Origin of the sequence: Paenibacillus sp. FSL H3-0286, from assembly GCF_045040705.1 — a bacterium.
GTDB classification, from domain to species: domain Bacteria; phylum Bacillota; class Bacilli; order Paenibacillales; family Paenibacillaceae; genus Paenibacillus_AQ; species Paenibacillus_AQ odorifer.
This window is the reverse complement of sequence record NZ_CP150285.1, coordinates 3969947-4027617: the sequence shown is the minus strand read 5'-3', so window position 1 is coordinate 4027617 and position 57671 is coordinate 3969947. Positions and strand designations below refer to the sequence as shown.

General features: G+C 43.7%; 55 protein-coding genes (2 of these 55 running past the window's edge). 44 read left to right on the top strand and 11 right to left on the bottom strand.

From position 1 onward, the window contains the following. Nucleotides 1-392, top strand: the 3' portion of a protein-coding gene (locus MHB37_RS18170; RefSeq protein ID WP_340391878.1) for an MBL fold metallo-hydrolase. It extends 391 nt beyond the left edge of the window; 392 of the gene's 783 nt are visible here — the last part of the coding sequence; its start codon lies beyond the left edge, outside the window; the stop codon is at nt 390-392. A 105-nt stretch (nt 393-497) separates the two neighbouring features. Here the strand turns inward: MHB37_RS18170 and MHB37_RS18165 are convergent, their stop codons facing one another. The 4 genes from MHB37_RS18165 to lexA form a co-directional block, all read right to left on the bottom strand. Further along, nucleotides 498-1076 (bottom strand): hypothetical protein, encoded by a 579-nt coding sequence (locus tag MHB37_RS18165; RefSeq protein ID WP_076128403.1) that lies wholly within the window; start codon nt 1074-1076, stop codon nt 498-500. 222 nt (nt 1077-1298) lie between these two features. After that, a complete protein-coding gene (locus MHB37_RS18160; protein WP_139329870.1) occupies nt 1299-1679 on the bottom strand; it encodes a hypothetical protein in 381 nt (126 codons plus the stop codon). Nucleotides 1680-1829: 150 nt separating this feature from the next. Next, a complete protein-coding gene (locus tag MHB37_RS18155; protein ID WP_076128407.1) occupies nt 1830-2168 on the bottom strand; it encodes a L,D-transpeptidase in 339 nt (112 codons plus the stop codon). Nucleotides 2169-2346: 178 nt separating this feature from the next. Further along, nucleotides 2347-2973, bottom strand: coding sequence for a transcriptional repressor LexA (lexA, locus tag MHB37_RS18150; protein WP_036687720.1), 627 nt, complete (start codon nt 2971-2973; stop codon nt 2347-2349). A 251-nt stretch (nt 2974-3224) separates the two neighbouring features. Between lexA and MHB37_RS18145 the strand changes: the two genes are divergently transcribed. The 18 genes from MHB37_RS18145 to MHB37_RS18060 all read left to right on the top strand — a co-directional run bounded on the left by MHB37_RS18145 (nt 3225) and on the right by MHB37_RS18060 (nt 21205). Continuing rightward, entirely contained in the window at nt 3225-3638 is a 414-nt protein-coding gene (locus MHB37_RS18145; RefSeq protein WP_076128409.1) for a LysM peptidoglycan-binding domain-containing protein, read from the top strand. Nucleotides 3639-3747: 109 nt separating this feature from the next. Next, a complete protein-coding gene (locus MHB37_RS18140; protein WP_036687717.1) occupies nt 3748-3957 on the top strand; it encodes a DUF896 domain-containing protein in 210 nt (69 codons plus the stop codon). A 49-nt stretch (nt 3958-4006) separates the two neighbouring features. Next, the gene (locus tag MHB37_RS18135) at nt 4007-4528 is read left to right on the top strand and encodes a hypothetical protein (RefSeq protein WP_405168333.1); all 522 of its coding nucleotides are present in this window, start codon (nt 4007-4009) and stop codon (nt 4526-4528) included. A gap of 34 nt (nt 4529-4562) precedes the next feature. Further along, complete coding sequence (locus MHB37_RS18130; RefSeq protein WP_076184436.1) at nt 4563-5348, top strand: HAD family hydrolase; 786 nt, start codon at nt 4563-4565, stop codon at nt 5346-5348. 262 nt (nt 5349-5610) lie between these two features. Beyond that, nucleotides 5611-6036: a FixH family protein gene (locus MHB37_RS18125; protein WP_038571571.1), complete on the top strand. Its 426-nt coding sequence runs from the start codon at nt 5611-5613 to the stop codon at nt 6034-6036. Nucleotides 6037-6215: 179 nt separating this feature from the next. Further along, nucleotides 6216-9593, top strand: a complete 3378-nt coding sequence (metH, locus tag MHB37_RS18120; protein ID WP_370511261.1) for a methionine synthase — start codon at nt 6216-6218, stop codon at nt 9591-9593. A 143-nt stretch (nt 9594-9736) separates the two neighbouring features. Further along, nucleotides 9737-10675, top strand: a complete 939-nt coding sequence (gene rnz / locus MHB37_RS18115) for a ribonuclease Z (RefSeq protein ID WP_076281714.1) — start codon at nt 9737-9739, stop codon at nt 10673-10675. A 293-nt stretch (nt 10676-10968) separates the two neighbouring features. Beyond that, nucleotides 10969-11757: a TIGR01457 family HAD-type hydrolase gene (locus MHB37_RS18110; protein ID WP_076128417.1), complete on the top strand. Its 789-nt coding sequence runs from the start codon at nt 10969-10971 to the stop codon at nt 11755-11757. Between the two features lie 45 nt (nt 11758-11802). Next, entirely contained in the window at nt 11803-12618 is an 816-nt protein-coding gene (locus MHB37_RS18105; RefSeq protein WP_076133771.1) for an Fpg/Nei family DNA glycosylase, read from the top strand. Further along, nucleotides 12608-13471 carry a deoxyribonuclease IV gene (locus tag MHB37_RS18100; RefSeq protein WP_076128421.1) on the top strand — a complete coding sequence of 288 codons (864 nt, stop codon included), beginning with the start codon at nt 12608-12610 and terminating at the stop codon, nt 13469-13471. Before MHB37_RS18105 ends, MHB37_RS18100 begins: the two co-directional genes overlap by 11 nt. Then, the gene (locus MHB37_RS18095) at nt 13468-13812 is read left to right on the top strand and encodes a cyclic-phosphate processing receiver domain-containing protein (RefSeq protein WP_076128423.1); all 345 of its coding nucleotides are present in this window, start codon (nt 13468-13470) and stop codon (nt 13810-13812) included. Before MHB37_RS18100 ends, MHB37_RS18095 begins: the two co-directional genes overlap by 4 nt. Next, on the top strand, nt 13809-14132 hold the full coding sequence (locus MHB37_RS18090; protein WP_076279309.1) for a co-chaperone YbbN: 324 nt from the start codon (nt 13809-13811) through the stop codon (nt 14130-14132). The genes MHB37_RS18095 and MHB37_RS18090 overlap by 4 nt, the downstream gene beginning before the upstream one ends. Continuing rightward, nucleotides 14132-14914 carry an ATP-binding cassette domain-containing protein gene (locus MHB37_RS18085; RefSeq protein WP_312148884.1) on the top strand — a complete coding sequence of 261 codons (783 nt, stop codon included), beginning with the start codon at nt 14132-14134 and terminating at the stop codon, nt 14912-14914. The genes MHB37_RS18090 and MHB37_RS18085 overlap by 1 nt, the downstream gene beginning before the upstream one ends. Next, a complete protein-coding gene (locus MHB37_RS18080; RefSeq protein ID WP_405168332.1) occupies nt 14911-15978 on the top strand; it encodes an SAM-dependent methyltransferase in 1068 nt (355 codons plus the stop codon). The genes MHB37_RS18085 and MHB37_RS18080 overlap by 4 nt, the downstream gene beginning before the upstream one ends. 115 nt (nt 15979-16093) lie before the next feature. After that, a complete protein-coding gene (locus tag MHB37_RS18075) occupies nt 16094-17587 on the top strand; it encodes a serine/threonine protein kinase (RefSeq protein WP_405168331.1) in 1494 nt (497 codons plus the stop codon). A 114-nt stretch (nt 17588-17701) separates the two neighbouring features. Continuing rightward, nucleotides 17702-19255 (top strand): ABC-F family ATP-binding cassette domain-containing protein, encoded by a 1554-nt coding sequence (locus tag MHB37_RS18070; protein ID WP_405168330.1) that lies wholly within the window; start codon nt 17702-17704, stop codon nt 19253-19255. Nucleotides 19256-19328: 73 nt separating this feature from the next. Then, nucleotides 19329-20369, top strand: a complete 1041-nt coding sequence (locus MHB37_RS18065) for a ThiF family adenylyltransferase (RefSeq protein WP_076302608.1) — start codon at nt 19329-19331, stop codon at nt 20367-20369. Nucleotides 20370-20485: 116 nt separating this feature from the next. After that, the gene (locus MHB37_RS18060) at nt 20486-21205 is read left to right on the top strand and encodes a response regulator transcription factor (protein WP_076128431.1); all 720 of its coding nucleotides are present in this window, start codon (nt 20486-20488) and stop codon (nt 21203-21205) included. A gap of 45 nt (nt 21206-21250) precedes the next feature. Here MHB37_RS18060 and MHB37_RS18055 read toward each other — a convergent pair whose 3' ends face one another. Together MHB37_RS18055 and MHB37_RS18050 are read right to left on the bottom strand one after the other, a co-directional pair. Next, a complete protein-coding gene (locus tag MHB37_RS18055) occupies nt 21251-21751 on the bottom strand; it encodes a C40 family peptidase (RefSeq protein ID WP_076128433.1) in 501 nt (166 codons plus the stop codon). A gap of 294 nt (nt 21752-22045) precedes the next feature. Continuing rightward, the gene (locus MHB37_RS18050; RefSeq protein WP_036687693.1) at nt 22046-22687 is read right to left on the bottom strand and encodes a thiamine diphosphokinase; all 642 of its coding nucleotides are present in this window, start codon (nt 22685-22687) and stop codon (nt 22046-22048) included. A 165-nt stretch (nt 22688-22852) separates the two neighbouring features. Here MHB37_RS18050 and MHB37_RS18045 point away from each other — a divergent pair, with 165 nt between their 5' ends. Then, entirely contained in the window at nt 22853-23317 is a 465-nt protein-coding gene (locus MHB37_RS18045) for a low molecular weight protein-tyrosine-phosphatase (protein WP_076184504.1), read from the top strand. A gap of 137 nt (nt 23318-23454) precedes the next feature. Here the strand turns inward: MHB37_RS18045 and MHB37_RS18040 are convergent, their stop codons facing one another. Beyond that, nucleotides 23455-24186 carry an esterase family protein gene (locus MHB37_RS18040; protein ID WP_076184429.1) on the bottom strand — a complete coding sequence of 244 codons (732 nt, stop codon included), beginning with the start codon at nt 24184-24186 and terminating at the stop codon, nt 23455-23457. A gap of 265 nt (nt 24187-24451) precedes the next feature. On the opposite strand from MHB37_RS18040, the gene pdhA reads away from it, so the two are divergent. The 9 genes from pdhA to MHB37_RS17995 all read left to right on the top strand — a co-directional run bounded on the left by pdhA (nt 24452) and on the right by MHB37_RS17995 (nt 36337). Next, nucleotides 24452-25519, top strand: coding sequence for a pyruvate dehydrogenase (acetyl-transferring) E1 component subunit alpha (gene pdhA, locus MHB37_RS18035; RefSeq protein WP_405168329.1), 1068 nt, complete (start codon nt 24452-24454; stop codon nt 25517-25519). A gap of 15 nt (nt 25520-25534) precedes the next feature. After that, on the top strand, nt 25535-26512 hold the full coding sequence (locus tag MHB37_RS18030) for an alpha-ketoacid dehydrogenase subunit beta (RefSeq protein ID WP_038571553.1): 978 nt from the start codon (nt 25535-25537) through the stop codon (nt 26510-26512). A gap of 106 nt (nt 26513-26618) precedes the next feature. After that, the gene (locus MHB37_RS18025) at nt 26619-28265 is read left to right on the top strand and encodes a 2-oxo acid dehydrogenase subunit E2 (protein ID WP_076184428.1); all 1647 of its coding nucleotides are present in this window, start codon (nt 26619-26621) and stop codon (nt 28263-28265) included. Nucleotides 28266-28267: 2 nt separating this feature from the next. Then, the gene (gene lpdA / locus MHB37_RS18020) at nt 28268-29680 is read left to right on the top strand and encodes a dihydrolipoyl dehydrogenase (protein ID WP_036687684.1); all 1413 of its coding nucleotides are present in this window, start codon (nt 28268-28270) and stop codon (nt 29678-29680) included. A 152-nt stretch (nt 29681-29832) separates the two neighbouring features. Continuing rightward, nucleotides 29833-30807: a S66 peptidase family protein gene (locus tag MHB37_RS18015; protein ID WP_076279317.1), complete on the top strand. Its 975-nt coding sequence runs from the start codon at nt 29833-29835 to the stop codon at nt 30805-30807. Between the two features lie 141 nt (nt 30808-30948). Then, nucleotides 30949-31929: a thymidylate synthase gene (locus MHB37_RS18010; RefSeq protein WP_405168328.1), complete on the top strand. Its 981-nt coding sequence runs from the start codon at nt 30949-30951 to the stop codon at nt 31927-31929. 81 nt (nt 31930-32010) lie between these two features. Continuing rightward, complete coding sequence (locus MHB37_RS18005; RefSeq protein WP_076130027.1) at nt 32011-32502, top strand: dihydrofolate reductase; 492 nt, start codon at nt 32011-32013, stop codon at nt 32500-32502. A 235-nt stretch (nt 32503-32737) separates the two neighbouring features. Further along, the gene (locus MHB37_RS18000) at nt 32738-34225 is read left to right on the top strand and encodes a glutamate synthase subunit beta (protein ID WP_076130028.1); all 1488 of its coding nucleotides are present in this window, start codon (nt 32738-32740) and stop codon (nt 34223-34225) included. Between the two features lie 399 nt (nt 34226-34624). After that, the gene (locus MHB37_RS17995; protein WP_076279319.1) at nt 34625-36337 is read left to right on the top strand and encodes a proline--tRNA ligase; all 1713 of its coding nucleotides are present in this window, start codon (nt 34625-34627) and stop codon (nt 36335-36337) included. Between the two features lie 15 nt (nt 36338-36352). Here MHB37_RS17995 and MHB37_RS17990 read toward each other — a convergent pair whose 3' ends face one another. Further along, the gene (locus MHB37_RS17990; protein ID WP_341164766.1) at nt 36353-37216 is read right to left on the bottom strand and encodes a pentapeptide repeat-containing protein; all 864 of its coding nucleotides are present in this window, start codon (nt 37214-37216) and stop codon (nt 36353-36355) included. A 164-nt stretch (nt 37217-37380) separates the two neighbouring features. Between MHB37_RS17990 and MHB37_RS17985 the strand changes: the two genes are divergently transcribed. From MHB37_RS17985 to MHB37_RS17925, 13 genes are all read left to right on the top strand, one after another. After that, complete coding sequence (locus MHB37_RS17985) at nt 37381-39636, top strand: DNA topoisomerase 3 (RefSeq protein WP_341164767.1); 2256 nt, start codon at nt 37381-37383, stop codon at nt 39634-39636. A 510-nt stretch (nt 39637-40146) separates the two neighbouring features. Continuing rightward, nucleotides 40147-40635 (top strand): YfbM family protein, encoded by a 489-nt coding sequence (locus MHB37_RS17980; protein ID WP_076130031.1) that lies wholly within the window; start codon nt 40147-40149, stop codon nt 40633-40635. Nucleotides 40636-40792: 157 nt separating this feature from the next. Next, a complete protein-coding gene (locus MHB37_RS17975) occupies nt 40793-41248 on the top strand; it encodes a DinB family protein (protein ID WP_076304099.1) in 456 nt (151 codons plus the stop codon). Nucleotides 41249-41772: 524 nt separating this feature from the next. Beyond that, complete coding sequence (locus tag MHB37_RS17970) at nt 41773-42765, top strand: helix-turn-helix transcriptional regulator (protein WP_341164768.1); 993 nt, start codon at nt 41773-41775, stop codon at nt 42763-42765. 499 nt (nt 42766-43264) lie between these two features. Then, nucleotides 43265-44131: a GNAT family N-acetyltransferase gene (locus tag MHB37_RS17965; protein ID WP_076190195.1), complete on the top strand. Its 867-nt coding sequence runs from the start codon at nt 43265-43267 to the stop codon at nt 44129-44131. 200 nt (nt 44132-44331) lie between these two features. Beyond that, nucleotides 44332-44892, top strand: coding sequence for a MarR family winged helix-turn-helix transcriptional regulator (locus tag MHB37_RS17960; protein WP_076279322.1), 561 nt, complete (start codon nt 44332-44334; stop codon nt 44890-44892). 125 nt (nt 44893-45017) lie between these two features. Beyond that, the gene (locus MHB37_RS17955; protein WP_076279369.1) at nt 45018-45512 is read left to right on the top strand and encodes a hypothetical protein; all 495 of its coding nucleotides are present in this window, start codon (nt 45018-45020) and stop codon (nt 45510-45512) included. Between the two features lie 2 nt (nt 45513-45514). Further along, on the top strand, nt 45515-46381 hold the full coding sequence (locus MHB37_RS17950; protein ID WP_280753130.1) for an SDR family oxidoreductase: 867 nt from the start codon (nt 45515-45517) through the stop codon (nt 46379-46381). 549 nt (nt 46382-46930) lie between these two features. Next, the gene (locus tag MHB37_RS17945) at nt 46931-49072 is read left to right on the top strand and encodes a peptide ABC transporter substrate-binding protein (protein WP_076130036.1); all 2142 of its coding nucleotides are present in this window, start codon (nt 46931-46933) and stop codon (nt 49070-49072) included. Between the two features lie 75 nt (nt 49073-49147). Then, entirely contained in the window at nt 49148-50110 is a 963-nt protein-coding gene (locus tag MHB37_RS17940) for an ABC transporter permease (RefSeq protein WP_036687660.1), read from the top strand. Between the two features lie 36 nt (nt 50111-50146). Then, a complete protein-coding gene (locus MHB37_RS17935) occupies nt 50147-51049 on the top strand; it encodes an ABC transporter permease (RefSeq protein ID WP_081383373.1) in 903 nt (300 codons plus the stop codon). A 1-nt stretch (nt 51050) separates the two neighbouring features. Continuing rightward, nucleotides 51051-52037 carry an ABC transporter ATP-binding protein gene (locus tag MHB37_RS17930; RefSeq protein WP_036687658.1) on the top strand — a complete coding sequence of 329 codons (987 nt, stop codon included), beginning with the start codon at nt 51051-51053 and terminating at the stop codon, nt 52035-52037. Further along, complete coding sequence (locus MHB37_RS17925; protein WP_076184417.1) at nt 52027-52983, top strand: ABC transporter ATP-binding protein; 957 nt, start codon at nt 52027-52029, stop codon at nt 52981-52983. The genes MHB37_RS17930 and MHB37_RS17925 overlap by 11 nt, the downstream gene beginning before the upstream one ends. Before the next feature lie 142 nt (nt 52984-53125). Here the strand turns inward: MHB37_RS17925 and MHB37_RS17920 are convergent, their stop codons facing one another. From MHB37_RS17920 to MHB37_RS17910, 3 genes are all read right to left on the bottom strand, one after another. Then, nucleotides 53126-53833 (bottom strand): thioredoxin domain-containing protein, encoded by a 708-nt coding sequence (locus MHB37_RS17920; RefSeq protein ID WP_339243690.1) that lies wholly within the window; start codon nt 53831-53833, stop codon nt 53126-53128. Between the two features lie 108 nt (nt 53834-53941). Beyond that, complete coding sequence (locus MHB37_RS17915) at nt 53942-54688, bottom strand: HAD family hydrolase (RefSeq protein WP_076098782.1); 747 nt, start codon at nt 54686-54688, stop codon at nt 53942-53944. A gap of 36 nt (nt 54689-54724) precedes the next feature. Beyond that, the gene (locus MHB37_RS17910) at nt 54725-55642 is read right to left on the bottom strand and encodes a helix-turn-helix transcriptional regulator (protein WP_036687649.1); all 918 of its coding nucleotides are present in this window, start codon (nt 55640-55642) and stop codon (nt 54725-54727) included. A gap of 177 nt (nt 55643-55819) precedes the next feature. Here MHB37_RS17910 and MHB37_RS17905 point away from each other — a divergent pair, with 177 nt between their 5' ends. Continuing rightward, nucleotides 55820-56956: an MFS transporter gene (locus MHB37_RS17905; protein WP_341004285.1), complete on the top strand. Its 1137-nt coding sequence runs from the start codon at nt 55820-55822 to the stop codon at nt 56954-56956. Between the two features lie 90 nt (nt 56957-57046). Beyond that, a protein-coding gene (locus MHB37_RS17900; RefSeq protein WP_036687647.1) for a phosphonate ABC transporter ATP-binding protein crosses the window boundary here: on the top strand, nt 57047-57671 show its 5' portion. 101 nt of this gene lie beyond the right edge of the window; only the first 625 of its 726 coding nucleotides appear in the window; it begins with the start codon at nt 57047-57049; its stop codon lies off the right edge, out of view.

The following is a 57671-nucleotide window of genomic DNA, read 5'->3' as shown; positions in this document are numbered from 1 at the left end:
AAGGGAAACCAACAGCTCTTTTACAAGAAGGGGATGTGCTCGACATAGGCGGGCGCAAAATAGAAATTTACCACACACCAGGTCATTCGCCAGGTCATATCAGCCTTTTTGATCATGCCAACGGATATCTGTTTACAGGTGATTTATTGTATGACGTTACGCCAATCTATGCCTTTTACCCTTCGACTAGTCCGGTTGATTTAGTGGCATCCTTAGAAAAGATTACGGAAATTCCAGGAGTTACCCAAGTATTCGGTTCTCATAATACACTGGGTTTAGATCCATCTATTTTACAAGAGGTCGAAAAGGCAGTTCGTGAGTTACGTGAGCAAAAGGTAGTGGAACATGGTACGGGCATTCACCAGTTTGATGGGTTTAGTGTGCAATTTTAGATTTTTCTATGTCGAAAACAAATGGGGGTATGGCGATATGGTGTCTACATCAAAGGCTTTTGCGAAAAATAATTCACACATCTTATTGCGCAAAAAACAACTTAATTATTCAGATACGATTGACCTGAACAGTGCATGCAATTGTTGTACTTGGGAGTAAGCTTCCTTGTACTGGTTGTCGGATTGTTGAATAGGCAATAAACCCGGCAAGAAGGAGATACAATACACAGGCGTTTCTTTGCTGTTCATATATATTTTAAGCGTAAGCTCTTCTATCACATTAGCTTCTTCATCGGTGTCCTTAAGGACATTAATATCTGCACTTGTTGCAGTAGTTTTGCTGTTTTGATGTCTTTTGGATACTTTTGAAAGGGTAAGTGCGTTAACCACAATCTCGGATCCCATTACATTATCAAATGAGTATAGCTTTGCTACTGCTTTTTTGTTACTCTTCGGATTTTTGGTGCCAATTGCTAATTTTTTATTAGGCTCGTTAAGTGCGATCAAGTGAGATTGATTGGGGGGAATGAATGTTTTGGTGAAGCTGATGTTAAAAGATGAGGTCGCATTAACTAGCTTAGAAATTTCAGATGAAGCAGATAGCGTTTTCAATTTTATAATGGCGGCACTTAGAATTAAAACAACTCCTAAAATAGCAAATAAGTACATCAGGATAATCAGCATATAATCACACCTCCTAGTTATCTCATTAGACTCAAATTGTTGCTTATTGAAAGATATGCCTGAATGATCTCCACTAGTATCTTTTAAAAGGGAAATTCGTGGAATTATAGGATCGGCTTCACGATTAACCCAAAAAAAGCACCCAGAGAAACCTTCCGATTCTGCAAATGATGCAAAATTGGGGGTTGCTGCAAGAGTGCTTTTTAAGGTGATTATGTAAACCTATAGAAAATTGAAGGCAGTGATATGATCGGTATAAACAATCAGCTGTTTGTATTCGATCGGAGTCCCATAACTAGCATAAGGTCTTACAGTAACGTCATTGAGGACAACAAAGTTATAGCTGAAATTTTTATCAGGGTGTTCTGCTCCCAAATAAGATATGTATTCGTCTACAATTACATCATCCATCAAAGATTTTAAATCAAATACATCCTCTTTGTTGGAGACGGTTGGAGAGACGATTCCCTGAATGCTGCCAAAAGAGGTGAGCAAATTCACTTTTTTTCCACTAGCTTGTTCATCATTTAAAAGTAAACCGGACAGCTTACCCAGTGCATCGACTTTAAAATCGACGAGGGTTCTAATTTTTGAATTATTCAAACTAAACACATCCTTTTCAATTTGCAATCCTGTTAACAATATTCGACATATAATCACCAAACTCCTAGTATGCTAATGAAAAAATACTTACTTATGTAATGCCCCCCATTTTTTAATGTGATTTGGGGGTTGCCGAGCCTCCATTCGAATTTAATTTCTTATCGTTACTCGTGTGCCTATAGGGACAATAGCAGCGAGTGCTAACACATCCTCGTTGTACATCCGGATGCAGCCGTGGGACACCTCTTTCCCAATGGAGGAAGGGTCATTGTTTCCATGAATTCCGTAGTGTGGTTTAGACAGTCCCATCCAAAAAACACCGAAGGGACCCCCTGGGTCGGGTTGTTTGTTAATAATAGTGAATTCACCCACTGGGGATTGGGTTAACATCTTACCGATGCCGACAGGGAAACCTCTAATCACAATATCATTGTCCAGAAGATATAACATTCGTTGGGTCAGATCTACAATAATTCGGTAGTTGGGCATTATACGCAACACTCCTTTCTAATTAGGATATGAGCAGAACGCCTAAAGGGTTATTCATAGAAAATGGCCATTTTAGCCATTGGGAACAAATGTTCGTAAGTGGTTGGAAAAGCAAAAAAACGTAGAAAAAAGGCTGTTCCGCATATGCGGAACAGCCTTTTATGTTAGAAGTGCATACTTAGTGGATATCTCGAAACAATCCGATGACTCTTCCGAGAATAGTTACGCGATTAAGGCGAAGCGGCTCATAAGCTGGATTCTCCGGCTGAAGCCGTATATGATCACGTTCCTTGTAAAAGGTCTTAACGGTTGCTTCATCTTCTTCGGTCATGGCTACAACGATATCTCCGTTGTCCGCTGTTTGTTGTTGGCGAACAATCACATAGTCACCATTCATAATGCCTGCGTCCACCATACTATCACCCATGACAGACAGCATAAATACTTTGTTGTCACCTACATAGTGAGTAGGAAGTGGGAAGTAGTCTTCGATATTCTCTGTAGCAGTGATAGGTACCCCGGCGGTAACTTTACCTACAACAGGAATCCGTGAGATGGTCTGCGCGAATTGGTGAACATTCTCTGAATCCTCTTGGCCTAGTAATTCTATTGCACGTGGCTTCGTTGGATCTCGACGAATAAGTCCCTTCTTCTCAAGCCGGTCCAAATGACCGTGAACTGTGGAGCTGGAAGCAAGGCCAACAGCTTCTCCAATTTCCCGGACGGAAGGTGGATAACCCTTGCTGCGGACTTCGCTTCGTATAAATTCCAGGATCGCCAGCTGGCGACTTGAAATCTTTGACATTGGAATCAACCCCATATAGTAATGTTTGGGAAAATTATAACATAGAACTACCGTTCGCACAAACATAAGTTCTAACTATTATAAATATTAATCTGCTAGAGTTAAAAAATGGTAGACAAATGATAATAAAATGAACCGCTTGAGTCTCTCGAAAAAAAGAGAACAATTGTTCTGAAATAGTATTGAACAAAACACATGTTCGTGTTATTATAAATTCGAAAGTAAGAACAAGTGTTTGGAGGATGATGATTATGCTAAAATACAGTACATACCGCAGCATCTACGACAAGGCCCCTGTGGTTGAATCTATAGGACATAATGACGTTGCCCGTAATTCCGCTAAGGTGAAAGAGATAACGGAACGTTTGCTTGGAGGGATGATTTCGTTGTTCCGTCAAGATTTCTTTATTAAGTTAATATTGATTTTCGTGCTAGTATTATCTGGCCTAACAGTAGTGGGAAATGTGTTTGCAGGATCGACGACTATAATGAAGGAAGAGAAGCGGATTGTGGTTGAACGTGGAGATACACTATGGAGTATTGCTCTTAAGAATAAACCAGCTGATATGAAGACAGTTGTTTATATAGAAGGAATTAAACGTTCAAGTGGGATTAAGAGTAGTCAAATTAACGCTGGAGACATACTTACTTTACCTATTTATTAATTTTCTGAGAACATAATAGAATGACCAGTAGAGCTTGCAGGGAGTAGACCTTGACAAGCTCTTTTTCTCATGGCAGAGTTAGAATTAATTTATAGGGGGAGGGAAAGTATTGAATATTGATGAGTTGGTCGCGCGAATTAACGAATTGGCACGCAAACAGAAGAGCGTAGGCCTTAATCAAGAGGAAGTGGCGGAACGCGCCAAGCTTCGTGAAATTTACCTGGGGAATATCCGCAATAACTTCCGAGCACAATTAAATACTATTGAAGTAGTAGATAACGATGAGCATGAACAAGGTAACAAGGGGCTTAAACATTAGCTCGCTGTTCCTTTTCATAGATATTTCAGGATGACTAGGGGGAACGCACATGGCCCGTTCTTGGGAAAGAATGGTTCAACGCAACACACAGCAAATCAACAAGCAAAGAAAGAAACAAGGCAAGGATACGATTTATGCCTCTAAATCTCCTACCCAGAATGCCGAAGTCTTTAAAGGTCGCAACATTGCATTTCCGTTAGTGTTAGTGATACTTGGCACTATGTTTTGGGTAGTTGGTTCTATTGATCAGGCCAAAGGTAATGGCATGCTGGCTAATTGGCTGGGAGTAGTACTGTACTATTTGCTGGCAGCGCTATTGTTCTTCCGTCGTCCGTACTTGAAGGTGGAAAAAGCAAGACTGTCCACTATTAAATTCAATCGCGAACGCGGACTTCCAGCTGCAGATATTGAGAAAATCACCCTTTCGCGTGGAGCTGTAGTCATTAAGCACAAAGGGAAACGTACGAAATGGATTTTCACAAAACTTATGAATCGCTATGATACTAATGCGATGAGTACACGATTAGAAGCATTTGCTAAAGCTCACAACATTGAAGTAGTTCACGAATAGAACTAGACCAGTTAAAGGGAGAGGGAGACCTGTAATGCCAATTTCTGCTGTACTATTTGACCTTGATGATACATTGCTGTGGGATGATCGGAGCGTCGAAGAAGCATTTCGTTTTGCTTGTGAAGCCGCCGGGGATACGATCGATCCACAAGAACTAGAAGTTGCAGTTCGTAAGGAAGCAAGTAGCTTGTATGAATCTTATGAGACGTTCCCATTTACAAAGATGATCGGAATTAATCCATATGAAGCACTCTGGGCTAACTTTACGGCAGGTGAACAGCCAGAATTCCGTCAATTGGAGCAGCTTGCACCGGTATATCGTAAAGAGTCTTGGCGTCGCGGACTTGCAGCGTTAGGGGTGGAAGACGAAGCACTAGCTGAGACCTTGGCAACTAAATTCGCAGCAGAGCGCAGAAAACGTCCATACATCTATGAAGAAACAATGCATGTACTGGAGCAGTTACGGGGTCAAGTGAAGCTTCTGCTACTTACGAACGGCTGTCCTGCACTGCAACAAGAGAAACTAGATGGTGTGCCCGAGTTAATTCCTTTCTTTGATCATATTGTGATTTCCGGAAGCTTTGGTAAAGGCAAACCGGATAAGGAAATTTTCCTGCATGCTTTAGAGCTTCTTGATGTAACGCCTGAGCAAGCGGTTATGGTCGGCGATAAGCTGACAACGGATATCCGTGGGGGGCTGGCAGCAGGGTTGACCACGGTCTGGATTAATAGAAAAGGTAGAGCACCTAGTCTTGATATTCATCCGGATCATGAAATCAATCACCTTGAGGAACTTCTTCCACTAGTTCAATCCTTGTAAGATATACAGAGCTATTAGCTCCAACATAAAGACTTTATAAAAGCAGCGAGTTTCTGAGATCCTAAGAAACTCGCTGCTTTTCTGTACATACATACTAACATAAGGAATTCATTAGATTTTTAAGTAAATGATTTAAGTCACAAGACTAATGCGGAATTGACGCAAAATACTGAAAAACCAATAATAATGTGTATAATAGATGGAGATGTATAACATGAATTGGTAGATTTTTATTATTCGATAATGATTGGGAGGGCTCCAAATGATGAGATCGAAGAAATTAGTCGCTGTATTATTAGGTGCAACACTTCTAGTACTAGGTGGATGTTCTTCAAATGGAACCAAGCATTCAGAAATACATAACATGAATATGAACATGTCTATGGAACCTATCAAAGTCGAACTACAATGGAGTCCTGAAGAAGTTGTTGTAAATCAAAAGGTAACCTTTGAAGCTGTGGTGACCCAAGATAACGAGGCAGTAGATGATGCAAAAGAGGTTCTGTTCGAAATTGTGAATAAAAATGATGAGGGACAGAAAATAGAGCTTAAGGGAAAGCTAATTGGTAAAGGAGTCTATCAAGCAGAAGGGACCCTTGAAAAGGAAGGACAATATAATGTCACTTCACATGTGACAGCCCGGACACAGCACTCTATGCCTAGCAAAGAGCTGTCTGTGAAACCATGATTCAAAGGTTCGCAACGCTTACTGAGCAATAACAGATAAAGCAGAGTGGAAAGGAAGGCTTTTCGAAATTCCTTTATTCTGCTAAACTTACTCTAATGTTTTACTGGGGGGACTATTAGTTGGCTAAATATACACTTGAGGAAAGCTTACAACAAAGGATTTTGATCCTTGATGGCGCAATGGGCACGATGATCCAACAGGTGCCTCTTACTGGAGAAGATTTTGGAGGCGATGAGCTGGACGGCTGTAATGAAATGCTGGTATTAACACGTCCAGAAGTCATTCAGACGATTCATGAGCAGTACCTCGAAGCAGGGGCTGATCTCATTGAGACTAACACATTTGGTGCAACCTCTGTTGTGCTAGCTGAATATGATATTCCTCAGCGGGCACGTGAGATCAATCTAGCGGCAGCAGAGTTGGCTCGCAGAGCAGTAGACAAATATGACACACCTGACCGTCCGCGATACGTCGTGGGGGCTATGGGTCCAACAACAAAAACGCTCTCAGTAACTGGAGGCGTTACTTTCCAAGAGTTAGTTGATAGCTATGAGGAACAAGCAGTGGCATTGATCGACGGTAAAGTAGATGTTTTGCTGCTGGAGACCTCTCAAGATACACTTAACGTTAAAGCTGGAAGTATTGGTATTCGTAATGCTTTTGAAAAGACTGGCATCACATTGCCGGTTATGATTTCAGGAACAATTGAACCAATGGGTACTACATTGGCGGGTCAGAATATTGAAGCATTTTATATCTCATTAGAACATCTGAAGCCTATCTCTATGGGCCTCAACTGTGCGACTGGTCCTGAGTTCATGCGGGATCACATTCGTTCGCTTTCGGAGATCTCCTCCGCAGCCGTGAGCTGTTATCCAAACGCAGGATTGCCGGATGAGAACGGACATTATCATGAATCTCCAGATTCTTTAGCTCGCAAGATTGCAGCCTTTGCCGAAAAAGGCTGGCTGAACATTGCGGGGGGGTGCTGTGGAACGACACCAGAGCATATCCGTGCGATGAAGGAAGCACTTTCTGAATATCCTCCACGCCCGCTGACAGGTAATCATCCGCCTGCACTTTCAGGCATCGAGCCTATCTATATTGAGAACGACAACCGTCCATACATGGTTGGTGAACGTACGAATGTACTTGGCTCTCGTAAATTTAAACGTCTTATCGTCGAAGGTAAATATGAGGAAGCCTCAGAAATTGCCCGTGCTCAGGTGAAGAGTGGGGCACAGGTTATTGACGTGTGTGTACAAGACCCTGACCGTGATGAGATTGAAGATATTAAGCTTTTCTTAGAACTGGTTGTGAAAAAGGTTAAAGTACCCCTGATGATCGATACTACCGATCCTAAGGTTATCGATTTGGCTTTGCAGTACTGTCAAGGTAAGGCGATAATTAACTCCATTAACCTTGAAGATGGTGAAGAAAAATTCGAGCTGGTGACGCCGATCATTCATAAATATGGTGCAGCTATTGTTGTGGGTACCATCGATGAGACGGGACAAGCCATTAAGGCGACAGATAAACTGGAAGTGGCTAAACGCTCCTATGACTTGCTAGTGAATAAGTACGGTTTAGCAGGAGAAGATCTTATTTTTGACACGTTGGTGTTCCCTGTAGGAACCGGAGATGAACAATATATCGGTTCAGCAAAAGAAACGATTGACGGCATTCGTTTGATCAAGGAAGCACTTCCAGGCGTTCATACGATCTTGGGCATTAGCAACGTCTCCTTTGGATTGCCGGAAGCGGGTCGTGAAGTGTTGAACTCCGTATTCCTTTATGAATGTACAAAAGCTGGATTAGATTATGCGATCGTAAATACAGAAAAAGTGGAGCGGTATGCTTCCATTCCTGCTGAAGAACGTCATCTTGCTGAGGAACTGATTTATAATACGAATGATGAGACGCTTTCTGCTTTTGTAGCTGCTTTCCGTGGTAAAAAAGTAGAGAAAAAAGAGAAGATTTCCAACCTGTCACTTGAAGAACGTTTAGCTTCCTATGTGGTTGAAGGTACGAAGGAAGGACTCATTCCTGACCTTAATGAAGCATTGACTAAATCTGGTCCGCTGGAGATCATCAATGGACCGCTGATGGCAGGGATGTCGGAAGTCGGCCGGTTATTTAATAATAATGAATTGATTGTTGCTGAGGTGCTGCAAAGCGCTGAAGTGATGAAGGCTTCTGTCAATCATCTAGAGCAGTTTATGCAGAAGGATGAGACAGCGGTTAAAGGAAAAATTATGCTGGCAACCGTAAAAGGGGACGTGCATGATATTGGTAAGAATCTAGTGGAGATCATCCTCTCCAATAATGGTTATCAGATCATTAATTTGGGTATAAAAGTACCACCAGAGACCATTATCGAAGCCTTCCGTCGAGAAAAAGCTGATGCGATAGGATTGTCCGGGTTGCTTGTGAAATCTGCTCAGCAGATGGTCCTCACCGCTCAGGATTTACGTACAGCAGGTATCGATGTTCCGATTATGGTTGGCGGCGCAGCTTTGACCCGTAAATTTACGAAGACCCGTATTCGTCCAGAATATGACGGTCTAGTATTGTATGCTAAGGACGCTATGGACGGGCTGGATATTGCCAATCGGCTTATGAACCCTGAAGAACGGGAGAAGATTGCCGAGGAAATTCGTGTGGAGGCAGAAGCAGCGGTTGCGGTGGCGCCTAAGCAAGAACTGCCGAAACTAACCAGAGCAGTGCGTTCCAAAATATCTCCAGATGCACCTGTATTTGTTCCACCGGATTTAGAACGCCACGTACTGCGTAACTATCCATTGGGGCATATTATCCCCTATGTGAATATGCAAATGCTGCTGGGTCATCATTTGGGGTTACGGGGTTCTGTAGAAGCCCAATTAGCTGCTGGAGATCAGCGGACTGTTGAACTGAAAGGTACCGTAGACGATATTCTCCATCAAGCAATGCTAGAGGGTACCATTACTCCACATGCTATGTATCAATTCTTCCCTGCACAATCGCAAGGGAATGATATTATAGTGTATAATCCACAGAATACGTCCGAGATCCTGCATACCTTTACTTTCCCGAGACAAGGGGTAGAGCCTCATCTGTGCTTGGCGGACTTCTTGAAACCTGTTGACAGTGGTATTATGGACTATGTTGGATTCCTAGTTGTAACAGCAGGTCACGGTGTACGTGAATTGTCTACTCAGCTGAAAGAAAGCGGAGATTATCTGCGTTCACACGCCTTGCAGTCGGTTGCACTTGAAGTGGCAGAAGGACTGGCGGAACGCGTCCATCATATGATGCGCGATACTTGGGGTTTCCCGGATCCGGCGGATATGACGATGAAGCAAAGACATGGGGCAAGATACCAAGGAATCCGTGTTTCATTTGGTTATCCTGCATGCCCGGATTTAGAAGATCAAGGTCCACTGTTTAAGTTGTTATCTCCGGAGGATATCGGTGTTCACCTTACAGAAGGCTTTATGATGGAGCCCGAAGCTTCCGTTTCGGCTATGGTATTTGCCCATCCAGAAGCGCAGTATTTTAATGTAGAGAAGCTGTAATTCTTTCATTTATATACCTGGTCTGTAGGGGATTGTATCCCTTTCAGCGGAACCTCCCGTAACTGGGGGGTTTTTTGCTGGAAGAAGGTCGTTTAGAATTGAAAAGAGATGGTTGAGCCAATAAGCAGAAGGGAGGAAAAAGAATGGATTTATATTTTTTAGGTACTAATGCAGGTGTGCCAACGCTACAACGCAATGTAACGTCCGTTACATTAAGACTGCTGGAAGAACGTCGCAGTATTTGGATGTTCGATTGTGGGGAAGGTACACAACATCAGGTTCTTCGTTCACCGATTCGGCTAGGAAAGCTGGAAAAGCTATTCATTACCCACTTGCATGGTGATCACCTATTTGGTCTTCCAGGTCTATTATCAAGTCGTGGTTATCAGGGAGGGACAGCGCCGTTAACGGTGTACGGACCCCCTGGATTAAAAGCTTACTTAGAGATCTCCTTAGCTGTGAGCCAATCCCGAATTCCTTATAAGATTGAGATTGTAGAGCATTCAGGAGGAATTATATTCGAGGATGATAGCTTTAAAGTTGAGGCTGCATTACTTGAGCACCGGATTGACAGCTATGGCTACCGGGTAACGGAAAAGGATAGTCCCGGAAGCCTCAATACGGAATTGCTTAAGAGTTATGGTTTAAAACCGGGACCGATTTATGGGAAATTAAAAAAAGGTGAAGATGTTGTTACGGATGAAGGTGTGCGAATCTGTGCTGCTGATGTTGTCAGGGAACCCAAACGAGGACGTATTGTTACTATCCTTGGAGATACAAGACCTTGTTCGGGAGCCTTAGAACTCTCTCTTAATGCAGACCTTATCGTTCATGAAGCAACCTTCGCCCATGATCTGGCTGACATGGCGTATCAATATCATCATAGTACAGCCCGTCAGGCTGCAGAGTTAGCAAAAGAAGCCAAAGCAGGACAGCTGTTGCTGACTCATTTCAGTTCTCGTTACAGCTCGCATGAAGAGTTAATTCCTTTGCTTGAGGAAGCTGAACTCCTATTCCCAGAGACATTATTAGCTGAGGAATTTAATGCATATCCGGTACCTCGCAGACTAAATGGGCAATAGGGGGAATGATTATTTTCCGGGAAAGCGCAGGAAATGACAGTGCTATGCTAAAAAATGCTGGATGGGACGGTTGTTCGATTTCATTCGACGAAGTGTGTTAGATTTAAAGTAATCACGGAGTAAAAGACGAACGAATGGCTGGACATATTGCCGAAAATCAGTAGGTGATATCTTCCACCTAAAGGGATTGAGTTTTTCTGTAAATCCAAGCAGGGCAAAGGCTACAAGTTTGTTAATACTATTATTTATTTATTATATTAATTAAATTTATTGTGGAAACTGAGGGGTTAGTGATGGAACAAATTGAAGGATTATTGATTGATCTAGATGGTACATTGTACCATGGGCATAAAATGATTCCCGGTGCTGATCTGCTGATAAAAGCTCTTCGTGAAGCGGATATCCCTTTTTTATTTGTTACTAATAACTCATCGCGTACGGCAGCTAACGTTGCTGCCCACTTAAGTGGAATGGGAATTGAGGCGAAAGCTGAGGAGGTATGTACCTCTTCTATGGCAGCCGCACGTTACATAGCTGAGGAATCACCTGGGGCTACAGTGGCGATACTTGGAGAAGAGGGACTGCGTATGGCTTGCATTGAGGCAGGGCTCCAAATCGTCACAGAATCCCCTGATTATGTGGTGCAAGGTATCGATCGTTCTTTTAATTATGCTTCGTTAGCTCAAGCTTCGCGTTGGATTTTGAGCGGGGCAAAGTTTGTGCTCACCAATCCAGATTTAATGTTACCATCAGATGATGGGGTTATGCCGGGTGCGGGTACGATTGGTGCAGCAATTGAGGCTGCCAGTGGAGTGAAGCCAGTAGTGATCGGTAAACCTGAATCCCACCTGATCAAATATGCGACAGATCTTCTGAACATTCAACCTGAACATGCTGCTGTTGTTGGGGATAATATGCGTACGGATATCGCTGCCGGTGTTAATGCGGGCTGTCGTACAATCCTTGTTCTTACCGGTTTAACCACTACAGAGAACCTGGAGCACTATAAAAGCATCACAGGGATCACTCCCGATGAAATATGTGCCGATTTAGCTGAACTTAAAATGTTTCTCGGTGTATAATAGCTAGGGTCTTATTACTTCACCAACTTAGAGGGGACGATGAGTATGCCAGAATTGCCGGAAATGGAGAATTATAGACAGCTGCTTAGCCAGCGTATTATAAATGTTCCGATAACTAATGTAATTGTGAACAGAGAAAAAACAATTAACATGGAAACAGAAGCTTTCATTAATGCCTTGATCGGTGCGCGTGTTGTTTTTGTAGAGCGGCGCGCCAAGTATATTTTGTTTCATCTCCATGATGGACGAAGATTACTATTGCATTTAATGCTGGGTGGATTGCTTTTTTATGGTTCAGAAGAAGAACGGCCGGATCGTAATACGCAAGTAGAAATCGCATTTGGTGATCAGATCCTTTATTTTATGGGCCTGCGGTTAGGGTTCTTACATTTAGTATCCGTGAAGGAAAGCGAAGCAACGATGGGTAAGCTTGGACCTGAGCTGCTGGATCGACGGATGACGCCGGAACGTTTTGCAGGAATATTAAAAGGGCGGCGTGGTGCGTTAAAAAGTCTGTTAGTGAATCAGCATGTAATGGCGGGTATTGGAAATTGTTATGCGGATGAGATTGCTTTTGACGCAGGGCTTCTGCCTTCAGTTTTAGTGCAGAATTTATCACCGGAAGCCATTTCCCGCCTGTATCAAAGCATTCAAAAAGTATTGACTGATGCGACAGAGATTGGCGGATACATGGAAATGCCTTTTATGACCGGTGATACGGTTACGGGTTCTTATAATGACCAATGTAAAGTCTATGACCGTGAGGGTGAACCCTGCCTACGCGATGGGGGAACGATTATCAAAACAGAGCTGTCTGGACGCAAAGTATTTTATTGCCCAGACTGTCAGCATGAAGCCTAAACCCAAAATAGGGGCTCATGTCAGCATTCGTGGTGGATATGGGAGAGCTGCCCGATTTGCTTGGGAGAGCGGTGCAACAAGTTTTCAATATTTTCCGAAAAATCCGCGCAGTCTGAAGTTAAAGACGGTTGATATTCGAGATACAAGGGATTGTGCACTCTTTTGCCAAGAAAAAGGGATCACCTCTATCGCCCACACCCCTTATGCAATCAATATGGCTGCGAATAGGGATGACGCTACCCCTCGAAAGGTGTATGTAGACTCCCTACTTAATGATCTGGAAATTGCTGAAGCCTGCGGTTCCTTAGGTATTGTTGTTCATTTTGGACATTTTGCTGGAATGGAGCCGTTACAAGGCTATCAAAATATTATACAATGTATGAATGAGACACTGGAGTCCTGGGAAGGTAACGCCAAGCTGCTAATCGAGAATCAAGCGGGCAACCATGGTACTGAAGGGATTACACTTGAAGAATTGGTGAAGGTTCGTGAGCTTAGCCAGTTTCCCGAGAAGATTGGATTTTGTCTGGATACCTGTCATGCTTTTGCAGCGGGAATTTGGAATCCTGAGCATACGGAAGACTTGCTTGAACGAGGAAACCAGCTTGGATTTTGGCCGCATCTTGTAGCTGTTCATCTAAATGATTCTAAGTTTCCCTTTGATTCGAGACGGGACCGGCATGCTGGAATAGGAAAAGGTTATATCGGCGAAGAGGGTCTTAAGCGCTTAATAACTTCTGATCCATTACGTAAAAAATCTGTTGTTTTGGAAACTGAAAAGGGTCCAGATGGCAGTCATCGGAATGAAATAGCTACTGTTCGCAGTTGGTTTGAAGCGGGGGCTAGAAAGTGATTCATATCTATATGGACGATCTCCGTAAAGGTCCGCTTGGATTTGCTTTAGCCAGGACAACAGAAGAATGTCTTCTGATGCTGCGTGAGTGTGAGGTTGGTATTTTATCGTTAGATTATGATATGGGACCGGATGATTATTCTGGTGGGGAAGTGGCCAGACGGATTGTTCTGGAAGGACTGTACCCCCGTGAAATCTATCTACACACCTCCAGTGTTTTAGGGAGAAAAGAAATGTATGAAATCTTATACGCGGCTAAACCTGAGGGGATGATCTTGTTTAATGGTCCCCTAAGTTCTGATAAGCTTTATGATATCGCTGGGGAGACGGATCTGAAATGAAGGAAATGAATGAAGCGGATTTACTGGAGATACTCACGAGACCGGGAGAACCGCTGGTAGTATTTTTGCATACTCCGCTGTGTGGTACCTGTAAGGCTACAGAACGCATGTTGGAAGTAGCGGCACATCTATTGCCTGCTGAACTCCAAATGGTTGCCGGAAATGTGAACATGTTGCCTAATCTGGTCCAACAATACCGTATTACCAGTGTCCCTGCTCTACTTGTGGCTTCTGCTGGTCGGATAGAGGATCCGCATATTTATTATTCAATGGTTTCAGTTGAGCGGATTCTGGAATACATAAGGAGTGTTATATCATGATCATTTCATTACAACATTTATCTCTGCGCAGAGAAGAAAGCCTAATCTTGGACGATGTGTCGTTAGAAGTGAAGGAAGGCGAAAACTGGGTCATTTTGGGACGAAATGGTTCTGGCAAAACAACCATTTTGGAGATTATGACAGGTTATTTATTTCCTAGCAAAGGAACTGTTGAGGTATTGGGGAATAAATATGGTCAATGTGATTTACGCGAGGTTCGTAAAGAAATTGGTTATATTGGTCCTTCCTTAATGGAGAAGATGTCTTTAAATGATCCGGTGTGGGAGGTTGTCGCTACAGGAGCTTACGCTTATTTGCGTTTCTACGAGAGCATTCCACACGATGTGAAGGAGAAGGCAATCCGTTTGCTAGAGGATATGAATCTGGGCAATATGGCACTTCATCCTTTTGGAACCTTGTCACAGGGAGAGCGAAAAAAAGCAATGCTGGCAAGATGTCTTATGGCTGACCCCAAACTTCTGATTATGGACGAGCCTTGTGCAGGTCTTGATCTGTACGAAAGAGAAAAAATGCTGGCTGAAGTAGACAAGCTGAGACAACGTAATGTCTCCGTTGTATATGTAACTCATCATGTGGAGGAAATCGTCCCGCTTTTTACACATGTTGCTTTAATTCGCGACGGTAAGCTAGCTGGTTCCGGACCGAAAGAAGAAGTATTAACCAAAGAAATGATCTTGGCCACCTATGATATTCCTGTTGATGTAGAATGGGATAGCGGTCGTCCCTGGATTAAAATTAGACCTGGAGGCAAAACGATTTGAACGAATTAAGACATGATAACGAAGAGCAGACCACTGCTCCGGAAGAAATAGTGTACTCCCGATATATTTGTACAGCTAATCACGGCTTTGCGCCATATGCTCAGGAAGAGCTTCGGCGCTTATTCGGAGCAGTAAAGAGTACGCTGCTGTTGCCGGGAGAAATCTTTCTAGCCACCTTGCAGTCTGAACCCGAGGAAGTATCACGATTGCTCACACAGAATCTGCCCATTTTCCTTCGTCATATACAGCCTGTGCAGTTTCAGGATGAAGGAACCATGGATGCGTTACAGCGTTTGGCTGTGTATTTAAGCCGCCGCAGTGAGCTAGAGGGGGAGAAAGTATCCCTAAATGTTCGTAAAGGGGATCCTTCCTTCTGGCAGGAAAGTCCGGGCGAACTTCGTGAATGGCTGCAGGAGCAATTGCAGAGCTTGGGTGCAGAATTTACAGTACAAGATCCGGCATGGGTCATTTCTGTCTACGCAGACGGGAATGCCTTATATGTAGGAGTGTCCAGACCAGAAGAGAATCTATCCGGCTGGAATGGCGGTGCAATCCGTTTCCGCAAGGAAGACGGACAAATCTCACGTGCTAAGTTCAAGCTGATGGAAGCGGAGAAGGAGTTCGGTATTCCTTTTTACAGCTTCCGTAATGCGCTTGATATCGGTGCCTCTCCAGGGGGCTGGACTTCTTTCTTGCTGGAGCGTGGAATGAAGGTAACAGCGGTTGACCCTGCTTTGATGCATGAATCGCTGCGTAATTACCCGAGTCTGAAAATCCTGCGCAAAAATGCCGGAGAAGTGAAATTCCGCGATAATGAATTTGATCTGCTTGTATGTGATATGAGCTGGAGCCCTAAACTGATGGCGAAGCTTGTAACAGGGCTGTTGCACAGCCTGTCCCCAGGCGGAACAGCGATTGTGACCGTAAAGCTGATGCATAAGAAACCACTAGCGATGATCAAAGAGATCATCGCAATGTTTGAGAGCGAACGTATGCAGATTCAACGGGCCAAGCAGCTGTTTCATAATCGTGATGAGATCACACTTTATATGATTAAATACTAAGTTATTTAAAAATCTTAAGGGAAAGCATCCCGTTATTAACGTTATCGTAATCTGCGGTAACAACGTTAATGGCGGAAGCTTTCTCTTTTTTTATGTGAAAAAGGGGGAAGTTCAGGTGAATTTTGCATCGAAGCTTGGGGTAGGGCAGATAATGGACGCCAGATACAGAATTATTGATCAGATTGGAACAGGTGGAATGAGTATTGTCTATCTTGCGGAGGATCTGCGTTTAAAGGGGAAACGCTGGGCTGTAAAAGAAAGTGTAAGCTCAGAAGAACTACCTTCAGACATTGAGGCGGAAGCGGAGATGCTAATGGGTCTGGATCACCCGCGGCTTCCCCGTATTGTTGATTACTATCTTTCGGATAAAGAAGGGTATTCTTATTTAGTTATGGATTATATTGAAGGGATAACTTTAAGTCAGCTGATGAAGGATAATCCCGGACCTTTACCTTGTGAGTTCATCCTACAAATAGCTAAACAGCTTTTAGAAGTTCTGCAATATTTACATGGTCATCATCCGCCCATTGTTTATCGTGATTTAAAGCCCTCCAATCTTATGTTAACAAAGCAAAAAGAATTGATGTTAATCGACTTCGGAATCGCTCGAAATTATAGAAAAGGAATCGTTGAAGATACGGTGAAGCTTGGTACAGTAGGATTTGCGGCTCCTGAGCAGTATGGGAATGGGCAGAGTCAGCCGGTTTCTGATTTATATGGTCTTGGTGCATTACTTTTGTATATGGCTACCGGAGGCTTATGCAGCCACTGGGAGTCTGGAATGGAAAATAAGTTGCGTGACCATGTTCCCGCAGCTTTTATTCCTATAATTAGACGTTTATTACGGCCTCATCCGGAGGAAAGATATCAGGAGGCAACAGCTGTTATTCAAGCGCTGGTTCGTGTGGAGAATGATATGGATGAAGGTAATCCTTTAGCAGTGTCTGTGCCCCTAGCGGTTGATAAACGGAAGGCTAAAGTGATCGCCTTACTTGGAGTAGGGCCGGGACTTGGAACAACACATACTTCATTTGCGATTAGCAGTTATTTGGGACAGATCGGTTCAACAGCTTGGGTTAATCTATCTCCAGATTCATCTGTTTATGATCGCATGCACAGTATGCTTGACGCGCAGAGCGCTTCAGTTCCTGCTAAGAGCCCTGAGCTTGCATTTTCCTGGAGGAAGGTTCATTACTGGAAGCGACCTCTCCATGGGAATGTAGCAGAGCTTATGAGAGGGGTTTATCAATTTGTTGTCTTAGATCTGGGAACGGGTGGATTTGATGGAGCGCTGGAAGAAATCAAGCATAGCGATATTCCCATTCTGATTGCTTCTGGCGCCGATTGGCGATTGGAGGAAACTTTATTATGGATTAAACGGAGTGGGCTGCAGCCTGAACGGGAATGGAGAGTGGGGTTACCACTTGCTGAATACCAATCTGTTGAACTATTGCGAAATTCTTTAGGTATAGATAGAGTTTATAATCTACCGTGTCAGCAAGATCCATTTTTACAAAAAGGGAAGTTGGCAGATGTAATTGCTGAGCTGTTAGGGGACATTAAGGGCGAGCGAAACGTTGGAAAACGCCGTGGTTTTTTCTTAAGATAGGCTATTGGGACTAACATTTAATTCAGTGTTCCGCTAAAGTATGATAAAATATATATTTATATGTGATTTGATTTACGCATTATTTAAGTATAGACAGGAGCTTGCGGAGAATTTATGAGTTTACTTACTGTAGAAGACGTTTCCCACAATTTTGGGGATCGGACATTGTTCAAGAACGTGTCTTTCCGGTTGTTACCAGGAGAACATGTTGGAATTGTTGGAGCAAATGGCGTTGGTAAATCGACGCTAATGAATATTTTGACAGGAAAGCTTTTGAAGGATAATGGTAAAGTAGAGTGGACCCCTCGGGTGCGTTACGGTTATTTGGACCAACATACGATTCTTACACCGGGCAAAACGATTCGCGATGTTCTAAAGGACGCTTTTTTGCCACTGCTTGAGTTGGAGCAGGAAATGCTGAAGATCACAGAGCAGATGGGTAATGCTTCGCCTGAGGAACTAGAAGTACTACTGGAGCAGATGGGAGACATTCAGGAACAACTGGATATCGGAGATTTCTATCTGATTGATGTAAAAGTAGAGGAAATGGCCAATGGTTTAGGCCTGTCCGTGATTGGGCTAGATCGTGATGTTGCTTCTCTCAGCGGTGGTCAAAGAACCAAAGTGCTGCTGGCGAAGCTGCTACTGGAGAAACCCAATGTACTATTGCTTGATGAGCCTACCAACTATTTGGATGTTGAGCATATCGATTGGCTGACCAACTATTTGAAACAGTACCCATATGCATTTATATTGATTTCCCATGACACTGAGTTTATGAATAAAGTCGTTAATGTCGTTTATCACTTAGAGTTCGGTAAATTGACCCGTTACACAGCGAACTATGAGAAATTCCTCGATATGGCGGAGATGAACAAAAACCAGCATATCGATGCCTATGAGAAGCAACAAGATTTTATCAAAAAACAAGAGGACTTCATCCAGCGGAATAAAGCGCGTGCTTCAACTTCAGGCCGGGCAAAAAGCCGTGAGAAGCAGCTTGATCGTATGGACCGAATTGATCGTCCTGAAGAAGCTGCTAAGCCGACCTTTAAGTTTAAAGAGAGCCGGGCAAGCGGGAAAACTGTCTTCGAGGGAATTGATTTCGAGATCGGTTATGATCGTCCGCTGCTGCCACAGCTAAATATGGTCATTGAACGTGGAGAGAAGATTGCTATTGTTGGCTGCAATGGTGTGGGTAAATCGACACTGCTGAAGACAATTCTGGGAGTGATCCCAACATACAGCGGCAAAACCTATCTTGGGGATTATCTGAACCCTGCATATTTCCAACAAGAAGTAAAAGCAGCTAGTCTTACACCCATTGAGGATGTCTGGAATGAATTCTCCAGTTTAACTCAGAACGAAGTTCGTGGACATCTGGCACGCTGTGGCCTAAAAAATGAACATATTACACGTCCGCTTAGTATGCTGAGTGGTGGGGAGCAAGCGAAAGTGCGACTTTGTAAGCTTTTGATGCGCGAAAGCAACTGGGTACTGTTCGATGAACCTACCAATCACCTTGACGTTATTGCTAAAGCAGAGTTGAAGCGCGCTTTGCAAGAATATAAAGGCACAGTCCTGCTTGTATCTCATGAACCTGATTTTTATGAAGATTGGGTTACGAAAATTTGGGATGTTGAGCAGTGGTCAGCTGTACAGGTATAGAATAATCATAAATCCGGAGAATAGCAGACATCCTGCTGTTCTCCGCTTTTTGGATATGGGGAGGAGATAATGTATGTTTCATAACGCTGGGCGAGAAGATCGATACTCACGACAGATACGTTTCGCGCCGTTTGGAACTGAAGGACAGCAGGGTCTTGCAAAATCAAAAGTGCTTGTAGTTGGTGCGGGTGCGTTAGGTACAGGGATTGCAGAGACATTAGTCCGCTGTGGGGTTGGGCATGTTCTTATCGTTGACCGCGATTATGTAGAGTGGAGTAACCTGCAGCGCCAACAGCTGTATACCGAGATGGATGCGCAGGAGAGAGCTCCAAAAGCCATTGCAGCCCAGAACAGACTGCAGCAGATTAATTCTGAGGTTGTCATAGAAGCGCATGTTATGGATGTGCGGAAGGAAGAGCTGGAAGGACTCATCTCAGGGGTGGACCTGATTATGGATGGGACTGATAATTTCGATACACGTCTCATCATTAATGATATTGCCCAAAAGAATAATATCCCTTGGATTTATGGAGCATGTGTAGGAAGCTATGGTATTACATATACGATTTTGCCTGGAGAAACGCCATGTCTTCATTGTCTTTTAGGTACAGTCCCACTAGGGGGAGATACCTGTGATACAGCGGGTATTCTCCCACAGGCCGTGCAATTGGTTACTGCAAATGCTACAGCTGAGGCGTTAAAGCTTCTCGGTAACCGTAAGGACCAATTAAGGAATAAACTGCTGACTTTCGATGTATGGCGTAATGAACATCAAGAAATTGGCGTGAAAAGTGCTAAAAAGGAGAATTGTCCTTCTTGTGGGACTCATCCGATCTACCCTTATCTAACAGCCTTAAATACGGAACGAAGTGATGTGCTTTGTGGCAGGGATACCGTACAGATCCGCCCTGCCCGGCCGCAGAAACTTAACTTGCAGGAAACAGCCAGTCGTCTGTCTCGTTTAGGAGACGGTGAGGTAGAGAGCAATCCTTATCTAATTTCCTTTAAGGAAGGTCCTTACCGGATGGTGATCTTCGCAGATGGCCGGGCATTGATCCATGGAACGAAGGATATTGCCGCTGCCCGTAGCTTTTATCATCGATATTTTGGATAAAAAGCATAATAAACAGATCTTCAGGCCATTTCATAGGAATGGTCTCTTTGTTTTCCGGGGATTCTATATCTATTAATGGGATGCTGATGCATGTCTGATGGATACGGGGGATCTTCGTGAGTGAGCAAATGATATGGTACATGTCTGCGGGAAACGGAAGAGGAGAGGAAGAACTAGACGCTATTGCGAAAGTGTTTAATGATATCGGTCTGCAAATAACAAAAAGCGAAGATCCCGAAGATCTTCGCTTATCCATTTCTGAAGTAGAACCGGTATTACTGCTTGCTGATTTAGGCGAGGTGGGAACATGGGAAGGATGGAAAATCATTTCCGCAGTAAGAGATGAGGGAATGATTCTTCCGGTCATGGTGATTTCCGAAGAATTATCTGGTAACGGAGCAGTTGCGGCCTTTTTAGCCGGAGGGAATGATTTCATGACAAAACCACTACATACCGGTGAATTTAAATGTAGAATTCTAAATTTATTAACCCTCACGGGTCGGCGTCGAAATTTAAAACATCTGTTAAAGGTAGATGGTTTAATGCTCGATCCCAGCCGCAGGCTGGTCACCCGTGAAGGGATCGAGCTTAAAATGACGCATAAAGAATTCGATCTTCTATATTATCTCGCTGCGAATCGAGGGATTATATGTTCCCGCGAGGAAATACTCAAACAAGTATGGGGATATCAATTCCATGCAGATACCAATGTTGTAGATGTATACATCAGGCATATCCGCTTAAAAATTGATAAAGGGTACCGGAACAAGTTGATTCATACTGTTCGCGGAACAGGATATGTAATGAGGGTGCCCGAAGGCAGCACCACATCCTGAGACTAATTCTCTTTTATAGAAAAGACTCTACTATAGAGCTGTTGTTTACAGTACGCGGCGAGCCTTTAGATAAGTCTTTTTCCATGTACCAGAATTAAGATCAGAAACCGTAACACCTGGTTTACCATAAGTGTGCAGAATTTTACCGTTCCCAGCGTAAACAGCTACGTGAGTTACATTTTTACCAGTTGCTCTGCTGCCGCTGGAGAAGAATACAAGATCGCCGACACGAAGGTTAGCTTTGGATACAGCAGTTCCTACTTTTGATTGAGCCGCAGCTGTGCGGGGTAATGATACATTATATTTATTAAAGATATGTTTCATAAAGGAAGAGCAGTCAAAAACCTTAGTAGTAGAAGTAGAGGCTCCGAATTTGTATGGAGTTCCCATAAAGTTTTTTCCGAAATTGACGACGCTTTGTCCTTTGGACACCGTAGCGGCTTCAACTTTAGTTGCACCTACACCAGTTGCCATCATTGTTCCTAAGCCCATTGTAGTAACCATTCCTATAACAATCGCTTTTTTTATCCATTGTTGTTTATTCATGTTGTAAGTACCTCCAAAGTTAGTATATCAATCTGTCTTGCTTGGCTTGTCTTGCTTGCCTGATTCGTAGTATAGCAGGTTATCTATGTCATAAAATTTGGTAGAGCAGCAATAAAGTGAGGCTGGGCCTGGGTTGTAAACGTTTTATTAAAAATTCATTAAAAGTTACAAAAAATTAATAACTTGATATTTTGAGCAATAAAATAAGCCGCAAACCCCTTGATATATAAAGGATTTAACGGCTTTTTAATTTTGAAACAAAAGTTACAAGGATGTTTCTATATCACTATGTATTTAGTCTTTGCTCTGGATAATCAGCAATAATCCACTACGTATTCTAACTGTTCCAGTGGAGGAAATCAGTTTGTTGCTTACACCTAGAGATTGCCCTAGCTTTAAAGTAGCATCATTCAAAGGATATTGAAATCCTTCTAATGTAATCCCTGTTACTTCAGGAGTTAATGGAAGCAAAGATACATAGGTGTAGCCCAAATCTTCAATGACTGTTTGGGATCCGGTAAGTGTCACATAGTTATTAGAATCCATCACGTAGCAATTGATTTGCCGTTGCAGAGCCCTTGTCATCATTTGAATGCTCGCTAAGGAGTGATCAATTCGAGTGCCTGTAACTCCTAATAGTAAAATAGAATCAGGTTGCTGATTCATTGCAATATCGAGTGCCATCTCACTGTCGGTTAAATCCTTGTTCACGGCGTCACAAGTGATTGTTTTTTTACTTTTGGATTGAATATCCTGAAAAGCCTCAGGCGATACAGAATCAAAATCACCTACCGCAATATCGGGTATATATCCATGTGAGATGAGGAATAATGCACCCCGGTCCGCACCGATAATAAAATCTTCTTCATCTAATAGAGCGAAATAATCCGGAGATAGTTCTCCACCGGCAAAAATAACAACTCGTTTGGATGGCATAACATCCATTCCTCCTCTAAAACTCTAGTTGGTTATCCTGTCCCAGTATAATGCAGATCGAAAAGTTGCACAATTGACCAAGACAACGCTAAAATGATAGTGTGCGATTTTTTATGTGCATAAATTCATATTTACTAATGTTTTAACAATTGGGAGGTGAATGAAATCGTAAACGTGCTATTTGTCTGTCTGGGTAATATTTGTCGCTCACCAATGGCGGAGGCCGTTCTGCGCCATAAGATTGATGAACGAGAGCTTTCACATAAGATTCTGGTTGACTCTGCAGGAACTGGAGATTGGCATATAGGTAAGGAACCGCATGAAGGGACTAGACGTATACTTGATCAAAACAAGATTAGCTATGCAAATATGGCAGCGCGTTTGGTCAGTAGCGAGGATTTTCAGAAGTTTGATTATATCGTCTGCATGGACAAGTCTAATGGAGAGAATGTTAGAAAGGTTCCTGGTGGAGAAGAGGCTAAGCTTTTGTTCTTCATGGATTTATTGCCTGAGGAAGAATTGAGAGAAGTACCAGACCCTTATTTTACAGGTAATTTTGAACAGGTATATGATTTGATCAATGCAGGCTGTGACGTGTTGCTAGAAATGGTGATAAGAGAAAAGCTGTAACCCGGTTGGGTTCCAGCCTCTCTGATTAGTATTAAAGTAAATTAAGGAAATTTGCTGGATTAAACTGTAAGCGTAAACACGGCTGAAATCTACATACGTTCTTTAGATGTTCATTTTTTGCTTCTATCAATAAGGCATTATGTGTTTAAAAAATAGAGTAGAGATTCAGGGAGTTCCTTTTGCCAAAAGCCCCAGAGATGACGACCGTCTTTCTCCCGGTAGGATACGGTAGCTCCACGTGCTTCAAGCAATGCTTTTGTTTCTCTGTTCATCTGAACAAAATCATAGGTCCCTGTATCAGTCTGGTAATCTGTTTCCTGCAGTCCAACGACCATATTAATGTTGAGCCAGGAGAGATCTTCTTCTTTAGCCAGCATGGCTTGTGATTCGGGATAGAATGCACCGGATAGGCTGATGATACGTGTGAAGATAGCTGGATAAGCAAGAGCGAGATGGAGGGAGACGCTGCCTCCAAGGGAATCACCGGCTAAGATTCGTTCGTCGGGTGTACGGCGTACGGGATAATTTTTTTCAATGAAGGGAATAATCTCTTCGGAAAAGCAAGATAGGTACTGCTTGAATCGGCTGCCGAACGGAGCGTATTCTTGAGTCCGAACAGCGACGTTAACTTCTACACCAACGATAATGAAGGGCTCGACATCTTCTTCTATAATAAGTTGTCCAGCAAGTGTAGCAATGCGTCCAAAGTTGAAAAATTCTTCTCCGTCTTGGCAGTACACCACGGGGTAACTCAGAACTTCATTGTAGCCTGGGGGCAGATAGATACGTAATTTACGTTCCTCCTGCAGATGTTCACTCCAAAGCGTTTCTTTTACAATTGTGCGTTTCAGAAAAACAGAATCGCTCATCGTTGTCACGTCACCTTTCTTGTCGAATTTTGCAATACACACAGGGTTACGCTAAAATTATTAAATGTGTAACTGTGTTATTAATCATTTACTTGTTAGAAAAGTGTTAAACTGTTATATAAAATTTTCTCACCTGTTATACATACAAAATTTGAAGGAATATAAATTTTATAAGTATTTCTTTGACGAAAGTAACTAAACAGGTGTATAATAATATTATAACAGAGGCAGCTGATATTCAAATTTTTTTATTGAGGTGAAGATAATGAGTAAAGTTCCTTATGAAGTGTATACAGAGGACGTCGAGGCTCTATCGGTACTTTCCCCGGATGGAGAAATTATCAATAAGGATAAGATGCCCGATTTAACCGACGATCAACTGAAAGAAATTATGTATCGTATGGTATTTACCCGTACTTGGGATGATCGTGCAGTAAACCTTGGCCGTCAAGGTCGCCTTGGTTTCTACGCACCGGTATCCGGTCAAGAAGCTACCATGATTGGTAGTGAGTTCGCTTTGGAGAAAGAAGACTTCTTATGCCCAGGCTACCGTGATATTCCGCAGCTAGTATGGCACGGACTTCCATTGTACCAAGCTTTCTTATATTCCCGCGGTCACCAACATGGTGGAGCTATTCCTGACGGGGTTAATGTATTGATGCCACAAATTATCATCGGTGCGCAAATCCTGCACGCTACTGGTATTGCTATGGGCTTCAAATTGAAAAAACAAAAGAATGTTGCAATTACTTACACTGGTGATGGCGGTTCTTCAGAAGGTGACTTCTACGAAGGCTTGAACTTTGCTGGTCGTTTTAAACTGCCTGTAATCTTCTTTGTTCAAAACAACGGTTATGCGATTACGACTCCGTTCGCTAAACAAACGGCTTCCAAATCGATCGCTCACAAAGCGGTTGCAGCTGGTATTCCAGGGATTAAGGTTGACGGTATGGACATCTTTGCAGTAATCAGTGCTGTACGTGATGCTGCAGAACGTGCACGTAACGGCGAAGGTGCTACATTGATCGAAGCTGTAACTTACCGTTTCCGTCCACACTCCCTTTCTGACGATGCAAGTAAATATCGTTCGAAAGAAGAAGAAGGACAATGGAGTGAAAAGGATCCAATCGCCCGTCTTGCCAAGTATTTGGAGAAGAAAGGTCTTTGGACTGAAGAAGATACACTGCGCGTGAAGGATGGAGCGAAAGCTACTGTTAACGAGCAGATCAAAAAAGCTGAACAAACCGAAAAAATGACAATACCTGGCTTGATCGACAGCATGTTCGAAGTAACACCTAAACATCTGGAAGAGCAAAAAGCCGATTTTGAATAAGGGGGATATCAGGCAATGGCACAAATGAATATGAAAGAAGCGATTCGCGACGCGATGCGCGTTGAACTGAATCGTGACCCTAACGTTCTTATCTTCGGAGAGGATGTTGGTAATGTAGGTGGCGTTTTCCGTGTAACTGAAGGTCTGCAAAAGGAATTTGGCGAAGATCGTATTTTTGATACACCACTAGCTGAGTCCGCTATCGGCGGTCTGGCATTTGGTCTTGGTGTACAAGGCTTCCGTCCGATTGCTGAAATTCAATTCGTAGGTTTTATCTTTGAAGCACTGGATCAAATCGTTGTTCAAGCAGCACGTTTGCGCTGGCGTTCTGGCGGTAAATATAACGCTCCAGTAGTATTCCGTACTCCTTTTGGTGGCGGAGTTAAGGCTGCTGAGCTTCACACTGACTCACTCGAAGGTTTGATCGCACAAAGCCCAGGGATTAAAGTTGTAATTCCTTCAAACCCATATGATGCGAAGGGACTTCTAATCGCGTCTATTCGCGACAATGACCCTGTCTTCTTCATGGAGCACTTGAACCTTTATCATGCATTCCGTGCTGAAGTGCCAGAAGGTGAATATACAGTTGAACTTGGTAAAGCGAACGTAGTACGTGAAGGTTCTGACGTTTCGATCATTACTTACGGGCTGATGGTACATACAGCTACCAAAGCAGCCGAGCAACTCGAAAAAGAAGGCGTTAATGTTGAAATTATCGACCTTCGTACTGTAAGTCCAATCGACATCGATACTATTGTAGCGTCTGTGAAGAAGACTAACCGTGCTATCGTGGTGCAAGAAGCACAAAAGAGTGCGGGTGTAGCTGCTGAAGTTATCGCACAAATCAATGAAAAAGCACTACTGCACTTGGAAGCACCTGTGCTTCGTATCGCAGGTCCTGATACTGTGTATCCATTCGCACAAATAGAAGATACATGGCTTCCAAACCCTGCACGTATTATTGCAGGCGTGAAGAAAGTTTTGGAATTCTAAATATTTTTACGAGAAACAGTTGTCATCCATATGGATGACAACGTTGTTTCATCTTATAAAGTTTAAATCATAAGGTTAGTCCCAATTTCACGAGGAGGTTTTCAAAGTGGCAAAGTTTGAATACCGATTTCCTGAACTAGGTGAAGGTCTGCATGAAGGTGAAATCATCAAAATGCATATCAAAGCCGGTGACAAGGTAACGGATGATGATATCGTAATGGAAGTTCAAAATGACAAGGCGGTAGTTGAGGTGCCTTGCCCAGTAAACGGTACTGTATTGGAAGTTCTGACTAAAGACGGTCAAGTATGCCGTGTCGGTGAAGTAGTGGCTATTATCGAAGCAGAAGGTGACGTGCCTGATCAAGAGGGTGCTGCTACTGAAGCTCCTGCTGCTCAAGCGCCAGCTGCACCAGCTGCTCCAGCATCTAACAAAGCATCGAATTTTGAATATCGCTTCCCTGAGCTGGGTGAAGGTCTGCATGAAGGTGAAATCATCAAAATGCATATCAAAGCCGGTGACAAGGTAACGGATGATGACATCATCATGGAAGTTCAAAATGATAAGGCTGTAGTTGAGGTTCCATGTCCAGTGAATGGTACTGTATTGGAAGTTCTGACTAAAGATGGCCAAGTTTGCCGCGTAGGCGAAGTTGTAGCTATTATCGCTGCTGAAGGCGACGTTCCTGAACAAGAAGGTCATGCATCTGCTGAAGCCGACGCAGCAAAAGGAAGTGCAAACACTACTTCTTCCCCTGCAGCAACAAGCCCTGCTGATGCTAAAGAAGGCGGATCTGCAAGTGTAACTCCAGCTCCTGACCGCGATGTATTGGCTACACCAAGCGTTCGCAAATTTGCTCGTGAGCAAAAAGTGGATATTTCCAAAGTGAACGGAACTGGTAAAGGTGGTAAAATCACTCGTGAAGACGTAGAAGCCTTCTTGAAAGGTGGTTCTACACCAGCAGCTCCTGCAGCAGCAGCGTCGTCTGAAGCTCCTAAGGCTGCTAAAACCGAAGCTAAAGCAGCACCTGCAGCAGCTAGCGGTAACGTTAGTCTTGAAGAAGAACGTGTACCATTCAAGGGTATTCGTAAGGCGATCTCCAACGCAATGGTTAAATCGGCTTACACGGCTCCACACGTAACCATCATGGATGAAGTAGATGTTACTGAACTGGTAGCATTCCGTACACGTATGAAACCTATTGCTGAGAAAAAAGGCGTTAAGGTTACTTACCTTCCATTCATCGTTAAGGCACTTGTTGCAGCTTCCCGTCAATTCCCAGCACTCAATGCTATGATTGATGAAGAAGCAGGCGAAATTGTCTACAAGAAATACTACAATATCGGTATCGCTACTGATACACCAAACGGTTTGATCGTTCCAGTTATCAAAGACGCTGACCGTAAGAGCATTTGGATGATTGCTAGCAGCATCACTGACTTGGCCGTTCGTGGCCGTGACGGTAAATTGTCTGCTAACGAAATGAAGGGCAGCACGATCTCCATCAGTAACATCGGTTCTGCTGGCGGCATGTTCTTTACTCCAATCATCAACTTCCCTGAAGTGGCTATCCTCGGAACTGGCCGTATCAGTGAAAAAGCAGTTGTGAAAAATGGTGAAATCGTAGTTGCTCCAGTGATGGCGTTGTCACTCAGCTTTGACCACCGTATTATCGATGGTGCGACTGCTCAAAACTTTATGAACTACATTAAATCGCTGCTCAATAATCCTGAGCTGCTGGTTATGGAGGTATAATTATGGTAGTAGGAGACGCTTCACTAGATATTGATACATTGGTCATTGGTGCAGGTCCTGGTGGGTATGTGGCGGCAATTCGTGCCGCCCAGCTCGGCCAAAAAGTCCTCATCGTGGATAAATCGGAACTCGGCGGTGTATGTTTGAACCGTGGATGTATTCCTTCTAAAGCCTTGATCGCTGCTGCGCATCAATTTGAATCCGCACAGCATGGTGAAGTTTTCGGCGTTACAGCTGAGAATGTTAAAGTGGATTTTGCCAAAACTCAAGAATTCAAGAACAGCGTAGTTAAAAAAATGACTAGCGGTGTGACTAGCTTGATGAAGGGCAACAAAATTGAAGTATTTAACGGCGAGTGCATGTTTATCAGCGACACAGAAGCACGTGTGTTCAATGATCATGAATCTCCACGTTACCGCTTCAAACACTGCATCATTGCTACAGGTTCCCGTCCAATTGAACTTAAACCTTTCCCATTCGGCGGACGTATTCTGTCTTCGACTGAAGCTCTGGAACTTCCAGAAATTCCGAAGAGCATGATCGTAATCGGTGGTGGATACATCGGTGCCGAGCTTGGTCAAATGTACTCTAAATTTGGCACTAAAGTAACAATCATCGAAGGTTTGGATACTGTACTTCCAGGCTTCGATAAAGATATGACTCGTCTTGTTGCGAAAAACATGGCTAAAACTGGCATCGAAATCGTAACTAACGCTAAAGCTGAAAGTGCTGTTCAGAACGACAAAGAAGTAACCGTGAAATACTCTGTTGGTGGCGAGTCCAAAGAAGTTACAGCAGATTACTTGCTTGTAACTGTAGGTCGTCGTCCTAACACTGACGGTGAACTTGGTCTAGATCTGATCGGTCTTGAGCTCGACGAGCGCGGATTGATCAAAGTTGATCACCAAGGACGCACAAGCATTCCTACCATCTTCGCTATCGGCGACGTTGTTCCAGGTCTTGCTTTGGCTCACAAGGCTTCTTACGAAGGTAAAATCGCTGCTGAAGCAATTGCAGGACTTACATCTGTTGTTGACTACAAAGTCATCCCAGCTGTTGTATTTACAGATCCTGAGTGTTCAAGCGTTGGTTTGACTGAAAAAGAAGCAAAAGACAAAGGCTACAAAGTGAAAAGCGGCAAATTCCCATTCGCAGGAAATGGTCGCGCAGTATCTTTGAACAGCCCAGAAGGCTTCATCAAAATTGTTGCTAACTCCGAGAACAATTTGGTACTGGGAGCTCAAATCGTTGGTATCGAAGCTTCTAACTTGATCGCTGAACTTGGTTTGGCAATCGAAATGGGCGCAACGCTTGAAGATATCGCTTTGACTATTCATGCGCATCCAACCCTTGGCGAAATCGTCATGGAAGCTGCTGAATTGGTTGAAGGTCACCCAATTCATGTAATGAAATAATTTTTCTCCAAAAATTGCTCTAGCAGGCAACAGAAAGGCGGACGCAAATGCGTTCCGCCTTTTTTTGTGTTTTCCACTTTTTTGAAAAGAGATATACTGGGAGGAAGAGCAATTACTTAATCTGTATTTTATAAATATAGGGAGGTTCAATGATGAGAGCTGATAAATTAAAGCCTGGAGATGAGCTGCGTATTATCTCTCCTTCCAGAAGTTTGTCATTAATCGATGCTCAGCAAAGAAAAATCGCTAAAGAGCAGCTTGAACGGTTAGGTTTTCGGATATCCATTTCAACAAATTCTTTTGAGACGGATGATTTTGTTTCCTCTTCTATTGATTCGAGAATTGAGGATTTGCACGAAGCCTTTTTAGACCCCAAAGTGAAAGGAATATTAACGACCATTGGGGGCTTCAATAGTAACCAGCTCCTGCGTTATATCGATTATTCAATCATTGCAGAGAATCCAAAGCGTTTATGTGGTTATTCGGATATTACTGCACTAAGTAATGCGATTTATGCTCAAACAGGATTAGTTACATACTCCGGACCGCATTTTTCCACATTTGCGATGCTCCACGATAATGAATATACCATCGAATATTTCCGCAAGCTGATGATGGACAATAAAGAAATTCTAGTGCAGCCTTCCAGGCATTGGAGTGATGATGAGTGGTATCTGGATCAGGAAAACCGGATATTTATTAAAAATGAAGGTCCGTTCATTATCAATGATGGGGAAGCGAAAGGAACGATTATTGGTGGCAATTTATGCACTTTAAATCTTTTGCAGGGAACAGAGTATATGCCAAGTTTAAAAAATTCTATCTTGTTCATTGAGGATGATTATGAGTCAGCACCTGCAACCTTTGATCGAGATCTGCAATCCCTAATTCATCAGCCTGAGTTTGAAGAGGTCAAAGGGTTGGTGATCGGCAGGTTCCAAAAAGAATCGCGTATGTCAAAGAAGCTACTGACCACAATTATCCGCTCAAAAGAAGAATTATCCGATATTCCTGTGATTGCAGACGTGGACTTTGGACATACATCGCCGATGATTACCTTTCCTGTGGGTGGACAAGCAAGCCTTCGGGCTTATGGGGCAAGAGTGGAGCTTAGGATAGCGGAGTAGAGATACAATTGCTGAATCAATCCTTTATAATTGAATAGGTAACCCGATTATTAAATATATTTAAAAATTATCTTACCTTCTACAAAAATCGGATTTTTCAGATATAATATATGAGGTGAAATATTACGGAGGTGCAATACTTTGACGAATGAGTTAGAACAAACCTATTTGAATTTTTTACAATATATTTTGGATCATGGTGTGAAAAAAGAAGATCGTACAGGAACTGGTACAATTAGTGTATTTGGTTATCAGATGCGATTTGATTTATCAAAAGGATTCCCGCTGTTTACAACAAAACGTACACCGTTTCGCTTAATTGCAAGTGAGTTATTGTGGTTTATTAAAGGTGATACCAACATTCGTTATTTATTGAAAAATAATAATCATATTTGGGATGAATGGGCTTTTAAAAGATGGATTGAATCGGACGAATATGCTGGCCCGGATATGACAGACTTCGGGAATCGTTGTTTAGTTGATGAAGATTTTAATCAATTATATCAAGCAGAGATGAAATCATTCTGTGATCGTGTCTTAGAAGATGATGAGTTTGCTGCGAAATATGGCGAGCTAGGAAACGTTTACGGTAAGCAATGGCGGAATTGGACATCTTCAACTGGCGAATCAATTGACCAATTACAAGACGTTATTCATCAGATCAAAACAAATCCTGATTCTCGGCGTTTAATTGTCAGCGCATGGAACCCGGAAGATGTTATAAATGCTGGGACGAAAGGAAGCAAAGCAGCGTTACCGCCCTGCCACGTTATGTTCCAGTTCTACGTTGCAAATGGTAAACTAAGCTGTCACTTGCTGCAACGCAGTGCGGACTCTTTTCTCGGGGCAAACTTCAATATTCCATCTTACTCTTTGCTTACGCATTTAATCGCATACGAATGTGGGCTAGAAGTAGGCGAGTTTGTATACAGCATTAGTGATGCGCATATCTATTCAAACCATGTTGAGCAAGTGAAAGAGCAATTATCAAGAGAATTAAGAGCATTGCCTACACTGGTTATTAATTCACAGAAGAAATCAATTTTTGATATTGAACTGGAAGATCTGGTCATTGAGGGGTACAATCCGCATCCTTCGATAAAAGCGCCGATCGCAGTATAACGTAATTGTAAATGAAGATTCGCAAATATAATTTTTGGCAATATAGTTTTTTACTTTAGTATGGAGGAAGGAGAGAACTTCATGAGTATTAGCTTAATATGGGCAATGGGTGCCAATCATGTCATAGGAAAAGATAACGATATGCCTTGGCATTTGCCGCTGGATTTTGCTTATTTCAAAGCAGAAACATTGGGCAAAAGAATGCTAATGGGCCGCAAAACATGGGATTCGCTCGGAGGCAAGCCCTTGAAGGGCAGAACGAGCCTAATTCTAACTAGAGATACTGATTATTCAGCTGAAGGTGCAGAGGTTCTACACACGCTTGAAGAGGCTCTCAGCGAGGGTAGAAAAGAAGATGAGCTGATGGTAATCGGTGGTGCGGAAATTTACCGGTTGATGTTGCCGTATGCTGACAAGTTGATGTTGACGCAGATCGAACAGGATTTTGAAGGAGATACCCGGTTTCCTGAGATTGACTGGAGGATGTGGAAAGAGGTCTCCAATATCAAGGGAATTCGTGATGAGAAGAATCCGTATGATTACCGTTTCCTTGTTTATGAACGTACGGAATAGCAATAAAACGTTTTCTCTGACATAACATGTGAAATAGTACAAATAATCAGTAGATTTATCCATTACTGTGCAAAAGTGATGAATGTTACTATAATTAAAATTAGAAATGATTATGTATAGGTATAGAATAGAATGTGCAGGTACTTCATTGCGTTGCTGACAACCATACGAAGCCGCAATATGCTACAATGTACTATACTTCAACACGAAGAGAACGGATGGGGGAAACGTAAACATGTCTACACCTACAGGTTTTATGGAGTATAAACGGCAGCTCCCAGGTGATCGGGATCCTGAGCAGCGGGTAAAGGACTGGGAAGAATTCCACCATCATTTATCCGAGGACGAGCTTCGGACACAGGGCGCACGTTGTATGGATTGCGGAACCCCCTATTGCCATACAGGTATTGATATGGCTGGCGGGACCTCAGGTTGTCCAGTACACAATTTAATTCCGGAATGGAATAACTTGGTGTATCGTGGACTCTGGAAAGAAGCACTGGAACGTCTGCATAAGACAAACAACTTTCCTGAATTCACAGGCAGTATTTGTCCCGCTCCCTGTGAAGGCTCTTGCACAGTGGGCCTGATCGGACAGCCGGTAACCATCAAAACAATTGAACTTGCGATCGTTGATAAGGGTTTTGAAGAGGGCTGGGTTGTACCTAATCCACCGGAGAAACGGACTGGCAAAAAAATTGCAATCGTAGGCTCTGGACCTGCTGGACTTGCCGCAGCAGCACAGCTTAACAAGGCTGGACATTCTGTAACTGTATTTGAGCGCAGTGACCGCATTGGCGGACTGCTGACATATGGAATACCTACTATGAAGCTTGATAAAAAAGTTGTACAACGTCGTGTAGATTTGCTGGCTGCTGAAGGGATTAACTTCGTAGTGAACACTGAGATTGGTAAAGACATTCCGGCTCAGCAGCTTGTTGATGAGTATGATGCGGTCGTTCTGTGTGGTGGAGCTACTAAAGCACGCCGTTTCAACATTGAAGGCAGTGAGCTTAAGGGCGTTATGTATGCCATGGATTATTTAAATGGCACGATCAAGAGTTACTTGAATTCCAATCTGGAGGATGGTAACTATGTATCCGCTGAAGGTAAAGATGTAATCGTCTTGGGTGGCGGGGATACAGGATCTGACTGTGTTGCCACAGCGCTTCGTCATGGCTGCGGCAGTATCACTCAATTTGGTACACATGAAAAAGCGCCTCTGCAACGGGATCCGATTGCTAATCCTTGGCCACAATTTCCGAATGTGTACAGCTTGGATTATGCGCAAGAAGAAGCGAAAGCTATTTTTGGCGATGATCCGCGTGAATTCTCTATCATGACCACTAAATTTGTTGGGGATGAAGAGGGGAACTTGAAGGAGCTTCATACGGTGCAGATCCGCCGGATCGTGGATGAGACAGGTCGTAAAATCTACCAGCCCGTTCCTGGAACGGAAGCTGTATATCCTGCTCAACTCGCTCTCATCGCTATTGGTTTCGATGGACCGGAGCAAGATATTGTTGAGGAGCTTAACCTGGAGACTGATCGTCGTACCAATGTGAAAGCACGTTACGGCAAATTCAATACGAACGTGGATAAAGTGTTTGCTGCTGGCGATATGCGTCGTGGTCAAAGCTTGGTGGTCTGGGCCATCAATGAAGGTCGCGAAGCTGCACGTGAAGTGGATAAATACCTGATGGGCTCAAGCGTTCTTGTCTAGGCATTAATTCAAGAAGCCGTTTCAAAAGCAGTTTACCTGCTGGAGAAGCGGCTTTTTTTGGAGCTGACGCTTGACGGAAATATTATTTTCATATAGATTTAATACAATATTTAAATGACAAAAGCATTGACCAAGGACTTACGATCCTAGTAGCGTTAGAACAGAGAGGGAACTCACCGGCTGAAAGGTTCCTCAAATACGTGTGGATGGTATCCTGCCTGGGTAGCTGCAGCGTATAACCGCTGCCGGAATCGGCCGTTATTCGATCGAGGATCGCCAAATCAAGTGTAGACTATGTACGGGCTGGCGGTTAAATAAGGGTGGTATCACGACACATTCGTCCCTGACGAATGTGTCTTTTTGCGTTTAGAGCGTTCATTTTTTAGGGAGGGTATAAATATGCGTCAAAGTAATCTTTTATTAACAACTCTGCGTGAGGCACCTTCAGAGGCGGAGACAAGCAGTCATCAGCTACTGCTGCGTGCGGGATATATCCGCCAATTAGCAGCGGGTGTGTATACTTATTTACCGCTTGGCAGACGAGTTTTACGGAAAATAGAAGCGATTGTGCGGCATGAGATGGATGTCTCTGGGGCTCAGGAGGTATTGATGCCATCTATGCAGCCTGCGGAGCTCTGGAAAGAATCAGGCCGGTATGAGGTATACGGTAAGGAGCTGATGACGCTGCGGGATCGTCATGAGCGGGAATTCATACTAGGTCCTACACATGAGGAAGTAGTAACCACACTCGTACGGAATGAGATCAGCTCCTATCGAAAGCTTCCTATTACCGTATATCAGATTCAGACCAAGTTCCGAGATGAACGCCGACCACGTTTTGGACTGCTGAGAGGCAGAGAGTTTTTGATGAAGGATGCTTACTCTTTTGACACAAACCTGGAAGGTCTAGATAAATCATATATCCAAATGTTCGAGGCTTATCACCGGATATTTGAGCGATGTGGATTGAAATTCCGTGCTGTCCATGCGGATTCCGGTGCGATTGGAGGCGAGGGCGGCAGTCATGAATTTATGGCGCTGGCTGATATTGGGGAGGATACGATTGCTGCATGCACCGTTTGTGATTATGCGGCCAATCTGGAACAGGCAGAGTCCGTGCGGCCTGTAAAAAATGAAGTTGTCATACAAGTACCGGAGATAGAGAAATTCCTCACTCCTGATTTGCGCACAATTGAGCAACTAGAGCAGGAGCTAGATATCCGGCCAGACCAGATTATCAAAACATTAATCTATGAAGGTGACGGACAGATTTTTGCTGTACTGGTCCGGGGTGATCATGAAGTCAATGAAATAAAGGTAAGTAAATATTTAGGAACGAATGAGATTAAGCTTGCTGACTACGAGTCTGTGAAATCCTTAGCGGGCGTTGAAAGTGGATTTGTAGGACCTGTAGGCTTAACGCTTACTGTCCTAGCAGATGCGGCAGTAGCTGATATGACTCAAGGGATTACAGGGGCGGGAGAAAAAGATTATCACTTCCGTAATGTCGTACCCGGCAGAGATTTTTCGCTTGAGCATGTGGGGGATTTTCGGAATGTAGCAGAAGGTGAAGTTTGTCCGCATTGTTTGGAGGGTATTTTGCATTTTCATCAAGGGATTGAAGTGGGTCATGTCTTCAAATTAGGTACTAAATACAGTGAAAAGCTAGGCGCTTCTTACTTAGATTCTTCAGGCAAAAGTCAACCTATGATTATGGGCTGTTACGGAATTGGTATCTCACGGCTTTTATCCGCTATTGCTGAACAGCATCATGATGAGGATGGATTAATGTGGCCAGCAGCATTGGCACCTTATCAGGTTCATATCTTGATAATGTCCGTCAAGGATAGTGAGCAGCGGACGGTTGCCGAAGGTCTCTATGATCAACTAACCAAGCTTGGCATAGAGACGCTGATTGATGATAGGGATGAACGCGCTGGCGTGAAATTTAAAGATTCAAGCTTGATCGGGATACCTCTATCAATAGTTGTGGGCAAGGAAGCATCACAGGGAAGAGTAGAGTATCTGAACCGAAACACAGCGGGGAAAGAAGTCTTAGAAATTATGGAAGCTGTGTCTCGGATCAAACAATTCTATTCACCGCTGATATAAATGATCTTTTTTCATTTAATGGGAATGCCAATGATCAGGGCAGGAGAGTGTTGCTGGTAATTTTGTGAGAGTATTGCCTTTTGCCGCATTGATCTGTGCCTGAGTGAGAAAGAGAGCTTCTGCTAAATTAGCACCTCTGAGGTCAGTATCGCGAAAGTCTGCCCCAATAAGGTCTGCACCTCTGAGATCAGCGTCCCTAAGGTCTGCGGCTATTAAATAGGCTCCTCTCAAATTGGCGCCTCTGAGATCGGCTCCTTTGAGCTTAGCTCCCATAAGGTCGGCACCTCGACTGAAATTCTTCGCTGATTTTTTTAGTTTACGGCGAGCCTCAGTTCGTACAAGCTCACTGACCTGCAACAGTAACATATTGATTTTTGCTCGATGAGCGGCAACATCCACTTTTGCAAGTGCTTCAGGATTAAGTAAAGTGAGCTGTTCCGTTTCATCGAGAGCTGTTTGCAGCTCCGTATGGATTGTACGGGTTATTTCTAAGTTTAAAGATTCATGTAAATACCAGAGCAGCTCGTGCAAATGCCACATGATCGGAAATACCTCGAACATTTGCTTCGCAGTTTTCGGCTTTTTCCTCCAGTCTTCTCCAGCATAAGTGACTTGAGAAATCTTTTGCCCAGCTCCAAAACAGTCATAGACCGTGCAACCACGGTAGCCTAATTCTCTTAGCTCTGTATGTACACCACAGCGAAAGTCCGACTGTAGATTGTGACATGGCTGTCCAGCGTCTTTGTCTCTAGCGAAATCTATGGAAGCAGCAAAAGGCAATGCGGCACAACACAAGCCAAAGCACTGCTCACAATCCGCCTTCAGGGCAGAGAGCCTTCGATCAGAAAAAGGTTCAGTAAATCTGTGATTCTCATACAAGGTTTGTTTCCCTCCGATATATGAATACGCTTATACCAACTTATTTTAAATCAAACGAAAGATTATGAAAAGTCCGGTCGATTAAAAAAAACTGAGGTTAATGTTATAATAGAGTACTGGACCTATTTTGGACTTAAGAACGAGAAGGTAAGGAGCGAATGTTTTTGAAGACACTTATTATTGCGGAGAAACCGGACATGGGGCGGAATATCGCCGCCGCAATAGAACCAAAGGCTAAAAATTACCGTTCCTATCTTGAAGGGGAGCAGTACATTATTACATGGGCAATAGGGCATCTAATCGGATTGGCTGAGCCGGATGCATATGATGTGAAATACAAAAAATGGAATATTAATGATCTTCCCATTATTCCGGACCCATTCAAGCTAGTTCCTAATGCGCGCACCATTGATCAGCTGAAGGTAATCGGAGAGCTGGCTAAACGAAGCGATCTGCTAGTAAATTCTTGTGATGCCGGGCGAGAAGGCCAGCATATATTTTCGCTCATTCAGCGGCATTTGAAGCTTGAACATCCTGTGAAGCGGCTGTGGATTTCCGATTTGACACCAGAGACAATCCGCAAAGGCTTTCAAGAGCTAAAGGATGGGGCGGAGTACGAGAATCTAACCAAAGCAGCAAAAGCGCGCAGTGAAGCCGATTGGTTAATCGGTATGAACGGATCACGTGCATTTACTACGAAACATAATGTGCTGCTGTCGGTGGGGAGAGTTCAGACCCCAGTACTTGCACTTATTTATGATCGCCAGAAGACGATTGAGGCGTTCTCATCCCTTAAGTTTTTTGAGGTGGAGGGCCATTTTACACAAAATGAAATGACCTATAAAGGCATGTGGCAGGGTGACCGGCTGACTGATGGTGAGAAGGCGGAGGCGCTGGCTGCCAAGGTCAAAGGAAAACCGGGACGTATTGAATCTTATGAGGTTAAGGAAACGAAAGAGTACCCGAATAAACTGTATGATTTAACGCTGTTGCAGCGGGAGGCGAATGGGAAGTACGCTTTTTCCGCTAAAAAAACACTCGATATCGCACAAGCCTTATATGAAAAGCATAAGGTGATATCCTATCCGCGGACGAATTCTAACTATGTTACAGAACAAAATATTCCGGAGATGCATAAGACTTTATCTGCGCTCCAAGGGACGGCTTATGATGAATGGGTGAAGGGCGCGAATCGTAATCTCGTTCATAAAGGAAACAAATTTATCTGCAATCCCTCCAAGGTAGAGGATCACCATGCGATTTTGCCTACATATCGGAAAGCAACAGGGCTTAGTGCGGATGAGGGAAAGCTGTATGATTTGATTGTGCGGCGCTTTTTGTCACAGTTCTATCCGGCTGCGGAATATAAAGTGCATACGGTTATGACTGATGTAGAGGACGAAAAGTTCAAAACTACTGCTAAGGAATTATTAAACCTCGGTTGGAAGGTTATTTACGCGGACCAGAAAAAAGATAAAGCGAAGTCGTCCAAGGGAAAAAACAAGGATGATGAGGAAGACGAAGAGATTGAAGTGAATGAACCGTTCGCAATCGCTCCGGCAGATGAGGTGATCTGTAGTGACGCTATCGTTAAAGAGAAAGATACACAGCCGCCAAAACACTATACGGAAGGCACGCTGCTTAGAGCGATGGAAAGTGCCGGAAAGCAGATTGAGGACGAAGAGCTTCGGGATGCTATGAAGGATTCAGGGCTGGGTACTCCCGCCACCCGTGCTGCAACCATTGAACGGCTTAAGAATGTCGGATACATTGAAATGCAAGGCAAAAAAATCGCCATCACGCAAAAAGGACGAACGGCTATTGAACTGATACGTGGAGCGGGCATCGAGCTGTTGACTTCACCTGAAATGACCGGCCAGTGGGAACGTCGCTTGAACGAGATATCCAGAGGTACGGCGTCGGATGGACAATTTATGGAGAATGTAAAAAGATTTGCCTGCATGATCGTGGACAAGGTTCGTGTGCAGTCTCGGGCGTCCAAAACTTCTTTTGAAGGGGAAACTCCTTCTGTGAATACAGGGGCTAAAGGTCGGAGTGGTGGAGGTACATCTCGTAAAACCAGCGATAAACCTGCCGCGCCAAGAAAACGTAAACCAGCTAACGAAGAAGAATCAGCAAATTCAGGTCCGAAAATTATCGGAAACTGCCCGCGTCCTGGCTGTGGCGGGATGATTTTTATGGGTAAAAAAGGCTACGGCTGCTCTCATTACAAAGAAGGCTGCAAGTTCGTGATCTGGAAAGAGAACCACGGGCGTACCCTTACAGATACACAAGTAAAGGCATTGATTGAAAAGGGCCGTACGGGTAAGCTGAAGCTTGCGAGCGAAGACGGCACCCCGCTGGAAGGCAAACTTGTGCTTAATAATATGGATACGGGTCAATTAACAGTGGAGTCATAGTCTGACTGGAAGTTTATATGGAACACGGGTGATTACATCACATTTGCATGTACGAAGCCGCTAGCGGACACAGATGACCCAAAACGCGGGAATACGTCCTTTTTGGACTGCTATCGGACCGCATAGTCGTTATTGGCATGAAAAGGGCTATATATGCACCGCTTGCGGGAGAATAGCAGCACTGGAGTCCGCAAACTTGCTCCACCGGCAATAAATTCGCCAATAGCTTCAGCTGGGTCCGTAGTCAAGACTATTAGTCGGACTCGCCGTATATGGGATATGGTTTCGGTGACAGCTGTGCTTGACCATATCTTTTCCACATAAAATTCATTAGTTAAAGAGTGTAGGACATACCTATCTTAAACGGGATGTAGTAACTTGTGCAGACAAGATATTATGATTACGTAGGGGGCTGATCTTCACTCTTTTTCTATCCTGCGGGATAAATCCAGAGGTTACATTATGATAGGGCAGTATAGTCACTACTAGAATGGAAGGAAGGATGACAACATGGGAATGCGTGGATATTACTTTGCTATGGATGACAACCTAGTGCAACAAATTGTTACAGGCGACATTGCATTGAATAGCTTGAAAATAGACGATTATCCCGGACTGGACATTGATAGATCCTGGGAGGCGATTCACTACTTGCTTTGTGGAGTTATTTCCGATGGAGATGCCCCTCTTAGTTATGTTGTTCCGCTGACATCAGACAAAGGCATCGATTTTGGCTCATTCGGGGCGTTTTCCTTACGTGCCAAGCAAGTTGCAGAAGCGCATCAGGTTATTTCTGAGCTGGATGAAGCGCAGCTCCGCTTGCGGTATGATTTCCCGGCCATGGTTAAGGAAGAAGTATATCCTCTTGAACCTGATATTGTTTCAGACGAGGATAAGGATGCGTTCTTTGCCTACCTGCTACAGCATTTTAACGAAATCCGGCGCTTCTACAGCCAAACTGTAGCCGAGGGCAAAGGTCTCATCTTTTATATTTTCTGATTCTAACCAAAAGACGACACACGTCTCCTGATTCCATTGAGCGAGATAAAAAATAGAACCTTGGACTGATGAAGATTATGACGATTTGAGAAATAATGACCAATTACGGGAAACGGTAGGTTCAATTAATCAATGAGACGAAGAGGGGGAAACAAAAATGAAGACGATCAAGTGTATGATGGACCACCTTTACTGGGCGGACGCACGAATCTTAGAAGCGCTCGAGGAGAGTGAGATGAAGAACAAGGACCTTCTGAAGCTGGTTCGGCATGTCGCGGTTGCGGAACGAGTCTGGCTGTCCCGATTGCAGGGCAAGGGTAGTGCGCAATATTCGTTGTGGGAGGAAGCAGAGGACCTGACGGCGATCCGAACGATGTTCGAAGAAAACGCCGAGCAATATCGTGTGTATATCGAAGGGCTCGAGGAATCTGATTTGGACGTGAGGGTCGATTATGCGAACCAGAACGGAGTCCCGTTCCAAACGTCCGTCCGGGATATCTTGTCGCAGGTCATTTTACATGGGCAATATCACCGGGGACAGATCAACCGGGCACTTCGGATGGAATTGGCAGAACCTGTCCAAGTCGATTACATCACGTTCGCCAGACTCTAACAGGGCCTAATCATCACCATTACCTGGAATGAGATGGGCATTGAACTCCTCCGAAATGATTTAGTTTACTCATGCAGGCTCATGAATTCGTAGGATTTTACCTTTAGCTAAATGTGAGATAAGAAGGAAATTGAAGAGGCGGTGGCTTGGAACAACTGTAAGGGCATGTGATTTTCACTCCCATGTCTCAACGGGTCCGAGCCCTTTTGTTTAATGCCTCCCGATACTCCATGCTTCTTGTCCATCCTGCGAATGCATGACACGCTTAAGCTGCTTGCGGAAATAACTTTGACAGAACGATAGGGTTATACACCGACCACTAAATGCAAAGAGGAAATCTGAGATTCAATATGTATTCCTTAACGATCCAAACGAAATAGTGGTACCGTTTCATGATGAGATTCCGAAATAGTAGGACCAAAACGTTTGAATTGTCATCTCTTTTCCGCAAGTAGAATCAAGCAATGCAAATTCCATTACTCTACAATGACTATAGAGTGGTTGAAACGAGGTGAACAGACCAATTGTACGAGTGGCACAAGCAAATCCAAATAATCGTTAATGAAATTGACGAGTGTATTAAGAATCGTAACAGTGAAGCAATAACGCTACGATTTCTTTCTCACAAGTTAGGTTATTCCGAATTTCATACTACGAGAAAATTTAAGGAAATATCGGGAATGCAATTTAGGGATTATCTACGGCATAGAAAATTAGCCTTTGCACTAAAAGAGGTTCGGGATAGTGAAAAGAGCATTTTGGATATTGCTTTTGATTATGGTTTTTCATCACATGAAGCTTTTACCAGGGCTTTCAAGGGAACATATGGTGTAACTCCAAGTGAATACCGGAAAAAGCCTATGCCTGTCGCCCTTCGTACAAAAATAAACTCTTTCGACCGCTACTTTTTCGGATTTGGAGAGATTGGTATGATGAAATCTACAGATGATCTTAACATTTATTTTGTAACCATTCCCACTCACAAATTTTTGCACATTAAAAACTATGAGAGTAATGGGTATTGGGATTTTTGGCAAAAGCAAAATCTTATTACAGGACAGGACTGCGAAACAATTTGCGGCTTACTCGATAGTATCAAGGGCAAATTGGATGACGATGGCGGGAGTGAATCTAACGGTGGCAGCGGTCAGATTATGGCTTACATTAATGACCCGGATGGCAGACTCTGCGATTGGGGTATTCCACGTACAGAGTGTTTTGGTGTACGTCTTCCTTTTGATTATAAAGGTGAAGTACCTCCACAAATGCTTATGATTGATGTTCTCGAAGCCGAGTATATTGTTTTTGAACATGGACCATTCAATTATGAGCAGGAAAATCGTAGTGTAGAGGAAAAGATGGAAAGGGCAATGGCAACTTTTAATTTTGCAGACACTGGTTACTGCTTTGATACTTCCCCTGGGAGAATCATTTACGTTTATCACGATCCGGAGCGGTTTTTGAAGTATATCAGGCCAGTAGTGAAGTTGACCTCTAAGCTAATCGAAACAGATTAAGCAGGTAAGTAAAAGGTTGGTGCTATGTGCTGATGAAGAAAATAAGCAGACCGGAGTGTAGTCTCCGCATTCATATCGTCGCATGATTAGTTAGATTATCTGCTTTAGAAGCAATATAAGTTTAAAGGTCCTTATTGTTGTTTGAATTATTGACAGATAGATCTGGAAAAGCCGTTCAGAGAACTGCCGGTTAGTGCGAGGCAGCGGATATCCGAATCCAAAAATCACCTCAGAGCTGTCCCCCGAATTATAGTAGATGGGACCGGGATTCTACCGTTACAAAGAAGCATCGTTGTTGGACGATGGCTTAGAGGACGTTTATTATAAACGTCAATCAGGGTGGTAACGCGGAGCAACTCCGTCCCTAATGGGATGGGTTTTTTTGCGTCTTCATTAATTAATTATTAAATTGGCAGGCGAAAAATCAACAAACCGTAAGAAGAACAATTGGTTCGAAAAATCCGGTAAAACGTTGAGCAGATGAAAGGGGGATATTGCAATGCAATTCAAGTTGTATACGGATGTGTATGAGTTTTATAATGATACCTATGGTATGTTGATGCGTCATGAAGCACAAAATTTGATTCCTCTTGGCAATATCATAATTGGACATGAAGGAAAAGACAAAACAGACTGGCGTGACCCTGTAAATTGGCTTATGGTAACGATTTCAGATGCTAGGGGCATACAACTTACCGCCATAATGACACCGCCACACAATATTACGCTTTATGCAACAGACAACATAATTAACCCAGAAGCTATAAACTGTCTGGTAGATGGGCTGAAAGACCGTGAAATTCCAGGTGTGATGACCGAAAAAACCTTGGCAGAGTATTTTGCCAAAGAATATACTTTGCGCAAGGGAACAACCTTTAAAACAATCATGACCCAACGTATATATGAACTTACGGCAGTAAACCCAGACATTCAAAAGGTTGGTATCGTTCGATTACTAGATAAAAAGGATATTCACTTTTTCCCTTACTGGGCTGAAGCATTTTATGCAGCGGGGAGTTATGGTAAAACAGAAATGTCCATCCCGCAAGATGCAGACCCTTACCTCTACCGAATAGCATCGAAAAAACTATATATTTTAGAGGACAACGGGATACCCGTTTCTATGGCAGGATATACAAGGGAGATGCAGACGGCTATTGGCGTGGCATTTGTATATACCCCTCCATATGAGCGCGGAAAGGGTTACGCAACTTCAATTGTGGCGCAAATAAGCCAACTTGCATTGGATAAAGGGTTTACTAGATGCGTCTTATATACCGACTTAGCAAATCCCACATCTAATAGCATTTATCAAAAGATAGGCTATATGCCAATCTGTGATTCGCTTCAGTTAAAATTTGAATAGTAGAATGATGCGGACAGAACTTCTACTACTTTTGAAAATAAGAGCAGAATATTCACTACGGATTGAAGATCTTGAAGGTCGATTGATCAAGCTTTGGGAGAAATATAGAGTTACAACCAAATGCAACTGTTTAACTCCGGGGTTGACGAGGTATAAAAAAATGAGTTGACATAAAAGTAGTTAGGGGCCATACTACATATATGAACAACAATAATAAAAAAATAAACGACATTGAGGCTATTCCCTCGCTTGTACAATCCAAGCGTCAGATTGATCGCTATAACCTAGACATAGACGCACAGGCTATACTCGTCGCGTCTAGGCTAATGGCAGCGGGAGCCATGCTTGGACACGCCTCGGAGATTCATTTCTCTAGATTCGGTTTATCAACAGGGCGTTATCGTTTATTGGCAGATCTTGAAGATAACGAAGGAGAAGAGTTGCCTTCGCAATTAGCGGAGCATCTAGGAGTTACACGTGCTACAGTGACTGGTCTTATCGACATTCTTGAACGAGATGGGCTAGTATCTCGGCGATTAAGCTCAGACGATGGCCGTCAGAAATCAGTCGTTTTAACGGAAGAAGGAGCGAAGAAGCTCCGTGAAATGGCTCCTGAGCATTTCGCTCGGCTGGAAGCTATGGTGGGGTTGCTCAACATCGAAGAACGCAGCGTATTTCTCGACTTGCTAGGTCGAGTTACACAAGGCATTTCAGCACTTACGGGCGAATTAGGCTCGAAACCAAAGGGGAAACATCAGTAATGAGTAGAATTGGGCTAGTGAAGCTAGCCTATTTTTACTCTTATATAGTTAGGCGCCTAATTATAGTTCGCTGAAATCAATCGTTGAACTATTTCAAAGAAGAAGGGAGCAAGTAAATGAAACAGATGAAATACCCGAATCAGACAGATGATGTTTACAGCATCAAGGCTGTTGGTTCCAAGAAAAAGACTTTTGTACTATGGCGTGAAGTTGTAATGGCCTATGCTGCTCCTGCCATTATGGCAGGTATCGGGGGATTGGTTACTGCAGATAGGGGGCTTCAAATAGCGGCATTGACCACTATTGGCGGTGCATCCGCCTTGATGGCCTTGATGATTGGACTTTTGTTGCATAGTCGAGTGGGCCATTTGCGATGGGTCATCGGTGCACCTCACTTGGTTGTGGTAGGGGTATTCGCAATGGCCGGGTCCTCATTTGGGCTATACGCTGCATGGGTGACATCTGTTGTAGTAGAAATTATGATACCGAGTAATCACTTGGTCTGGGTAAATCGTGTCTGGATCGATTTCCCGTTGTCTGGATTCATAGCGAGCACGATAGTGACATGGCGGTGGCGACTTGCCGTCACAACTAATTTTTCATCCAAAAGGAGAAGATAAAAATGATAGTTATTATGGGAGCAACAGGTACGATTGGAAGTGCGCTTTTGGAACGTTTGGTTGATCTTGGTGTACCTGTCAGGGCGCTGAGTAGAGAGCCAGAGAAGTTGCGTGATCAAATCGGAGAAAAAAGCCGATCAATTATCGAGGTCGCTTTTGTGGATGCTTCTGACCCTACATCGGTGCGCCGCGCGTTTACAGGTGCTAGCCAGCTCTTCCTTGCCATGTCCAACAGTCCAAGACAAATCGAATTGGAAACCTCAATCATTCAGATTGCCACCGAATCTGGAATCAAACATATCGTAAAAATATCCAGTCCAGCCTTTGAGCAGAGCGCTCCAGTGGCAGTGGCGGGCTGGCATCAAGAAATTGAGAACACGTTGAGAGTATCGGGTATCACCCATACCGTATTGCGCCCTTATGCGTTCATGCAAAATTTAATGCGCTTTGCACCAACGATCACAACCCAAAATGTTTTCTTCGGCTCTATGGGCGTTTCACCGTGTAACTTTATTGACTGTCGCGATATTGCAGACGTTGCCGCAGAAGTTCTGACCAACGACAAGGTATCAGGCCATATATATACGCTTACTGGTTCGGAGATTTTCAGTTATCCCCAGATCGCGAGTCGACTATCTGCCCTGCTTAATCGGCCGATAAGTTACATCAACATGGAACCTCAAGTACTACTCCGTAATCTTATTGAGCATGGGAATCTGCCTCCTTGGCTCGCGAACCACGTTGTGGAAATTCAAACCATGTCTAGGATGGTGCCAGAAAGTCCAAATGACACTGTGAAGCGTTTACTCGGCAGAGATCCACGCACACTAGACGCCTTTCTACATGAGTGTGTAGATAATTTCCGGTAGAGGCGGAGTCCACCTATTCTGATATTTGTATCGATAACAGTATTTTATTCCGATTCCCATATCTAAATGGTTCAGAGTGTATCCCAAAGGTCATAAAATGACTGCCGGGATGCACTCTTTTTATTATGTCCTAAGGAACTCAACTCATAGAACTAGTTCTTCTATAGCATTTATATCAGCATTACAAGAAATAAGCTAAAATTCGTCAATAAGTTAGTATTATTTACGAAATAACACTAAAAAAGCTAATAAAAAATTAACGAAAAATTCATATTATAAGATTAAGTTATATTAATAATAACTAGTTATGCTAACTAACGTAACTTTTTTTCTTGACAATCTTTGTGGAAAATTTTAGAATGTAAGCGATTACTCTTAGTTTCCTAAGTGATATTCAAAAGAAGACATTCGTAAGTTCACAAACAAACATCGGAGTTTAAATTTAGGGGGGCAAAGCATGAAAAGGTGAAGGATAACATCATAGATAACAAGATAATAAAATGTTAGTTTTTTTGTTTCATGACTATGTATGAGGGGGTTCACTTGAGGATGAAAAAAAAGAACGCGTTCTTAGCTCTACTTCTGTCATTTTCTTTGTTATCTGTGACTGCTTGCAGTAATTCCTCTAATAGTGCCAATGAGAACGGTAAAAATGCTGCAGGTAATAGCAATACTTCGGTAAAAGCAACCAGTGATGTGGGTCAAACGGCAGTTAAGAATGAGGGCGCTTCTGATCTTGAAATTAAAGCGGGAAGTTCGGTAACCGTTTTCAATCCAAAGATCCCGACGCTCGATCCTACACAATGGCAAGGACAAATTCTGGTAGGGCAAGGAACTTTGCTCGAAGGGCTTTATGGCTACAATCAGGATAATGAAATCGTTCCGAAAATTGCGACAGGTTATACCGTTTCAGATGACAAAAAAACTTGGACGTTTACCCTCCGTAAAGATGCCAAATGGTCAAATGGCGATCCTGTAACCGCCCATGATTTTTATTTTTCTTATATGTATCAATTGGATCCAGCTAACACAACCGCACAACTTTGGCTAAGCGTACTTAATTTTGTGAAGAACGGATATGCATACCATGCCGGATCTGTAAGTAAAGAAGAAGTTGGTCTAAAAGTAGTTGATGATTACACGCTGGAAATTACGACCACGCTGCCTCACGCTATTCTGGGGGATATGGTTCTTTCCGGGTCGATGCCTATGAATCCTAAAGCGGTCGAAGCGAACCCTGGTAAGTGGTTTGAACCGGGGAATTTTGTGAGCAACGGCCCTTACATGGTTAAATCTTTTACACCTAACGGTGAACTCGTCATGGTGAGCAATCCGAATTATGTAGGTGCAGCCGGCCAGCTTAATCACGGCAATGTAGAGACCATCCATGTTCTTCCGGCGACAACCGTGCCGGTGGAGGATTATATGTCCGGCCATGCAGATGTCGTTCTAATCCAAAGCGCGTCTGATTTACAATACGTGAAGAAAACGGAGGAGCTAAAGTCCCAGCTGTATACTGCAGCGACTTATGCGATCAAATATTTGCTCTGGAGCAACCCGACAACGGAATCTCCATATGACAAAAAAGAGGTGCGCCAGGCTATTGCCAAAGCGATCCAGCGTAAACCGATCGTAGAATCGGTGCTGAACGGCATGGGCGGGGCGACCAATATCTTTGCTTCACCAGGTTGGCCAACGGAAAAACTGGAGCAAGGACTTCCGGAAGATCTCGAGGCAGCCAAACAATTATTGAAGGATGCTGGTTATGAAGGCGGTAAAGGTCTGCCAACCCTATCGTTGTATGTTGGGGTCAAGCAAGTAGATGCTCAGGGTGAACAAATCGCTTTGGCGTTAGGTCAATTACTGCAACAAAATCTTGGTATCAAAACAGAGCTAGTTCAGCTCAATGAGGCGCAGTTTAACGCTTATCAGTACAGCGGACCTCAGGGCGATGCAAAACCAGGCTTTATTCTGGCGTCGGGCGCAACCAACTGGAGTGAACCAGGAAGTTTGGACATGGGTGCAACGCAGCAACTATATTCCATAGGAACACTGGATGCCCCGCTAGAAGCTACGAAACAATTCGTGGATTGGACCAAGGAAACTTATTATAAACCGGCCATTGAAAAATATGGGGATCCGGATAATAAGAACGCCGGTGTGGAATGGAGCGACTGGGCAGCATTAGAAAAAGCTGCTAAAGAGGATATCGCCTTTTTGGATAAATGGACAGCAGAGCAGCCTGCAGATTGGCAGCCTTATTTGAAACAACCGGGGCTTCCAACGGCCGCTGAACAATGGCAACAGATTGTAGACCTTTGGAAAAATGCTAAAAATAACGATGAAAAACATGCCGCCTTTGTAACCGCTTGGACCTTCGTAGCACCAAACGCGCCAGGTGGCAAGTTGAATCAAAATGCACTTGATGTACAGGTATATTACAACAGTTATCAATCTGATACCTTAAGAGATTTGAGAATGTGGCAAGCGCAATTCGTAAATGCGCTGACCGTCGAAGACGCTGCTCCTATCGCGGCTAAGGTAGTTAATAACCTGCTCGAAGAAGCTTATGCTGTTCCGTTGTATTATCAACAGCAATACTTCTTGGTAAAACCCGGCATTACAGGAGTGCAATCAAATCCTTGGGCATGGGGCAACTTCTATGGGCTACATCTTTTATCTGTAGAATAATCCTAAATGGGTTGAATAATTACCAATCACGGGCGCCAATTATGGTGCCCGTGAATCGGTAAAGGAGGGTCGGATTTGACCATATTGAAATTTATTTCAAAGCGCATTTTACAAATTATTATCACTTTAATCTTGGTCATTTCAGTTAGCTATACCATGATGTATTATTCACCTGGCGGTTTCATGAATACGAATACCATGGCTACGGCGCTGGCTCCGCTGCAAGGGCAAAACCCTGTTCTCTATCAACAAGTCATGGACCAGTTTCAAAGCCGGTATGGCTTGAATTTACCGCTGTGGCAACAAATCATGAAGTATATTTGGCATCAATTAACCTTCGATTTCGGTAATTCGATGCAGAATCCGTCTTTGCAAATTGCGACTCAACTGAAGCAGGCTTTGCCGATCAGTACACTTTTGGCCTTTGGATCTGTTGTTCTTTCGGTAATTATCGGGGTTCCGCTTGGCATTATTGCAGCACTCAAACGTAACACTTGGATTGATTATGTGGTAAGCACCATCTCATTGACGGGTCAGGCTATTCCGGCATTTGTTCTCGCGGTGATTATGGTTTTGTTATTTGGTGTTGTGTTTCAAGGGATTCTGCCCGTAACGGGATGGGGTCACTGGAGGCAAGCAATTTTGCCGATTATTTGTTTATCTGCGGCGAATGTCGGTGTTGTTGCCAGATATATGCGGGGCAGTCTGATCGAAACCATGAGGTCGGATTTTATGCGAACCGCAAAAGCTAAGGGTGTCAAATATTGGCCGATGATTTTTAAGCATGGTGTCAAAAACTCGCTGACTGCGATGATAACCGTCATCGGACCTCAATTTGCTTTTACCGTGATGGGCACGATCTGGGTGGAGCAAATTTTCGCCATTCCAGCGCTTGGTCAGGTGATGCAGACGGCATTTACCAGTTTCGACTATCCGCTCGCCATCACATCTGTATTTCTGCTGGGATCCATGATTATGATTATGAATTTACTCGTTGACATTATTTATGCCTTTATTGATCCGCGTGTCAGATTATAAGCGGCACAGACTATACGAACCTAGGAGGGGGAGCAATTGGCTGGCACAGTTGCAGCAACTCAATCGGATGTAGCTTTGAAGAGAAAAAAGAATCTTCAGAGATCCCAGTTTTATCAAGGTTGGAAGCGATTTAAAAGACATCGTCTTGCCGTTATTGGTTTGGTCTGGGTTATCCTTTTTTTGATCGCGGGGATCATTGGACCTTGGGTGGCCCCATATGACTATCGCACGGGAGATTTTTTGGCCATCAATCAAGGGCCGACCTGGCAGCATATTTTTGGTACGGATAATGTAGGGCATGACATGTTCAGCCAGATTCTGTTCAGTGTTCGAAGCGCTCTGATTATTGCTTTTGGCGCGACTTTGGTCAGCTTCATCATCGGGATCATATTGGGCTTGTGGGCCGGATTGCGCGGCGGAATCGCCGATATGATTATTATGCGTGCTGTGGATTTTATGATGACCTTGCCGGGATTTTTGTTCGCCTTGATATTAGTCATTATGCTGGGACGTGGGTATTTATCTTTGATTCTAGCAATTGGAATTCCGGGTTGGGCGGGGTATGCACGCTTGATCCGAAGTCTGGTCCTAAGTATGCGGGACGGGGAGATGGTGGAAGCGGCAAGAGCGTTAGGCGCATCTCAGGCGCATATTGCCAGACGGTATATGTTGCCGAATGTTATCGGCAGTATGGGTGTCTCTCTCGCCTTCGGGATTCCCGGTGATCTCATCCAGATTGCAGGCTTAAGTATTTTTGGCATGGGGCTTCGGCCGCCAATCCCTTCATTTGGGAGTATGATTGCTCAAGCCAGTGAGAATATTCTCGGCTTTCCATGGCTGCTGTATTTTCCGGCAGGTATCTTTGCAATAACCTTGCTTTCGTTTCTGTTTGTAGCAGACGGTCTCCAGGAAGCATTCAGTCCGAAAGGAGGCAATTAATATGGGTGAACCGCTACTTTCTATTGATGACCTTCATGTGAAGTTCTCCCGGAGTGAAGATGAAGTTTATGCCGTAAACGGCGTCAGTTTTTCGATCAATGAAAATGAATCCTTGGGGATTGTTGGTGAAAGTGGCTCTGGTAAGTCCGTTACATTGATGTCATCAATTGGGCTCATCCGTGAAAATGGAAAAATAACATCGGGGACAGCTCAGTTTAATGGTAAGGACTTACTTAAAATGCGTCCCAAACAATTAGAAGATATTCGTGGACGTGACATCGGCGTTGTTTTTCAAGATCCGATGACCAGCTTGAACCCGATCATGCGTATTGGGGATCAAATTATGGAAGCCATGCTGACACATCAATATGCAAACCGGAAGGAAGCTTTTGACCGAACCATTCAGCTCTTGCATGAAATGGGGATTCCGGATCCTAAATCACGGTTTAAAAGTTATCCTCACGAATTTTCCGGGGGGATGCGCCAACGTATCATGATTGCTATTGCTTTGGCATGTGAACCGCAATTATTGATTGCCGATGAGCCAACAACCGCGCTTGATGTCACTGTGCAGATGCAGATTCTTGCACTATTGCAGGAATTGCGCAGAAAACATGGGATGAGCGTAGTGATGGTAACGCATGATTTTGGCCTTGCGACCAACTTTTGTGACAAAATCATTGTGATGTACGGGGGCCAAATCATGGAGAAAGCCACTACGGACAAGTTCATAAGTGAGGCGGCGCATCCCTATTCACTTGGATTGAAACGCTCCATTATCGAAGTGGGCCACAAGGGAAAAGAAATAATGCCTATTCCAAAGACGGCAAAGACACTTACACAGACATTGACCGGCTGCCCATTTGCCGATCGTTGCTTCTATACAACTGAACGGTGTCAGAATGAAGTTCCCAAGCTTCGTGATTTTAGCACCGATCATCAGATCGCCTGCCATCATGCTGAGGAGGTCGCTTCCTATGCCCAATAATCCGCTCTTGCGCGTAGAAAATGTCTCGAAAACTTTTCGGGTACAAGGAAAAAAGCTGCATGCCATCGAGAATGTTTCTTTTACCCTGGAAGCGGGGAAAACACTGGGGCTTGTTGGGGAAAGTGGCTCAGGAAAATCAACCTTAGGGCGAATGGTTCTGCGTCTACTCGAATCTGACAAAGGAAAAATATTTTTTGAGGACGTGGAGCTCTCAAAGGCAAATAAAGAGAAGCTGCGGGCGATGCGCCGGGATATGCAAATTATTTTCCAGGATCCCAAGGCGAGCCTCAGTCCGAGAATGACGGTAGGAGACGCTATTGAAGATGCAATGGCTATCCACAAAATCGGAACTAAAGTAAGCCGGCATGAGCGTGTGATCGAACTACTTGAGCGGGTCGGTTTGCCTTCTGAAGTCCAATACGCTTATCCGCATGAACTGTCAGGGGGACAATTGCAGCGGGTTGGGATTGCCAGAGCGTTGTCACTGAATCCCAAATTGCTCATTTGTGATGAACCGGTGTCCGCATTGGATGTATCTATTCAGGTTCAAGTCATTCAACTACTAAAGGATTTGCAGAAGGAGTTTAACCTGACTTATATCTTTATTTCGCATAATTTGGCAGTAGTGGAGTATTTGAGTGATGATATCGCGGTTCTTTATTTAGGAGAGGTGGTTGAGCAAGCTCCGGCGGATGAATTGTTCAAGAAACCTACGCATCCTTACACGCAGGTCCTGCTAAATTCGATTTTGAAGATTCCGGATAGTGTGGAGCAGAAGCAGCAGATGGTATCGATTCAAGGCGAGGTGCCATCACCGCTTAATCCACCAAGTGGTTGCACTTTTCATCCGCGGTGTTCTTATGCCTCGGATGTATGTATGGCTGTCAAGCCTGAACGGAAAATCGTGTCAGAAGGCCATAGTGCCGTGTGTCATTTGGTAGAATAAGCAGTGGCTTAATTAAGTAATCAGCAGATGACTTCTGTTTATCACAGAAGTCATCTTTTTTAATTCATACACACAAAAAAGCCCTGTAAGAAGGTCACTTTTTTCAAAGTGAACAGCTTATAGGGCGCAGTTTAAAGACTGATTACTGCTTGGCAATCGCTGCTGCTAACCCTTCATAGGAAGAATCCTGAAGCAGCACTCCGTTCACCATAAATTTAGGAGTACCGTTGACTCCGTAGGAACCAGCGATCTTAAAGTCTTCTTTTACATCGAACATGTAGGTATGATTCTTGAGATCTGTTTCAAATTGGGCGTAATCAATGCCCTCGATGTTATTCTTAACGAATTTTAAAATGAATTTCTGAGTGGCCCAAATTTCGCTCTCATCGCCTTGATTAGCGTACAGCTTATGAAGGTATTCCCAGAACTTCTCGTTGCTTTGCTTGTAGATGGCTTCGCCGGCGCTAGCGGCAAGATAAGAGTCCCGGTCCAAAAATGCAAAGTTCATGAAGAAAAGTTCCACTTTTCCGGTATCTACGTAGTCTTTAATAAAAGTATCCAGATACTTTTCAGTCCACATTTTGCAGGCGGGACATTTGAAATCTGCGAATTCGATAACTTTAACTTTGGCATCAGGACTTCCAAGATGAGGTTGCTTCTCATATTTCAGCCCATCAACAACAATGCTTCCCTTTACGTCGGTGTAGTTGGGTAGATCTGCTGTATCATCAGTCTTATTGCTTAAGATGAAAACAATTACAGCGAGAAGGATTACAACAACGACACCTAATATCATGGGAAGCAAAGGTCTTTTGGTCTGAGATTGTTTAGCTGACACTTTCTTATTCATATCTCACCTCCTAGACAATATAGGAATACTATAAAAATAGTATAATCATCCAGTAGGTAGTGAAGATATGTCATTTGTAACAATGCTACGTAACGTTGTAGCTAGTTATTAGTTTTTGAATTTAGCGGCTGAGCGAATGACAGGGGGCACCTCGTGGATGGACGAAATAGTCATCACGGCTTGCTGCATCTCTTGCTCCAGCTCGATAAGGTTATAGCTCCATTCATTTTGCTGCTTCAGGTAAATACTGTTGATGCCTGCGGTAACTGCGGGAAGTACATCTGTACGTAACGAGTTGCCAATCATCCAGGTACGTTTGCGGTCAAAGCTTTGGGTAGCCAAAATATTTTCAAGCGCCTCAACATTTTTATGCTTCCGAATATAGATACGATCGTCAAAATAAGCATCCAGCTTCATTTGTTCAATTTTACGTTGCTGAATGGTGTCGTCCCCGCCAGTATACAAGAATAAATGGTGACCCTCTTGCTTCAGCGTATCGAGTGTTTCAACCATGCCAGGGTAAGCTTCAATTTCTTGGTCATAGACGCTTAGGCCGAGCTTGTGTAATTGCTGCTCTTGAAAGCGATCTGTCGGACGGTTATATTTGGCGCAGAAATAACGGTAGGTGGCGATTAAGGATTTGGGAAAGTTGTCGCTGGCCAGGCCACTTGTGTTGACGGTATCAACATCAATTTCTATTTGCTTGCTGCGTAATTCACTGGTGCTTGGACCAAATTCATTAAACCAATCAGTCATGAGCTCGAAATATTGCCCTAAAATTAAATCGAAATATTTGTTGCAATGAACCAGCGTATCATCTAGATCGAAAATTACTTGTTGAGTTGTGTATTTCATATCTCTCACTCCTTGGATCTGTATCTGTATAGTGTTCTATAGGTGAATATAAGATTCTAGAAACATTTGAAGCTCAGAAGCGCCGTCTGGACGGATACTGAAGCGCTCGTCTTGTTCCCCGCGAAGATGGATACGGAGTAAACCGGCTACGCGTAGGATCATTAGGTGATGCATAAGCATTTCTCTGGATTGATTTAGATCGGACTGCATCTCCCATAGAGATTTGGGTTCATGGGCGACATACCGAAGCAATCGGAGTCTGGTTGGATCTGACAGTGCCTTGGTCATGCGCAATAGCACCATCGGTGGTTCATTTTCATCTTCCAATGGCACATCTACAGGATACTGTACAATCACCATAGTTTTGTAGAAGCAGTAGGTGTTAATTGGTCGATTATGAACGGTAGGCAATAATACTATAGTCTTAAGATCCCGTATATCCTCGAAAACTACACCACCGGATGCATATTCAATTAAAGAAATAGGGTCCATTTTGCTTTCCAGCATTTTTTTCTCAGAGGCATCTTCAATTAATAACGGTAAAATCTTGTGTTCTACATGACGAAAATATTGCTCATACCAGAGTCTAAGAAGCGGACTATAGCTGCTCTTGATCCGGGAAGCTTCATCTATGGTGAAATCATGAATTAACGGTGCGATCTGCTGATAACACTCTTCTATAGAAGCTGAATCCAGATCATCCAGGAAATGCAGCACTGATGTTGCGGGCCCTCGGCTGTAAACCCAAGCATATAACACATCATAATCTGTAAATGGCCACTCGGCAGCTTGCATGAGAGCTGTTACTTTATGAGGAGTAATGCGATCTTCCACATCACTAACCCAGTGGGGACCGAGGTCTAAATTGGAGATCCATTTTCTGGTTACATATATCATAAAACTGTCCAACAGTTCATAAACCGGCGATACGTCGATTTTTAATTCGTAATCCATGTAACATGCACCCCCAGAAATCCGTAACTTCTCATATTATCTCTTGTTTTGAAGAGGGTTGTCCACTATAATGTTCGGTGTTTGCCAATTGGCGTTAGATCACATCATTGTTTTTATTATAGGGGGATATCATCCGTGTCAGACCGGCTTAAAGTATCTATACGAAGTAATAGCAAAATGACTTTCATGATTCTTATTACCGCTACTATAGCCGCAGGGCTTAGCCAAGGGCTGTTGCTGCCCATTCTATCCATTCTTTTGGAGCAAAAAGGAGTCTCCTCGTCACTGAACGGATTGAATGCTGCTGCACTATACATAGGATCATTTGGGATGACCTTGATTGCTGAACGTGTTCTTGGAGCGGTTGGATTTAAAAAATTGATAGCTGGTGGGATTAGTTTAGTCTTAGTAAGCTTGCTCATGTTTCCCTTTTTTACAGGGATCAAGGTATGGTTTGTATTGCGTCTGCTTGTGGGTGTGGGCGATGCTGCGATTAATTACGGGGCCCAGCTTTGGGTTCTGCTTATGACACCTGCCGAGCATCGCGGGCGTAATCTTTCACTATATGGTATGTCCTATGGTCTGGGTTTTAGCTTGGGACCACTTGGGATTAGTCTGCTGCGTTATGGACAGGCCGTGCCTTTTATTGTTCTCGCATTTCTATTTTTGTTAGTCTTAATCCTTGTGACTACAATTCTGCCGGATTCCCGGCCAGATAAAGCGGAGAGTGGTGAAAGCCAGGTTCGCCGTTTCGGTCGTTGTTACAGCTTAGCCTGGTTCGCTTTAATTCCAGCCCTTTTATATGGCTTTATGGAAGCCAGCTTAAATAGCAGCTTTCCGGTATATGGTCTGCGTATCGGTTACAGCACAGATCAAATTGCAGCGTTATTGCCTTTTGCGGGGATTGGAGGACTGCTTCTGCAGTTTCCATTAGGTCTGTGGAGCGACCGGTTTGGCCGCAAGCGGGTACTGATTATTGCCGGGATCGGAGGCGGGATCGCCTTTGCGATGTTGCCGCTGGCAGGTGATCATTTTACGCTGACAATGGTACTTCTGATGATCGCAGGAGGATTAGTGGGCTCCTTTTTCTCATTAGGGCTAAGTCTGGCCGCGGATATTTTGCCACGACATCTACTGCCTGCTGCTAATGTGGTTGCTTCTTTCCATTTTAGTATTGGCAGTATTATCGGCCCCGGCATTGGTGGTTTGTTGCTGCAAGTGGGCTTAAGCGGCGGTATTTTTGCCCTGATGGGTGGTTTATATATCGTGTTCGGCTTGCTTGGGTTATTATTCTCGCCACAACCTAGAAATTGAGGTAAGATAAGAACGAGTGCTCGCATGGAAATTGAACTCACATTCAGAGTACACTATAGATTATAGATGAAGACAGGGAGAGGCTGAACTATGATCACAGTTGAACACTTAGCCAAGGCAGTTGGGGAAGACAAAAATCCGGTCCTGCAGGATATAGGATTTCAATTAGAGCCGGGTGAACTCGTAGCCATACTTGGAGCGAGTGGGAGCGGTAAGACCACTTTATTACGCTGTTTAGCGCTGCGAGAGAAGTGGGACAGAGGGAATTTTAGAGTGGACGGTACGGATATTATGGCGAGTGCCTTTTCCGGAAAAAGAAAAATTCGACGGGAGTGGGCTTACCTGGAGCAGAATGCAGAGCTCAATCCTAACCGCACAGCGCTGAAAAACGTGCTGATCGGCCAGTCCGCACAGACGCCAATGTGGCGTATGGTTACAGGGATGGTTCGTTCAGATGATTATATGGGTGCGATGGATGAATTAGATGCCCTTGGACTTCTAGACAAAGCGAAGATGAAGACTAGCCAGCTAAGCGGTGGAGAACGTCAGCGTGTAGCGATTGCTAGAGCATTAACTCATGGTGCCAAAGTAATTCTAGCGGATGAACCGGTTACGGGTCTGGACCCCAAATCGGCAGAAAGTGTATTGGAAACTTTGCGCAGACTGTGTAAAGAGACGGGTCTTACCGTAGTGACGGTGCTGCCTATTGAACTGG

Bases quoted from the DNA above. Each gene is read 5' to 3' on its own strand.
- MHB37_RS18165 (WP_076128403.1), bottom strand. From the start codon at position 1,076: ATGCTGATTATCCTGATGTACTTATTTGCTATTTTAGGAGTTGTTTTA.
- MHB37_RS18155 (WP_076128407.1), bottom strand. From the start codon at position 2,168: ATGCCCAACTACCGAATTATTGTAGATCTGACCCAACGAATGTTATAT.
- lexA (WP_036687720.1), bottom strand. From the start codon at position 2,973: ATGTCAAAGATTTCAAGTCGCCAGCTGGCGATCCTGGAATTTATACGA.
- MHB37_RS18145 (WP_076128409.1), top strand. From the start codon at position 3,225: ATGCTAAAATACAGTACATACCGCAGCATCTACGACAAGGCCCCTGTG.
- MHB37_RS18135 (WP_405168333.1), top strand. From the start codon at position 4,007: ATGGCCCGTTCTTGGGAAAGAATGGTTCAACGCAACACACAGCAAATC.
- MHB37_RS18130 (WP_076184436.1), top strand. From the start codon at position 4,563: ATGCCAATTTCTGCTGTACTATTTGACCTTGATGATACATTGCTGTGG.
- MHB37_RS18125 (WP_038571571.1), top strand. From the start codon at position 5,611: ATGATGAGATCGAAGAAATTAGTCGCTGTATTATTAGGTGCAACACTT.
- metH (WP_370511261.1), top strand. From the start codon at position 6,216: ATGGGCACGATGATCCAACAGGTGCCTCTTACTGGAGAAGATTTTGGA.
- rnz (WP_076281714.1), top strand. From the start codon at position 9,737: ATGGATTTATATTTTTTAGGTACTAATGCAGGTGTGCCAACGCTACAA.
- MHB37_RS18110 (WP_076128417.1), top strand. From the start codon at position 10,969: ATGGAACAAATTGAAGGATTATTGATTGATCTAGATGGTACATTGTAC.
- MHB37_RS18105 (WP_076133771.1), top strand. From the start codon at position 11,803: ATGCCAGAATTGCCGGAAATGGAGAATTATAGACAGCTGCTTAGCCAG.
- MHB37_RS18100 (WP_076128421.1), top strand. From the start codon at position 12,608: ATGAAGCCTAAACCCAAAATAGGGGCTCATGTCAGCATTCGTGGTGGA.
- MHB37_RS18090 (WP_076279309.1), top strand. From the start codon at position 13,809: ATGAAGGAAATGAATGAAGCGGATTTACTGGAGATACTCACGAGACCG.
- MHB37_RS18070 (WP_405168330.1), top strand. From the start codon at position 17,702: ATGAGTTTACTTACTGTAGAAGACGTTTCCCACAATTTTGGGGATCGG.
- MHB37_RS18065 (WP_076302608.1), top strand. From the start codon at position 19,329: ATGTTTCATAACGCTGGGCGAGAAGATCGATACTCACGACAGATACGT.
- MHB37_RS18055 (WP_076128433.1), bottom strand. From the start codon at position 21,751: ATGAATAAACAACAATGGATAAAAAAAGCGATTGTTATAGGAATGGTT.
- MHB37_RS18050 (WP_036687693.1), bottom strand. From the start codon at position 22,687: ATGCCATCCAAACGAGTTGTTATTTTTGCCGGTGGAGAACTATCTCCG.
- MHB37_RS18040 (WP_076184429.1), bottom strand. From the start codon at position 24,186: ATGAGCGATTCTGTTTTTCTGAAACGCACAATTGTAAAAGAAACGCTT.
- pdhA (WP_405168329.1), top strand. From the start codon at position 24,452: ATGAGTAAAGTTCCTTATGAAGTGTATACAGAGGACGTCGAGGCTCTA.
- MHB37_RS18030 (WP_038571553.1), top strand. From the start codon at position 25,535: ATGGCACAAATGAATATGAAAGAAGCGATTCGCGACGCGATGCGCGTT.
- lpdA (WP_036687684.1), top strand. From the start codon at position 28,268: ATGGTAGTAGGAGACGCTTCACTAGATATTGATACATTGGTCATTGGT.
- MHB37_RS18015 (WP_076279317.1), top strand. From the start codon at position 29,833: ATGAGAGCTGATAAATTAAAGCCTGGAGATGAGCTGCGTATTATCTCT.
- MHB37_RS18005 (WP_076130027.1), top strand. From the start codon at position 32,011: ATGAGTATTAGCTTAATATGGGCAATGGGTGCCAATCATGTCATAGGA.
- MHB37_RS18000 (WP_076130028.1), top strand. From the start codon at position 32,738: ATGTCTACACCTACAGGTTTTATGGAGTATAAACGGCAGCTCCCAGGT.
- MHB37_RS17995 (WP_076279319.1), top strand. From the start codon at position 34,625: ATGCGTCAAAGTAATCTTTTATTAACAACTCTGCGTGAGGCACCTTCA.
- MHB37_RS17980 (WP_076130031.1), top strand. From the start codon at position 40,147: ATGGGAATGCGTGGATATTACTTTGCTATGGATGACAACCTAGTGCAA.
- MHB37_RS17975 (WP_076304099.1), top strand. From the start codon at position 40,793: ATGAAGACGATCAAGTGTATGATGGACCACCTTTACTGGGCGGACGCA.
- MHB37_RS17965 (WP_076190195.1), top strand. From the start codon at position 43,265: ATGCAATTCAAGTTGTATACGGATGTGTATGAGTTTTATAATGATACC.
- MHB37_RS17960 (WP_076279322.1), top strand. From the start codon at position 44,332: ATGAACAACAATAATAAAAAAATAAACGACATTGAGGCTATTCCCTCG.
- MHB37_RS17955 (WP_076279369.1), top strand. From the start codon at position 45,018: ATGAAATACCCGAATCAGACAGATGATGTTTACAGCATCAAGGCTGTT.
- MHB37_RS17950 (WP_280753130.1), top strand. From the start codon at position 45,515: ATGATAGTTATTATGGGAGCAACAGGTACGATTGGAAGTGCGCTTTTG.
- MHB37_RS17945 (WP_076130036.1), top strand. From the start codon at position 46,931: ATGAAAAAAAAGAACGCGTTCTTAGCTCTACTTCTGTCATTTTCTTTG.
- MHB37_RS17930 (WP_036687658.1), top strand. From the start codon at position 51,051: ATGGGTGAACCGCTACTTTCTATTGATGACCTTCATGTGAAGTTCTCC.
- MHB37_RS17925 (WP_076184417.1), top strand. From the start codon at position 52,027: ATGCCCAATAATCCGCTCTTGCGCGTAGAAAATGTCTCGAAAACTTTT.
- MHB37_RS17920 (WP_339243690.1), bottom strand. From the start codon at position 53,833: ATGAATAAGAAAGTGTCAGCTAAACAATCTCAGACCAAAAGACCTTTG.
- MHB37_RS17915 (WP_076098782.1), bottom strand. From the start codon at position 54,688: ATGAAATACACAACTCAACAAGTAATTTTCGATCTAGATGATACGCTG.
- MHB37_RS17910 (WP_036687649.1), bottom strand. From the start codon at position 55,642: ATGGATTACGAATTAAAAATCGACGTATCGCCGGTTTATGAACTGTTG.
- MHB37_RS17905 (WP_341004285.1), top strand. From the start codon at position 55,820: ATGACTTTCATGATTCTTATTACCGCTACTATAGCCGCAGGGCTTAGC.